Below are 57,671 nucleotides of genomic sequence, written 5' to 3'. Positions count from 1 at the left end.
AAGCTGATTTCCATGGTTCGGATGAGGATGTCGACAAAGAGAGCCTTTTGCTCATCAACCGCCTGGATGTTGCCTGCATCATTGCGTTGCAAATCCAGCGCTGTGAGCATGTAGAAATCAGTCCAGGCGCTGGAAGCACGCTTCATGGCATGCAGGTAGGTCGGATTTGCCCAATTCTCATGTTTTTCCACGAACCATGCCTTGGGATCACTCGGAATTTTCTTTTCCTTCTTGATCTTGCGAGCGGTCTTTTTGAACAGAGAAATAAAGCCGGGCACGTCCTGATTGAGGCGGCGTCCTACAGGACCGAAGGTGCGTTCCTTGGCAGAGGTGCGCAGCTCGGTGAAGAGAGCTGCGTAGAAGGCTTGCTCATCGAGGTTTTCAAGATTGTCAGATTGCTCCAAAATTGCCGCAGACTGAGGAAAAATCGTGACAAATTCGGGACTGTTGACGGAGCGTTCCAATAATGAGCCGATGGGGAAAAGGAAGAAAACCAGTACGAAGAGAAATAATGGAGCAACAAGGGTGAGGGCGCGTATGGTCTTGCGACGCTCTGCAACACGCAATTGTGCTTTCAGCTTCTTCGGATCAAACCCCAATTGGGGCTGTCTGTCATCGGTCAGTGGGGCTGTTTGCGAGCTTACGGCCATAGAGGCAATCCTGACTTGATAGAATTTATGTCCAGCACAGCTCTAGTCCAACCCGTATAGAGGGAGAAGAGGGGCGCTCAGGATTTAAAGCAGCGCTGTTGATAAGCTTGTGAGAGCCAGGGATCAGAAAAAGCCAAGGGCAGGTTGGCTTTTTCTGATCGCAGAATTTGCTGTGATGCAAAATCTGCTGGCTCTTTATCTGCCTGCCTGGACAGAAGGGTGACCGGGCTGGCAGATGGAGTTTCATTTTACCGAGATGCCCAGTTGTTGAAGCGCTGGTTTAGATCTTCAACATTCTCAACCCAGAAATCGGTGTTGGAAGCCAAAGCGCCTTCCAAGTAGGCCGGGTTGGATGGCAAGCGCTTTTGAGTTTTCTCGTCAGCTGCGGCTACTGCATCCTTATGGGTTGGGCCGTAAGGAATTTTGGCGGATAGCTGTGCCTGAGCTTTTGGCTGGGTAGCAGATTTGATGAAATCATAGGCTTTATCTGCATTTGGGGTGCCTTTGACGATTGCCCAGCCGTCCAGTGCGTAGATCTGTCCATTCCATGAGGTGTTGAACTTGCGGCCTTCGTCATTGGCCTTTGAGATGCGACCATTATAGGCGGTGGTCATGACAACATCACCGGATGCCAACCATTGTGGAGGCTGCGCGCCGGATTCCCACCACTGGATATGCTCTTTGATTTCATCCAGCTTTTTGAAAGCACGATCAATGCCTTCTTTGGTGGCGAGGGTCTCATAAACTTTGTCGGCTGGTACGCCGTCAGCCATCAGAGCGATTTCGAGGGTGAATTTGGCGGTTTTGCGCAGTGCACGCTTACCTGGCCATTTTTTGACATCCCACATATCAGCCCAGCTTTTTGGGCCGTCTTGCCCGAGTTTCTCGGAGTCATAAGCCAGAATAACGGACCACAGAATGGTGCCAACGCCGCATTCGCCGATAATGGCTGGTTCAATGACGGTGTCCTGACCGCCGAGCTTCTCCCAATTGACGACTTCCAGCAGGCCTTCATCACAGGAATTTTCCAGCTCTGGCGCTTCCATCTGAACAACGTCCCAAGTCACGTTGTTGGTTTCGACCATGGCTTTGATTTTGGCGGTCTCGCCGTTATAGGCCTCATCCAGTACCTTGTTGCCGGATGCTTTGGTATATGGGCCGAAATAAGCTTCACGCTGAGCGTCCTGATAAGCGCCACCCCAGCTTACGACGGTCAAGTCGCGTGCATGTGTCGCTACGCTCAGTGCGGAAAATGCCAGAAGTGCGGTGCCTGCGGCCAGGAAAGATTTACGCATGTGATCTGATCCCTCTTGATCATAGTGATGTGGCCAATTTGTCGTTGAAGGTGACGCGGCCAGTTCATTTGTTTTTTTGTTGGGTCCATCGCCTCTTTAAGATCGGCGATTGGGCCAGTTCAGCGACAATCTCGATCTGCGACATTGTGGAGCTGAATTTCGTGCATCCTGCCTGTAAATTTATTTTCTGTCGTTCATGAAAATATGGATTATAGTTCAATTAAAACTGAACTATAAAAACTGAACCAGCCTCTCTGAATGAGAGATGGTAGGGTGTGATTTTGCGTAATTTGACGAAAAGGCTTGTATTTTTCCTATACTAAAGGATAGGGAATGTCTTTTTATGTTTCCTGGATGATATCCAAAATGGCTTTAGTTCAAGAATTGTGGAGTGAGTATGCCAGCGTTGAAACTTTTTCGGGGCAATATTGCCGATGCAGATTTGCGGTTGCTGCGGGTGTTTGTGGCTATTGTAAAAGCTGGCGGTGTAACGCCTGCTCAGGTTGCATTGAACAAAAGTAAATCGGCGGTGAGTATGGATCTGTCTGCTTTGGAAGACCGGCTGGGAATGACTCTGTGTAAACGGGGGCGGTCTGGTTTCTCTCTTACGGCGCAAGGGGAGATGGTTTATCACGCGACCTTGCAGCTCTTTGGAGATTTGGAGCGCTATCGCAACCATATCAATCTGGCAATGGGTAATCTGACCGGTGATCTGGTCTTTTATGTCGATGACAATTTTGCCTTTGATTTACAGGATGAAATGAGCGAGGCCATTCGTCTCTTTACCGAGCAGCATCCAGATATCTTTTTGAAAATGACTTCCGCTTCACCTGATGTGATTGAGCAGGCAGTGCTGGATGGAACCGCGCATATGGGGATGACTGCGCTTTTTCGGCCTATGCCGACATTATCAATGGATCTGCTCTTCAAGGAAGTGATGCAGTTATATTGTGCCAGACACCATCCTCTTTTCGATGTGCCTGATGATGAACTGAGTGTCGATCTGCTCCGTGAACAACGTTTTGTGGATGTGAATGTGCGGCATGATCCGATTTTCTCTCGTTTTTTCGAGAAAATGGATATTCATGCTCAGGCTCCTACTATTTCATCTCGTCTCGCGTTGGTTCAATCTGGCGTTTATCTAGGTTTTCTGCCAGCACGCAGTGCTGCTCGTTGGGTGCGAAAAGGAGAGATGCGGGCCCTGAATGTCGAAAATGGCCGAACGGAGAATGCCGTCTATGCCATCCATCAGAAAGAGCAGGGTGTTGGCCTGATCGTGAACGCGTTTCATTCTGTTTTGAAAGATGTATTCGAACGAGCGTCAACGGCAGGAACACTGGTCGTTTTCTAAATAAGTCAATAGCTTGCATGATATTTGATCTGGTTTTGGGGGAAGTTTCTCACTCAATTGAATGAGCTCCGAGAAAAAAGCATTTGATTTTTGGATAAAATATTCAAATACTGCGAATGGCGAATTCAAACCAGAGGGCGTTCGAAAGATGGTTGAGCAGGCGAGTATGTGGTCCGTGGATCGACTGGAAGCTTTGCGCATGGAAATGGTAGTTCATGGTTTGGATGGATATATTGTCCCTCGCTTTGATGCCCATCAGGGTGAATATGTAGCCCCCCATGATGAACGCTTGGCCTGGTTGTCAGGTTTTCAGGGCTCAGCCGGTGTGGCTTTGATCACGAAAGATGACGCTGTTCTGTTTGTCGATGGACGTTATACTGTCCAGGTACGCAATCAGACCTCGCCAGATCATTTCTCCTATTCTCATTTGGTGGAAGCACCGCTAGAGCAATGGCTTGCTCGGAATGGTCAGTCTGGCTGGACAGTTGGCTTTGATGCGATGTTGCTGCCCACGAGCTGGGTGCAGCGGTTTGAGGCAGGATGCGATCAGGCGGGGGTGACATTGTCTGCCGTTGAGGGAAATCTGGTAGACCGGATCTGGGCTAGCCAACCGCCCAAGCCAATGGCAGATATCTATTCTTTTCCTGAGCAATTTGCTGGACGTGCTTCTTCCGACAAGAAAAATGAGATCGCAGCAAGCTTGAAAGACAAGGGCTGTAACTGGCTGGTGGAAACCCAGCCCGATGCAATTGCCTGGCTTTTGAATGTGCGAGGTGGCGATGTGGCTTATAGCCCGATGCCGCATTCCTTCTTCTTGCTCAACGAGAGCGGGGAAGGGCATTGGTTCGTGGATGGTCAGAAGCTTCCCGAAGATCTCTCTGAATTGAGATTGAATGGTGTGGTTCTCAAGGAGGCTGACCAGTTTCTTTCCTCTATTGAAGAGCTCGTTGGAAGTGATGAGCGGGTTCTTATCGATCCTGACTACGCACCATATGCGGCATTTGCAGCGGTTGAGCGCGCTGGTGGGCAAGTTACGCTGGAACGCGGGCCGGTTGCTTTTGCCAAGGCAATCAAGAACCCGACCGAGAGGGCTGGTATTGCGGAAGCGGCAAAGATTGATTCTGCTGCATGGATCCGTACGCTTCGCTGGCTGGATGAAGAAGCAGTTTCTCGCGCCAAGGCCGGCAATCCAATTTCCGAGATGGAAGTCTCCGAGCGCATTTTGGCGGAGCGTCAAGCAATTGAGGGCTTCATTGAGCCGAGCTTTACCACCATTGCCGCTGTCGATGCCAATGGTGCGATGTGCCATTATTCGGTGACGGAAGAGAGTAATGGCGAACTTTTGGAGACTTCCGTGTTCCTGCTCGATTCAGGCGGTCAATATTTCCTGGGTACGACCGACGCGACCCGCACGGTCTGTTTCTCTGATGTATCAGATGAAGTGAAGAAGGCTTATACGCTTGTTCTCAAAGGTCATATTCAGTTTGCCAAGTTGAAATTCCCAGTTGGGACCAAAGGTCATCATATTGATGCGATTGCCCGGCAGCCGCTTTGGCAATATGGCATGGATTATGATCATGGTACTGGCCATGGGGTAGGGCATTTCCTCTCCGTGCATGAAGGGCCGCAGAAGATCGAAAAGCCTTCGCGCCCTGTGGAGCTGGAAGCTGGTATGATCGTGACCAATGAACCTGGCTATTATCAAGCGGGTAAGTTTGGTATTCGAATTGAAAATCTGATCGAGATCGTCTCGGACGGAAATGATTTTCTTGGTTTCAAGGATCTGACGCTGGTTCCTATTCAGACGCGCATGATTGATCCATCCTTGCTTTCAAAAAATGAAATTGCCTGGCTTGATGATTATCATGAACAGGTTGCATGTGAGATGGAAAGTTGTTTGAATGAAGATGAAATTCTCTGGTTGCAAAAGCAGACGCGACCCTTGAAGGAACAAAATTCTAACTGCTGATTGGTCTTTGGGGGTTTTCTTTCCTCTCATGCGGCTATGGAAAAATTTTGTATACATATTTCCCTGAAAAGAGGTGCAAAATTCTGTTTTGACCATTGCTTTTCGAGGCATATTGTATTCGACTTTGGTGCAGAAGAATGTAGGCCGGGATGGAGATCCTGGCTCGATAAAAATAATGCTTGATAGACGTGCCTCATGGGAGGGGCGGGTTTTACAAGTTCGGGATTCAAAAATAAAATTGTGAGGGAAACATCATGAAGTTGCTTTCAAAAGTCTTGGCTGCATCCGCGCTTGCTGTTGTCATGACAGCTACTGCGCAAGCAAAGACCCTGGTCTATTGCTCAGAAGGTAGCCCGGAAGGTTTTACCCCTTCCCTTTACACGGCAGGTACCACCTTTGATGCTTCATCCAAGAACATTTATAACCGTTTGGCTGAGTTTAAAATCGGCACTACGGAAGTTGTTCCTGGATTGGCTGAAAGCTGGAGCGTTTCTGACGATGGTCTGGAATATACTTTCAATCTGCGTAAGGGCGTGAAATTCCACACCACCAAAGGCTTCACACCTAGTCGCGATTTCAATGCTGATGATGTGATCTTTTCTTTCATGCGCCAGAAAGACGAGAACCATCCATATAACAAAGTATCTGGTGGTACTTACGAATATTTCGGTGGCATGTCCATGGACAGCCTGATCAAGGAAATTGTCAAAGTTGACGATCACACGGTCAAATTCGTTCTGACCAAGCCGGAAGCACCATTCATCGCCAATATGGCCATGGATTTTGCATCTATTCATTCTGCTGAATATGCAGCAGCAATGGATAAGGCAGGCACCAAGGAGACTTTTGACCAGAACCCTGTCGGTACGGGTCCTTTCCAGGTTGTTGCCTATCAGAAAGATGCGGTCATCCGCTATAAAGCGCATCCAGACTATTGGGCGGGCAAGGCAAAAATCGACAATCTGATCTTTTCAATCACACCCGATGCTTCTGTTCGCTATCAGAAGATGAAGGCGGGTGAGTGTCATGTGATGCCTTATCCAAATCCTGCAGATATTGACGCGATGAAGAAAGATGACTCCATCAATCTGATGCAGCAGGAAGGTCTCAATGTTGGCTATCTGGCCTATAACAATGAGATGGACAAGTTCAAGGATGTTCGGGTTCGTAAAGCATTGAACATGGCGATCAACAAGCAGGCAATTCTGGATGCGGTTTTCCAGGGTGCTGGTAAAGCTGCCAAAAACCCGATCCCGCCAACCATGTGGTCTTACAACGACAAGGTTCAGGACGATCCATATGATCCTGAAGCTGCGAAGAAGCTACTGGCTGAGGCTGGTGTATCCGGCATGAAAACCAATATCTGGGCTATGCCTGTGCAACGTCCTTACAACCCGAATGCTCGCCGTATGGCCGAGCTTATTCAGGCTGACTGGAAAGCTGTTGGTGTCGACGCAGAGATCGTTACCTTTGAATGGGGTGAGTATCTGAAGCGTTCCAACAATGGCGAACATGAGACTGTTTTGCTGGGTTGGACCGGTGATAATGGTGACCCGGACAACTTCATGTATGTTCTGCTCGGCTGTGATGCTGCCAAGGCAGGTGGCAACCGTGCACGTTGGTGTAACAAAGAGTTTGATGATCTGCTGTTGAAAGCAAAGCAGACCTCAGATGCTGCGATGCGCACAAAACTGTATGAAGAAGCTCAGGTGGTCTTCAAGAAAGAAGCTCCTTGGGCAACTATTGCTCACTCTGTTGTTTACAAACCAGTGAGCAAGAAAGTGTCCAACTTCAAGATTGATCCGCTTGGGGGGCACATTTTCTACGGTGTTGACATCAAGTAATTTTGATCAAGGCAAAGGCGGGATTTCCCGCCTTTGTTCGTTTATACTGGATGATAGATTCCGGGTTCCAGAGGCATTGCTGCGCCAGTTTTTCTGATGAGAAAACCAGCCTGCTTATCCAAGAGCTGTTGAGACGGCCAATTTTGTCAGATCTTGCTGGATTGGTTTTGTGAATGAATTTTGCCAATTTGAAATGCAGGTAGAAGATTCTAGACAAAGGTCTTGTTCGCGGTTAGAAGAGCCCGAATTTTCAAGGTCAGCTGTGGGGTACGGCATGATGCTTGAAATGCGATAAATGATCGGGATTGATCAGCTAAATCCGCTGTCTCCCCAAAAAATGGACTGACAATAACCATGTTTGGTTTCCTATTGCGTCGGGTCGGGATGCTGCTTCCCACCTTTATCGGCGTGACACTGGTGGCATTTTTCTTTATTCGCTTGCTGCCAGGTGATCCTATCTTGCTGTTGGTGGGTGAGCGTGGAATTTCTCCAGAGCGCTATGCAGAATTGCAAAAATCGTTCGGCTTTGATCGCCCAATCTATGAGCAATATTTCGACTATCTCTTCGGCTTGTTTCAGGGAGATTTTGGAATCTCCACCGTGACCCGCAAACCAGTGTGGGATGAGTTCTTCGCTCTGTTCCCTGCAACCCTGGAATTGTCCCTGGTTGCGATTATCATTGCGGTCAGTATTGGTATACCTGCAGGTGTTATTGCGGCTGTGAAACGCGGATCCGTCTTTGACCATACCGTGATGACGTCAGCTCTGGTTGGGTATTCCATGCCGATTTTCTGGTGGGCCTTGCTTGCCATTATCGTCTTCTCGGGCTGGCTTGGTTGGACACCGGTTTCTGGCCGAATTTCCGTGATGTTCTATTTTGAGTCTGTGACGGGCTTTATGCTGATCGACTCTCTTTTGTCCGGAGAAGAAGGCGCATTTCAATCTGCGGTCTCACATTTGATCCTGCCATCCATTGTGTTGGCGACGATCCCACTTGCTGTGATTGCTCGTCAAACACGTTCGGCGATGCTGGAAGTGCTGGGTGAGGATTATGTCCGGACCGCACGAGCCAAGGGCTTGTCTCGTTTCCGCGTGATTGGCATGCATGCGCTACGCAATGCCTTGATCCCTGTGATCACGACCATCGGCTTGCAGGTTGGTGTGATGCTGGCGGGTGCGATCCTGACAGAGACCATTTTTTCCTGGCCGGGCATTGGCAAATGGATGGTCGATAGCATCTTCCGTCGTGACTACCAGGTGGTGCAGGGCGGTTTGTTGCTGATTGCTGTGGTGGTCATGGTAGTTAACCTCACGGTTGACCTGCTCTATGGCTTCATCAACCCACGCATTCGCCATCACTGATCGGGAATATAGATATGTCTGATACAATCAATGAAGTCTCCCGACAGTCGACCAAGGCTGTGCTGAAGGAGTTCTGGTACTATTTCAGTGAGAACCGCGGTGCCGTGATCGGCCTGTGTGTGTTCCTCACTCTTGTTGCAATTGCTTTGTTGGCACCATTGCTGGCACCGCATGAAGCCAATCATCAATATCGTGATGCGCTGTTGTTGCCTCCATTCTGGGAAGATGGTGGATCCACCACTTATATGCTCGGAACGGATGCCGTTGGTCGCGATATTCTGTCTCGCCTGATCATGGGCTCTCGTTTCTCGCTGTTCGTCGGTGTTGTGGTTGTGACCATCGCACTGACCGGTGGTATCGTTCTCGGTCTGATTGCCGGTTTTTATGGTGGTCGCACGGATACAATCATCATGCGCGTGATGGATGTGATCCTTGCTTTCCCAAGCTTGCTGTTGGCTTTGGTTCTGGTGGCTGTTCTTGGCCCTGGCCTTGTCAACGCTATGATCGCAATTGCCATCGTCTTGCAGCCCCATTTTGTGCGACTGACCCGCGCCGCGGTCATGGCAGAGCGGGAACGTGAATATGTGGTTGCTGCTCGTGTAGCCGGTGCAGGTTCCTTGCGGCTGATGTTCTTGACCATTCTGCCTAACTGTACTGCTCCGCTTATCGTGCAGGCGACATTGTCCTTCTCGAATGCGATTCTGGATGCAGCAGCCCTTGGTTTCCTTGGAATGGGCGCGCAGCCACCAACCCCGGAATGGGGCACCATGCTGGCTGAGGCGCGTGAGTTCATTCTGCGTGCCTGGTGGGTTGTGACCTTCCCGGGTATTTCCATCCTGGTCACAGTGCTAGCCATCAACCTGATCGGTGACGGTCTGCGCGATGCGCTTGACCCGAAACTGAAGCGTTCATAAGGGAGGGATGTGATATGTCATTATTGAAAATTCGCAACCTGACCGTTGAATTTGCCACTGCTACAGGTCAGTTTCGGGCTTTGAAAGGCGTCAATTACGATGTCAAAGCAGGTGAGGTTCTAGCCATTGTTGGTGAGTCCGGTTCCGGCAAATCCGTTGCCATGCTGGCGACCATGGGTTTGCTTCCTGATTCCGCGACGGTCAAAGCCGATATCATGGAGTTTGATGGTCGCGATCTGACCAAACTGACATCCAAAGAGCGGCGGCAGGTGATTGGTAAAGACATCTCCATGATTTTTCAGGAGCCAATTGCCAGTCTTAATCCCTGCTTTACCGTCGGTTTCCAGATTGGTGAAGTGCTGAGAACTCATTTGGACATGGATCGTAAGCAGGCTCGTCAGCGTGCTATTGAACTCTTCGAGGCGGTTGGTATCCCTGATCCAGAGAAGCGCCTCTCCAGCTTCCCACATCAAATGTCAGGTGGCCAATGTCAACGTGTGATGATTGCCATGGCGATTGCCTGTCAGCCCAAACTGCTGATTGCTGATGAACCAACCACTGCGTTGGATGTGACCATTCAGAAGCAGATTTTGGATTTGCTCATGGACATTCAGCAGAAGAGCGACATGGCTCTGATCATGATCACCCATGACATGGGTGTTGTGGCAGAGACTGCTGACCGTGTTGTCGTGCAATATAACGGTGAGCAGATGGAAGAGGCAGGTGTGTTGGAGCTGTTCGAAGCGCCAAGCCATCCTTATACAAAGGCCTTGCTATCTGCTTTGCCGGAACATGCGACCGGTGATCGTTTGCCAACTGTGAGCGATTTTGCGCAAGAGAATGGCAGTGGGTTTTCCAAATCAGATGAGGCCAATGCATCATGAATGAGACAAAAGATCCTGTCCTGAGTGTGCGTGGCATTACTCGTGACTATGTGTCCAAAGCTGGTTTGTTTGGTAAAACCGAAACCGTTCGGGCGCTTAAAGGCATTGATTTCGATCTGCATGCAGGTGAAACGCTGGCTTTGGTTGGGGAATCCGGCTGCGGTAAGTCGACCCTTGCACGCATTCTGACATTGATTGATGCCCAGACCTCTGGTCAGTTGACTATTGGTGGTCAAGATATTGATATCGCTCACCAGACTGTGACCGAAGAGATGCGCCGTACAGTGCAGATCGTGTTCCAGAACCCATATGGTTCTCTCAATCCTCGTCAGAAGGTTGGAGCGGTTCTGGAGGAGCCTCTGGTCATCAACCATAGTGAGATGTCTGCAGGTGAACGCCGTGATCGTGCGATGGAAATGCTGCTGAAGGTTGGTTTGCAGCCGGAGCATTTCGGTCGTTATCCGCATATGTTCTCAGGTGGTCAGCGTCAGCGTATCGCCATTGGCCGCGCCCTGATGCTGAACCCGAAGATCCTGGTGCTGGATGAACCGGTCTCTGCACTGGATTTGTCCATTCAGGCACAGATCCTCAATCTGCTGAAAGATCTACAGGACGAGTTCAACCTCTCCTACCTGTTCATCTCGCATGATCTGTCAGTTGTTCGCTATCTGGCGGATCGGGTGATGGTGATGTATTTCGGCGAAATTGTAGAGAATGGCAGCCGGGATAAGGTGTTTGATAATCCTCAGCATGATTATACCAAAACACTGCTGTCGGCGACGCCACATACTGGACTGGATTCCATCCGTGCGCGTATGGCTGCCCGTAAAAAAGCAAGCTAAGCCAGCGAATGGTTTTATGATGAAGTGTGAGACCCGCTATGGAATGATCCATAGCGGGTTTTTCTTTTTGGATTGGTACTCAGCGCCAAGTGCGATCATTTTGCGCAACTGGTGTTCCAAAGGGGATATGGTGATGTCCACCATGCGTGGCTATAGTCTTTACCACAATGTTTGGATCGGCTGGTAAGGCCGACGGGAAAGACAAGTCTGGGGGAATGGAATGGCTGATGATCGGCAAGAATTGGGAACATGGGATTATGTGATCGTTGGCGCCGGTTCCGCCGGCTGTGTGCTGGCCAATCGGTTGAGTGCAGATCCAAGGAATAAGGTTCTGCTGCTCGAGGCTGGTGGTTCTGATGCCTATCACTGGGTGCGTATTCCTGTTGGCTATCTCTATTGTATCAATAACCCTCGTACTGACTGGTGTTTCAAGACTGAGGCAGATGCAGGCTTGAATGGCCGTGAGCTGATCTATCCTCGTGGCAAGGTTCTGGGGGGCTGCTCCTCTATCAATGGCATGATCTATATGCGCGGCCAAAGCGCTGATTATGATGGTTGGCGTCAGATGGGCAATGATGGTTGGGGGTGGGATGACGTGCTTCCCTATTTCCTGAAATCCGAGAGCCATCAAACGCGAAAAGACGAGCTGCATAATCAGGATGGTGAATTGCGGGTCGAACATCAGCGCTTGAGTTGGGATATTCTGGATGCTGTGCGTGAGGCTGCTTCCGAGATGGGTATTCCCAAGGCGGAAGATCCCAATGATGGATTCAATGATGGTTCGGCCTATTTCGAGGTGAACCAGAAGGGTGGAGTACGCTGGTCATCAGCTGATGCCTTTTTGCATCCGGTCAAAGATCGTTCCAATCTGACGATTATGAAGCATGCCCATGCTGAGAAGTTGCTTCTGGAGGGCAACAAGGTGACCGGGTTGGAGCTGAGTGTGCAGGGACGGCCGTCTGTCCTTCATGCTGGTCGTGAAGTCCTGCTGGCAGCAGGTGCGATTGGATCGCCACAAATTATGCAGCTCTCTGGTATTGGACCTGTGGCTGAGTTGGCCAAGCATAACATCCAGATGACATACAATCTGGAAGGGGTTGGTGCCAATCTCATGGATCATTTGCAGCTGCGTACCATCTTCAAGATCCAAGGCGCGCTAACGCTGAATGAACGGCAGAAAAGCCTTTGGGGAAAGGCCATGATAGCGCTGGAATATGCCATGAAGCGCTCAGGTCCCATGGCCATGGCGCCGAGCCAGCTTGGCATTTTCACCAAATCCAATGATCAAGTGGCGACGCCGAATATTGAATATCACGTGCAACCATTGTCTCTGGACAAGTTTGGTGATCCCTTGCATGACTTCCCGGCGATCACGGTCTCTGTGTGTAATTTGCGCCCAGAAAGCAGAGGAACACTTAGCCTGCGTTCTAGCGATCCCTATGACGCTCCCATCATTGCGCCAAACTATTTAAGTGCAGAAATGGATAAGCAGGTTGCGATCGAGTCACTTCGTCATGCGCGCAAGCTCATGGCGACTTCGACCATGTCGCAATATGAGCCAGAGGAAATCAAACCCGGGCTTGTTTATCGGAGTGATGAGGATTTGCTCAAAGCCGCGGGTGATGTTGGAACGACCATTTTTCACCCTTGCGGGACGGCAAAAATGGGCGATGATCCTATGGCTGTAGTCGATAAGCGCCTCAAGGTTCATGGATTGGAGGGACTTCGGGTGGTGGATGCATCCATCATGCCGATGATTACCTCCGGCAACACTCATGCTCCTGTCGTAATGATTGCCGAAAAAGCATCAGACATGATCTTGGCCGATAATCAATAATCGAAATATCTGATCGAAAAAAACGGCTCGCTTATTACAGGGAGCCGCTTTTTTCGTTTTTATTTGATGTTAACGCCATGACAGGAAGAATTTCTCCGCTCTGCCGATGAGCCAGGCAAAACACAGGCCCATGATGGAGAGCATGGCGACACCTGCAATCAACTGGTCAGGTGCAAAGAGACTGCCTGCCAACAGGATATAGGCGCCGATGCCAAATTCTGCACCGATCATCTCGGCGGCGACCAACAAGATGATGGCGATGGATGCAGAGATCCGACAGCCGGACAGAATCGCGGGCAGGGCCCCCGGCAGGATGATTTTGCGGACAATGGATGATTTGGAGAGACCAAAGGATTGGCCCATGCGAATGAGATTGCGATCCACATTATCGACCCCGCCATAGGTGGCAATAACGGTCGGAAAGAAAGTGCCGAACAGGATAGTGGCGACTTTGGAGCCTTCGCCGATGCCAAACCAGATGATGAAAAGCGGTAGAAGAGCAATCTTCGGGATTGGGAAGATTGCAGAGACAAGAGGAGAGAGACCGGCACGTGCAACGGATGACAGGCCGATAAGCAGGCCGACAAAAATGCCGAGCATGCTCCCTAATGACCAGCCAATCAGCAGGCGCTGCAAGGAAGCTGAAAGATGTGTCCAGAGCATGCCAGAGCGAGCAAGCTGCATGAAGGCCTCAAATGCTTCTGAAGGGGCTGGTAGGACCAGATTGGAAATGAAGCCGGTTCTGGAGCCAACTTCCCATAAACTGATGAGTGTGATGAAAACAATTGGGCTGAGAAGGCCCAGAGATTTTGGCTGGAACCCACCACCACGAAAAGGAACTTTGGCTTTGATGGGGTCATTTTTTACAAGGGGGATTGGTTGAGGTGTGGTTGCCTTATCCTTGGCTTTTGCTTGGATCGTACTAATATTAGCCATGGACCAGTTCCTTATCCGCTGCGCGGGCTTCTTCTCGCATGATGGACCAGAGTTGTTTTTGCTTTTGATCCAGAAGTTCGGAATGATCTTTGCGTTGATTTAGGGGGAGGTCAATGTCGACGATTTCTCGAATTTTACCCGGTCGACGCGAAAGAACCACGATTTTGTGTCCCAGACGAACTGCTTCATTGAGGTTATGGGTGACGTAACAAGCGGTGAAACGATCTCGCTCCCACAAATCAATCAGATCATCCATCAGCAGTTCGCGGGTTTGACTATCCAGAGCGGAGAGTGGCTCGTCCATCAGCATGACAGCCGGACGGACTGCCAGAGCACGGGCAATGGCTACACGCTGTTTCATGCCGCCGGAAAGCTGTCGAGGATAGGCCTTGGCAAACTCGCTCAGGTTGGTTCGGGCCAAGACATCAGAGATAATGGGGTCGGCTTTTTTACCTTTTATCCCGTGATCCTCCAAAACGAGAGAGATATTGCCGCGAACGCTTCGCCAAGGCAGAAGTGCAAAATCCTGAAAGATGTAGGTCAGCGGATTGAGACTATCCACCGGGGGGTGACCCATTTGCAGAACCTGGCCTTTATCGGGTCGTTCCAGACCACCGATGAAGCGCAAAAGAGTGGATTTGCCGCAGCCAGATGGGCCAACGATGCAGACGATTTCGCCGTCATTGATCGTCAGGTTGATATCTTCCAGAACCTTGATATCGCCGTAAGTATGGGAAATACCTTCAAGGTGCAGATCCATATCCTGTACCTCCGGCCCTTGGGGCCTGTAAGCGGGGATTGAAAAGGGGGATCTGGATGTGCCAGATCCCCCAATTGCTGAATTTGCGTGGCTTAGTAGGTTTCTACAAAGCTGTCATCAATAAGCATATCGATGGTGATGTCTTTGGAAACCAGACCTTCTGACTGGAACCAGGACAGCTGATCTTTCACATTGGTCACATTTAGCTTGGCATCCTTGTTGATGCGCATCGCACCATTGCGGATGGATGGAGCTGCCTTCTCATATGGGCGAGAAGTGTAGACATATTTGTGGATCAGCTTGACCATGTCTTCTGCAGCTTGATCGCCAGCGGTTTTGTCTACCAGAGCAGCATTGAAGTCATCAGCGCCTTTTGAGAAAGCAGTGAGGAACTTCTTGACCAATTCTTTCTTCTCAGCTGCATTCTTGGCAGAGGTGAAGACAGTGGTGACCTGATAATCAGGGATATAGTCAGCGACTTTACCGATCAGCTCGACGGTTGGTGCTTTTGCAAGGCCTTTGGCGATATGCGGTACGATGGACCAGGCGTCGATCTGCTCGGATTTCAGAGCACCGATGATAGCACCGACTTTCTGCAGTGGCTTGACCTTGATCTCAGATCCGGCAAAGCCCTCTTTTTGTGCGATTTTGTGCGCCATGTAATGGAAGGAGGAGCCAGCCTGGGTGATGCCATAGCTGTGGCCTTTCAGATCTGCAGGTGTCTTCAGGCCTGCGTCAAAGGCTTTTTTGGAAGCCAGAATCATCTGACCATCAATGCCTTGCTCCTCGTGTAAAGCACCGCCGATTACCTTGATCGCGCCTTTTTCTGCCAGATTGATCAGGCCACCGGAAATAGCAGTAACACCAAAATCCACGTCGCCGGATGCAATGGCAACGGCCATAGGTTGAGCTGCCTGGAAGAACTTGAACTCGACATCCAGCCCCTGATCTTTGAAATAATCGCGCTCAAAGGCGACAAAGCTTGCGGAATGTGAGGTGAAGCGCAGGGCGCCGACGGTGATCTTGTCAGCTGCTTGAGCGAGAGATGCTGTTGCTGCGAAGCTGCTGGCTGCGATAGCGCCGCCAACCAGAAGGCTGGCAACTTTTCTGCGTGAGATAGTGAACATGGATATCCTCCCAAATTGGATTATCTTTGGTTCGTATTCAATCAATCAGTTTTGATGAGGCTGGCATAGGTGACTCTTGCCAGTTCTAGTGAATGATAAGCTTCTGAAGAATGTTGACGGCTTCAGTTTCCTGCTTCGTCAATATGGCGGCGACGAGCTCGTTGATGACGGTGAGTGTTGCTTCAAAATCGATCTGGCTTTCACGTAAGGCTGCCAAACGGAATCGGCGGCTTTGCTCGAACAGGCTGTTTTGAATTTCCATCAGACGTGGAGACCGGCTTGCTTCGATCAAAGTTGCATGGAAATGGCGGTTGGCTTCATCCCAATCCAGCGCAAAACCAGTCGGATCCTGTTGCAATTGTGTGGTGATGGCTTTCAAGGCATGCTGCGCGGCCATGATGCGGCCTTCCCACTGCAGATCGCCGTGTTCCATAGCCCAACGTAGACCGGTTGTTTCAATCTCTCGGCGCAAGCGCATGATATCTTGTTGGTCGTCCAGTGTGGCGGAACTGACCCGGAAGCCACGTTGTGCGGTTGCTTCAACCAAACCTTCATTGGAAAGAAGACGCAAGGCTTCGCGAAGGCTATGGGCCGAACCACCATAACGACCACGCAGCTCTTCGATCTTCAGTTTTGTATCTGGTGGTAGAACACCAAAGGAGATATCGCGCCTGACCTGATCGGCCAGGAGATTGACAACTGTTGCAGATTCTTCTTTTTGCCGTCCGAACAAGGCAATCTCCAAAATTGAAAAAAATCTCCAATATTTTTATCGACTTGATTGACAAGTGCAAGGGAATTATGTGCTTGGTTGCAACGAATGTGTCAATGCACTTTATGGTTTTGAGTCGTTCTTTGTGTGGACTTTATCGACATGTCAAATTACTAGCTATGTATATGAATATTTTTGGACTATGGGAGTAATGGATCATGTTTGTGGCGATGAATCGGTTCCGAGTGAAGGTGGGAGACGAGGCAGCCTTTGAAGAGATTTGGCGCAGCCGTGATAGCAAGTTGCTGGATTTTGACGGCTTTGTACATTTTGATCTTTTAAAGGGATCTGAAAGTGATGGCTATGTCCTCTATGCTTCCCATGCGATTTGGCGGAATGAAGAAAGCTTTGTAGCCTGGACCAAATCGCGGCAATTCAAGGAGTCCCATAGCCGGGCCAAGCCAACGGTAGGTTATGCGGGACCGCCGCAATTCGAGGGTTTCGACGCGGTTGAAGGGCTGTCCATCTCAGCCTGAAATATACAATGGGAAGAGAAATGTCCTATCGACTGTTATGTATCCTAATCGCAGCAATCTGCACCATATTGGCGCTGTGTCTTCTTGTGGTGCCAAGTCTTATCCACTGGCTGTTTGGTATCGAAGCTGTCCCAGAGTCCATATTGATGGCTCGCCGGGCAGGATTTTTGTTTATCGGCTTATCAGGGCTTTATTGGGCTGTTCGAGACTTATCAGCAAGCTCCATGCGCAATGGTGTTGCGAAAGGTAGCATTGTCATGCTGACGGGGCTTGCATTGCTCGGATTGTGGGAGTTGAGCTATGGAATTGCCGGGCTGGGTATCTTGCTGGCGATCAGCACAGAATTGGGTCTGGCAGCACTATTCGGTTTGACGCTCATGAGTGACCGAGGAACTGCCGCCGCTGATAGGTAGCAGTTTGGGACACGCTGATCGCTCAAAGCTTCTTGTAGAAATCTGGGTGGGGTTGGCGATTTTCCCAACCCCTTCGTTCCAGTTCAGGGCTGATGTTGGGATCAAGGGCAGGCCAACCCACACAGAGATAGGCGATAAGAGACCAATGGTCCGGAACATCGCAGGCTTCTCGGATTTCACTTGGTTCGAGAATTGACACCCAGCCTACTCCCAGACCATGAGCGCGAGCGGCAAGCCAGAAGCTGTATATGGCGGTGACGACTGAATAGTTTAGCATCTCCGGCATGGATTGTTTGCCGAGGCCATCGCCCTTGGATGTTCTTTCATCGCAAAAGACAGCGAATTGAACGGGAGCCTGACGGAGACCTTCCAGTTTCAGGCTGGTATAAAGATGCCGTTTTTCACCTTCATAGGCTTGAAGGGCGCTCGCATTGCATTTTTCGAAGGATCGTATGACTTTTGTTCGCCGTGCGGGATTTTCCAGCTCCACAAAACGCCAAGGTTGACTGAGGCCGACAGAAGGGGCGAGATTGGCCATGGTCAGGCAGGACTGGATCAATCTTGGGTCGACAGACGTTTGCTCAAAGTGACGAATATCTCTGCGCCAGCGTAACAAGTCTTCAAATTTTTCTCTGAAAGCCTGATCAAAATGCGGATATGTGACTAATTTTTGATCCATTGTTTGCCTGCCGCTACTAGGAGTGATCGCTTTCAGGCTCTGCTCGAGCCAGCCTTTGAGCATGTTTTTTGTCCATTTTGGCGAGCTCCTGTGCGATCTGCTCGTTCAGGCTATCGACAAGGAACATTGGGGCATGTCCTTGACCTTCTATTTCAATCAACTTGCAGTCCGGGTGCCGCTTTGTCATTGCTTTTGCGGTCTCTCTGGCCAGGATATCGGACTTTTCACCGCGCAGAACCAACACCGGCGCATGTGACATAGCGAGAAATTGGGGCCATGCATCTGGTAGTGGTTGGCTGAGATCCACTGCATCAATGGCTTTGGCTATGGCGATATCAAAGTCGCGGACGGGTTTACCATTCTCCTCCTTGAAGGTCATATGGGCGAAAGCTTGCCATTGCTCCTCCGATAATGCCGGGAACATGCCGAAATTGGCTTCTTTGATATAGGTGATTGCATCATCCCAACTGGTGACAGGCTTCGCCTTGCTAAGATAGGTTTTGATCCTTGCCAGACCCTGAGCGTTGATTACTGGCCCAATGTCGTTGAGAACCGCACCTGCTATCACACCGGGGCGTAAAGCTGCGATAGCCATGGTCAAAAGCCCCCCACGCGAGGTTCCAATGAAGATTGCTTCTTCCAGTCCTGCAGCAGCAAGAGCATGCAATGCATCATTGGCTTCGGTGAGGATATCATAATTGGCAGAATTGGAATCGTAGTCTGATGTGCCACGCCCACGGCTATTCAAAATCAGGACAAGACGCGGATTGTCGGGATCCCGGGCGAGTCGTTCTGCCAAAGGATGAAAATCCTTGGCATTTCGCGTAAGACCAGGGAGGCAAAAAACCGGAAGATTTTTACTGAGACGTTCACCAAATATTTCGCCTCGCAAATTGAGGCCGTCCGTGGCCGTGAATTCGAAGTGATGGACGTTGAGATCTGTCTCGACGGTCTCATTGAGGCTCATTGGGTCTTGTCCTTGTGACTTTGCCAGCAATAGCGAGATGCCAAATGATAGCAAATCGCAGACGGGAGGAGACTATCTGTATTTCTCAGCCCTGCCAAGCAGGGCTGAACTGGTTCTTTTGGCAAATGCAATGAGAAATGAAATCAGTCCGGTCGGCCACGTTTGAGGTCCTTGCTGATATCAAGTTTGCGACCATGAATGCGAGCTTCATAGATCTGTAAATTTTCGGTCAGCTTTTTAACATAATCCCGGGTTTCGGTGAATGGAATGCGTTCCACCCAATCGATGGCACTTGTGCGACGTGAGCGTGGATCTCCAAAGCGCTTGACCCATTGAGGGGGACGTCCGGCACCAGCATTGTAAGCTGCGAACGTCATGATATAAGAGCCGTTGAAGCGATCAAGCAGGCCTTTGAGGTGGTAGCTGCCCAGATTGATGATATATTTGGCATCCGTTGTCATTTTGGCTTTTGAAAAGCGGACACCCATTTTCTTGGCGGTGCGCTTGGCCGTTGCAGGCAGCATTTGCATGAAGCCACGGGCATTGGCGCTGGAAACTGCTGCAATATTGAAGACACTTTCCTGTTTTGCCAGTGCATAGATCATGGCGATGTCGACGCCGTTGGTTTTGGCGGAACGCGGGATGACATTCAGCGGGAATGCCAAGGTATCAGCCGGCATGCCACGGGAGAGTGCAATCTGACCAATCTGGACTGCATTCTGATGCAGACCATAGCTCTGTGCCAGTTGGTGGGTGAGGGCGATCTCGGAAATATTTGGTAGGCTGCGTGCCAGATGACGCAAGATAGGGCCAGCACGTTTGGCATGTCCGACCTGTTTCAAGCGCTTGACAGCTTGCACCAACTCGCGGCCATTGAAGGCGGTTTTTTGCTGTGCTGTTGCTTTTGGAGGGCTGGAGAGACGCAAGGTCTTCTGGCCTAATTCTTCGAGTGCCAGTTGTCCGTAATAAACGGTTGGATTTGCGGCTGCCTTGTAGAATTTTGTAGCGTTATTGCGATTGCCGACAGCTTCCCATGAACGTCCCTGCCAATAGAGACCACGTGATTTATCGCGCTTGCGCTTTGCTTGCTGCCAACTGCGCTCAAAATGGACAGCCGCTGTTTTGGGGTTGTTCATATAGCGAAGGGCAAAGAAACCGGCATGAAACTCGGCTTCCGAGATGTCTTTGTGACGCTGCGCAGTATGGCGTGCGGCGATGCTATAGGCGGTTTTGGCATTTCCTTTATTGAGCATGATGCGGGATAACAGTCGACGTTCGATCCACCATTCTCGATGATTGACCAGCTTGGAAACGTCGCGTGGCGCCTTGAGCATCAGATTGGCTGCAGCATTCTCTTGTCCGGTACGTCGTAGATACTGGATCTTGGAGAAGATATATCCTGGGTCTTTTCGCAAGGAAGAGGGAACCGCGTTCAGTTTTGATTTTGCGCTTTTATGGCGACGGATTACAGCGATACGTGCATCCACCAAAGCACCTTGACCCTTGGTCAGATAGCGCTTCATGCGTAGGGCACCGTTTGCACGTTCCCGGTAAAGCATATAGTCGGCACGGGCCTTGTGATCAGAACGAGAAAGAACTGAGCCTAGATTGGACAAGATCCGCTTTTCCAGCTTGCTTGATAGCTTATTGGAGCGCCAGATCGGGCGAATGATCTTGGCCGCTTGCTTCTTGTTGCCGCTTTTGACGTGGGAAATAGCGACCTCAATGCCAGCAGTCGTGGACTTGGGGATGCTGGATCCGAAAGCTCTTGCCGTTGCACGGCCTGACGGGGTTTGGCGCGTCACTGCTTCTTCAATGCGTTTTGCAACCAGAGAGCGACTTGGCCATTGGCGCTTGCGGTCATAAAAGGCCTTTATCTCGGATGCAGGGAGACCTCGATACCCGCCTATGGTCAGGATATAGGTCAGGATCACCCGGTCCAAGGAACGCTTCATGCCCTTATGAATGGCCAGTGCGGTTTTCGATTTCTTGCGTGACAGGGCATCCAGAGCTTGCTTCAAGCTGCCTCTCTGGGCGGCAATGCCATTGTTGGTTGTTGTTACTTTTGGAAGTATTGCAGTCTGTGCGGCGGGTGTTGCAACCTGTGTCACTGCTGCGACGGCTGGAGCAGTAGATTGCTGCAATGGGGCCAGACCAGGCTTTGTTTTGGGCAAAATTCTCAAGTTTTGCGGAAAAGATGCAACGCTATTTTGGGTGCCATCAATCACAGCCCCTATTGACGAATTGCTCGTCGTGGGTGCAGGTGTATAGCTGATGGAAGGACCTGGGCGTGGTTTGGGCAATGGTATGGCCTGTGCCAGGGCCAGACCGGGCACCAACATAGAAAACACAGATGCATAGGCAAGGGTGTTAAGAGACTTTTTCATATCAGCTAATATTGTTGATTGTGGATGCTTCACCGAATTAAGCCACGAATCTTGCATAATTATGGTGAACATAGCCTTAGCATTGTGTTCCTTGTCTGCTTTCTTGCATCTGATTGAGAAACATGGTGTTATGTCGCCAAGTGTTCGTCATTTTGCCGGAAATTAGTGGTAATTTGGCATATTGTTATAAATTTTCGGCAAATTGCCGGATTTTCGGATTGCTTCAATAGGAAATGCAATCCAATTGCAAAGGAAAACGGGGATGTTCAAAGGGTCCTGTACTGCTCTTGTTACGCCATTTCGCGATGGGGCTGTGGATTATTCAGCCTTTGAGTCGTTTGTTGATTGGCAGATCAATGAGGGCACAAATGTGCTGGTACCAGTCGGTACCACGGGTGAATCGCCAACTTTGAGTCATGATGAACATAAAAAGGTTGTGGAAGCCTGCCTGAAGGTTGCCGACAAACGTGTGCCTGTACTGGCCGGTGCTGGTTCGAATAACACCCTGGAAGCGATTGATCTGGCCCAGCATGCTGAGAAAGCTGGTGCTGATGGCGTTCTGGTTGTGACCCCATATTATAACAAGCCAAGCCAAGAAGGCCTGTATCAGCATTTCAAGGCCATTGCTGAATCGGTTTCTGTTCCGATCATCATCTATAATATTCCTCCGCGCTCCATCATTGATATGAGTGTCGAGACCATGACGCGTCTCTATGAGGATTTTAGCAATATCGTTGGTGTGAAGGATGCAACGGCAGATCTGGCTCGCGTAACACAGCAGCGTTTGTCCATGGGGACTGAGTTCATTCAGCTTTCTGGTGAAGATGGCACCGCCCTTGGCTACAATGCTCAAGGTGGTCATGGCTGCATCTCGGTGACAGCCAATGTGGCACCTGCGCTCTGTTCGCGCTTCCAGGCAGCCTGTAGTCAGGGTAACTGGGATCAGGCTTTGGAATTGCATGATATTCTGTCTCCATTGCACAAAGCCATGTTCATGGAGCCATCTCCGGCAGGAGCCAAATATGGCCTATCCTTGCTTGGCAAAGTAGCAAATGAGATCCGTTTGCCGATGATGACAGCAACAGATCCGGTGAAAGCTGAGATCGAATCTGCAATGAAGCTTGCAGGTCTGATGTAATCGGCCTATTTGTGGCCTATGGCTAAGAAAAAGAAACAAGATCCGAATAACCGTGTCGTCGCGGAAAATCGGAAGGCAAGACATAATTACGAGATTGGTGAAGTGGTCGAGGCCGGTTTGCAACTAACCGGCACCGAGGTCAAAAGCCTGCGTACAGGCAAAGCCAATATCGCCGAGTCTTATGCCTCTGAGGAAAATGGCGAGATTGTCCTGATCAATTCCCATATTGAGGAATATGTACAGGGCAATCGCTTTAATCATAATCCGCGGCGTCCACGTAAACTGCTTTTGCACAAGCGCGAGATCCACAAGATGGTCAATGCTGTTCAACGGGATGGCATGACCATTGTTCCGCTCAAGATGTATTTTAATGATAAAGGCATTGCCAAGCTTGCTGTCGCTGTCTGCCGCGGTAAAAAAGCTTATGACAAGCGTCAGGATGCCAAGAAACGCGACTGGCAGCGTGACAAGGCTCGCCTAATGCGCGAACGCGGTTAATTCCATCAAAATGTGATATGATCAAGAGAAGAGGCGAATATCTGCCGTCTCCTGTTCAAAGGCAGTTCATTCAATTTACTGCAAAAAATCCTTCTTTTGAAAAAGAGGGGACAAAGGTGATTTTCATCTGGCATTTCAAAAAAATGCTTCTATAAAGATGACACTTCAATGACGCGGGGTGGAGCAGCCCGGTAGCTCGTCAGGCTCATAACCTGAAGGTCGCAGGTTCGAATCCTGCCCCCGCAACCAAATTCAAGATAGCTGTCTTGACGCGCTTCTGTTAGGGAGCATATTGGTTCCATTGAATGTTTGGCGCGATACGCGCATGGTGACGCGGGGTGGAGCAGCCCGGTAGCTCGTCAGGCTCATAACCTGAAGGTCGCAGGTTCGAATCCTGCCCCCGCAACCAATCTTTTCCCTATACATGATATAAAGATAGCCAACACACTTTGTTGTTTGTTGGAACTGTAGCGAGATTTTTGATCTATTGAGGATGATGTCTGTTGATGCGTGCAATATTAGCGTTTTCCTGATCGTTTCGCTTGAACCAACAGAATAAAGTCCGAGCGTAGGAAAAAAGGCCAGGATAATTTGATATCCTGGCTTTGACTTTTAAAGGATCTTGCCGCGTAGCTTTGAGGAGACAAATTCCCCAAAGATGACCAATGCCAAAATGGTGAGCAGAACCATGGAGGTTTCGGGCCAATTAAAGGTATCAATTGATCCCTGCAGGATCACGCCGATCCCACCTGCGCCAACCAATCCCAAAACGGTCGATTCACGCAGATTGATGTCCCATCGCAAGATCGCAACAGCGAAGAAGGCGGGGGCGACTTGCGGGACAATACCATAGAGTATCACCTTCAGTCTTGAGGCGCCGCAGGCGGTGAGGGCTTCAATCGGTTTTGGATCGATCTCCTCGATCGCTTCCCCCAATAGTTTGCCCAAGAATCCGATTGAGCGGAACATGATGGCGACGATACCTGCAATGATCCCGGGTCCGAAGATTGCAACAAAGAGTAGTGCCCAGATCAGTGTATTGACCGAGCGGGATGAAACCAGAATGAAACGCCCCAGCCAGAGTGTTGCCCTATTTGGTGTCGTGTTCTGAGCTGCAATCAGCGCCACAGGAAGCGAAATGATGATCGCGAAGGCTGTCGCAATTGTCGCGATATTGATGGTTTGCCAGATCGCTTCAAGAATGGAGGGCAGGTTGGTCGGATCTGGTGGAATCATGCGGTCTAGCAGATCCCAAACCTGTTCGGGAGCATCCCAAACCCAGGCCCAGACGATATCCAGACTTGAAAGCGCCCATGAAACGATCAGGGCGGTTGCCGCATAGGCTGCGAAGCGTTGAAAGCGTTGTACAGGTGTGTAACGTGCCCAGCTATCCTGAAGTATGTGCTCGCTCATGATATCCGCTTTCTGATTACGCCACTGAAGGCTTCGGAGATCAGGATCACGCCGACAATGACCATGGTGATTGCCAGAGCAAAGTCATAGTCGTAGCGACCAAAGGCATTTGCAAGGGTTGCGCCGATACCACCCGCGCCGACAATTCCGACAACGGCAGATGCGCGTAAGTTGCTATCCAGCTGATAGATGCCAAGTCCAACCAGACGGGGCATGATCTGGGGCAGGATTGCGTAGGCAACCGTTGCAATGAATGACGCGCCAGCTGATTTGAGCGCCTCTACCTGACCAAAGTCGATTTCCTCGATGCGTTCGGCCAAAAGCTTGGCAACGAATCCGATTGAATAGACGACGAGCGTGAGAACGCCAGCCAGAGGGCCGAAACCAACTGCTTTTACAAAAAGAATGGCAACGATGACCGGATGGAAGCTGCGGGCTACGATGATGATGCCACGCCCCAACAGATAAATGCTTTTGGGGGCAATGTTTTTTGCGGCCATGAAGGCAAGGGGGACGGAAAGTAAGACACCGCCTACACTTGCCAAAATCGCAATCTTGAAGCTTTCCAGAAATCCTTTGATCAGCAGGCCTGAACGCTCGAAACTTGGTGGGAATGCCCCTCCGAAAATTCTAGAGGCTCGCTCAAGGCCTTCTGCTGCTCTTTGCCAATCAATTGGCAGAGTGAGCAAAGTGATGGAAAGATAGGCAAAGACAGCCAGCATCACTCCATATCGAATGATCGGGTTCTCAATGAAGGGAGGCTTTTTCCAGTGATCTGTTACGACCGGAGTGCTGTCCCCTGACTTGGACATTGCACTCATGCTGCTGCTCCCATCGTCTGACGATCTTCTGCTGGAGTTCCGGAATAGATTTCGTCCATCTGTTCCTTGTCGAGGGCATCGGGTAAATCGTCAAAGATAATCTTGCCGTAACGCATGCCTACTATGCGATCGCTGTATTCCTTGGCTTCGGTCACGTTGTGAATATTGATGATGACGGGAAGATCCAATTCTTCAGCAAGGCTTCGCAGCAGTGCCATGATCTGTTCGGAGGTTTTAGGATCGAGGGATGCTGTCGGCTCATCGGCAAGCAAAATTTCCGGGCGTTGCATCAGAGCACGGACGACACCGACACGTTGACGTTCACCTCCAGATAATTCGTCCGCACGCTTGTTTGCATAGTGAGCGATGCCCACTCGTTCCATCAATTGATAAGCCTTACGAATATCTTCCTTGGGATATCTGCGTGTAAGTGCGGCCCAGGTGGAAATATATCCCAATCGGCCGGACTGGATATTTTCCATCACTGTCAGGCGGTCGACCAGATTGAAGCTTTGAAAGATCATGCCGATCCGGCGGCGTTCCACTCTGAGTTCCTTCTTGGTCAGGGTGGTGAAGTCGGTCCCATTCAGGGTGATGGTGCCTGATGTCGGTTCAACGAGCCGATTGATGCAGCGAAGAAGTGTGCTTTTACCTGCGCCAGAAGATCCGATAACAGAAAGGACCTGTTCTCCCCTGACAGTCAGGTTCAGATCTTTGAGGACAGGCGCACCTTTCCCGTAGCTTTTTTGTAAGTTTTTGATTTCCAGCATTTTTTCGCCATCAATTAAAAGCCGCCTCGTGGGGAAACGGGGCGGCGAGGGAGATTGAAGTGTTACTTTCCTGCGAGGCCTTTAGGCGTGTATTTCACACCGTTGGACGCTTGGATCTGGCGAATAACTGCCCACTGGTCCTTGTAGGTGATCGGGATGAACTTGCTTACCCCATCGAACTCCTTGCCAAGGCTGGTGCCTTTGAAGTCATAAGAGAAGAAGGCTTCCTTGATCTTGTCTGCAAGCTTTGGATCAAGGTCATGGGCAAGGGTGTAGGATGTGGTCGGAAATGGATCGCTCTCCCATACGAGGCGAACATCTTTTGGATCATACAGACCACGAGCTGCCATGCGCTCTACTACCTCGGATGCCACGGGTGCTGCATCATAATCACCAGCTACAACGCCCAGCAGTGATTGATCATGAGAGCCTGAATAGACCACCTCATAGTCTTTTTCCGGGGTTACGCCTTGTGCCGGGAACAATGCACGAGGGGCCTGGTTGCCTGAGTTTGAGGTCGGGGAGGTATGAGCGATGCGCTTTCCAGCCATGTCAGCGACTTTTTTGATATCGCTGTTGGCTTGGGTGTAAACCTGAAGTTTATAGCCAAATTGTCCGTCATCAGCACCCATGATGGCGAATGGGACAGCGCCTGCCAGATTAACAGCGAATGGAGTTGGTCCGGTTGAGAAACCTGCAATATGCAGGCGACCGGAACGCATGGCTTCCACTTCAGCGGAGTTGGACTGCACAGCAAAGAACTGAACATTCTTGCCGGTTACCTTTTCCAGATGCTGGATGAATGGATCCCAGATGTCTTCGTAAACGGCAGGATCTTCTACCGGAGTGTAGGCAAAGACCAGGGTGTCAGGATCATTCAGTTTGGATGGATCGGTCGGGGTGTCCGCAACCATATCACCGTTCATATCGCAATAGAGCGTGTCCAGAGCACCCTGATTGGTGCATTTGTCAGCAGCATTTGCTCCGGTGACGGTCATTGTCAGAGCAACAGCAGCGGCCCATGGCAGTAAAGAATGCATATTTTCCTCCCAATGCATTGTAATGACACCAAAACCCAAATACTCGGGTCGGGTGCCGTCAGTTCTTGCCTTTGAGCGTATTGCCTTGTTTGCCATCAGGGACAGCGATGCGTCGTTAACAGGATTAACCGATCTGGCTGTTTATGTTAACAATATTACAGTTGAGCCGGGGCTGGGAAATATTTGCAATCAAGCAATGGTTTGGCATTCTGTAGTATGTGCTACCCTGAAAAGAAAAAAAGCCATTGGGAGTGAGTATGAGCAGTATGCAGGACGTGCCAGTGATCGCTATCGTGGATGATGACCACGAAATGAGTGAGACGCTGTCTGTATTGCTTGGAGAAGCTGGTTATTCCACTGTTGTCTGTGCAGGCAGTGCAGATTTTGTGGCTCTTGGTGATCCACCTCCAATCAATCTTGCTCTTATTGATCTGCGCTTGAAAGGTGAATCGGGTCTGGATCTGGCGATCCATATTCGTGAACGATCGCAGCTGCCAATTGTCATGCTGACCGGGGTGGGGGATGAAATTGACAAAATCATTGGCCTGGAAACCGGTGCTGATGATTATGTGACCAAGCCCTTCAATCCTCGTGAACTTATTGCGCGCATTCGTGCTGTCTTGCGACGCTTTGGCAATGGGCAAACACGTTTGGTTTCTTCTGGTTTGTCCATCAACTTTGGTGACAAGTGCCTTGATTTGAAACAGCGTCAGTTGCTCGATAATCAGGGAGATGAAATCCCTCTTACCAATGGCGAATATCGCCTTCTGGAATATTTTGCCCGCAATCCGGAACGCATCATCACACGCCCGGAATTATTGGAAGAACTAGGCACCAATATGGAGCGCTATGTCGATCGAACGATTGATGTGCTGATTTTGCGTTTGCGTCGCAAGATTGAGGAAGTCCCGTCAAAGCCGATTCACCTGTTGACCAGACGATCTCAGGGATATGTTTTTCAATTGTGAATGAGTTGGCGCGTTGATGTCTAAAATTCCTAGTCCTGCAAAATCCTCGATAGACCCCACTCATAGTGTCCGCTTTCGGCTCTCCAGCGCTCTTGCAGTTCTTTTCGCGGTGGTTCTATTGGTCTCAGGCATTGGGCTTGGAATGCTGCGCAATGCCGAAGGTTGGCTTGAAACCGTCCATCGCGAAACACTGACGGAAGTCTCAAACGCGCTTGGTCTTTCCAGAGATGTTGCGGACCTGGCGACATCTGCGCCCTTTCTGATTACCGTTCAGATACCAGCTTTGTTGGCGGCAGATGTTCAGTCCACGCTAAAGACGATTGCTCGAATTGAAAAGACAGCCGGTGCGGAATCGGAGCTATCCTTACCACTGGCAAGAATGCGATCGGCAATTCTGGATATTGAGCGAGCATCTGTGCCCAAAAGTGCGCTCGAAGCCGAGTTGAAGCGAATGGATCGTGATTTGATACGGCTGCAGAACCGTTTCAATCGTCGTGCCGATATCATTACCGCCAGTTTGAATGAACGCCTCTATTGGGCAAGACTTCAGCAGTTAACAGCTGAGGCATTAGGTGCTGCTCGTGCGCAAGAACTTATTGCAGTCGGTGAGTTCAATCGCCGTTATCTCTCTTTTCTCAAACGCTTGCCTGAACCAGAGACGATTTCCAATGAAAAGAGTTTGAATGAGCTTGTCTCAGTGATCGGTGGTAAGCGGATCAATCTGTTTGAGCTGAGGCATCAAATTCTGACGGCGCAATTGGATTCGGAAAATGCGCTTTTCCGTATTCGCCGAGCTTCAGACCAGCTGGCTACTCATGCAGCAACAATGATTTCCGATGCCGAGCAACGACTGACCCTGGCGCGGGCAGAGACTTCCAGAAACCTGACAATCGCTCAGCGCTCGGTTTTTGCTCTTGCCCTGATCAGTCTGGTCATTGCAATTGGATCGGGGATGTATGTGTGGCGATATGTTGCTGCAAATCTGCGTCACGTTGCTGATGCCATGCGTCGACTTGCTGCTGGGGATTTGCGCACGGACTTGCCATATAAACTTGGTCACAAGGATGAAATCGGGCAGCTGTTTGATGCTTTTAGCGTTTTTCGTGCCAACGCCAGAAAGCTTGAGCGCCATGCCAATTTGATCAATAAGCAGAATGCGCTGTTTGCTCGGGTCTTCCAGAACATCAATGATGGTGTCGCCATCATCTCCGCAGATGGGCAGATAGAGGCGGAAAATGCTCAGGTTCGAGAATTGCTCAGGCTTCCAAAAACCACGGATCTGAAAAAAGAGACGCCGCATGCATTGATCGAACGATCAGCATTTTCTCATAAAGCATCTGAAGTCAGCCTTGCCGGCGTTGAGGAATATGCCGACCAATCGGGGCATGTTTTGGAGATACGCCAGTCTCAGCTGCCCGATGGTGGTTCGGTTTGGCTGTTCTCTGAGACGACCGAGCGAAGACGCATCGATGAAAGATTGGAGGAGATTCGTCGGGTTGAATCCCTGGGCAAGTTGACGGGTGAGGTCGCGCATGATTTTGGCAATATTCTTTCGACGGTTTCTGGCAATCTTCATCTGATTGAGACAACTGACAAGAAGAGAATTCCTGAACATCTTTCCCGTATCACAGCAGCGGTTGATTTGGGTGTTACACTGACTGAACGCCTTCTGGCCTTTGCGCGAAAGCAGCAATTGGAACCGGAGGTAACAGATATTGGAGAATTACTGGAAGGGATGCAGGATTTGCTGTCCATTGCTCTGCCTTCAGATGTGGTCATCAACATGTCCTGCGATGAGGAAGGACTTTGTGCTCTGATTGATCCCGGTCAGATGGAAAGCACCATCTTGAATTTGTGCATCAATGCCGGGCAAGCGATTAATGGGGAAGGGACTGTGAGCGTCACCGTAGGGCGTGAGGACACTCACACGATCTGTCTCTCCATAAGTGATGATGGCTGTGGCATGTCACCGGAAATCTTGCGTCGTGCGTCTGAGCCGTTTTTTACCAATCGTAGCGACGGCACTGGCACAGGGCTCGGTCTGTCGATGGTTCATGGTTTCATCCATCAATCGGGTGGTTCCATGCAGATCGAAAGCGAGCCTGACATGGGCACGAAGGTTGTTTTGACACTCCCAGCTTACAGCGGTGAAGATGACAAGACGAGAATAGACAGGATGTCTGGATCTGTCCTTGTTGTTGACGACAATGAAGTTGCCGCGCACTATGTGGCCAAGATTTTGCGAGCTGTTGGTATGGAACCACAGGTCGCAACCAATATGGCGGATGGTCAGACCATCCTTGCAGAAGAACCGGAAATCGATCTGCTGATCACAGATCTTTATCTCGATCAGGATAATTTAGGTTGGGATCTGATCCGATCATACTTGGAAGAAAAATCTGACAGACATGCCATTTTGATGTCCTCTCAATTGCCGGATCATAAAGATCTGAATGTGGACATGTCAGCGCGTTGTGAGATGATCTCAAAACCGATGAAGGAATATGATCTTCTTGCGATCATAAAACGCCAGACATAAGCTCCAATATCCAACACCACTCGTATCTTATTTATGTGTATTCGTGCGCAGCATTGATTTCCTTGCGAAAGGCACTGGGAGCAATTTGCTCGGCTTGTTTGAAAATGCGAGCGAAATGCGAGGCATCGCAGAAACCGGTCATGGTTGCAATCTTGGCCAGGGAGTTCGATTTTTCTTTCATCAGATATTTGGCATAATCCAGACGGATGCGAACATTTGTCTGGCTTGGTGACATCGCCAATGCTTTTTGAAAATGTTGCTCCAGATTCCGGCGACTGACTTTCAGGCGCTTGGCAATTGAGGCCACAGACAATGGTGTTTCCATATTTTCCTGCATGATCAGGAGGGCATGTTTGACCAGTTCGTCGTTGGTTTTCAGGTTGGTCGGGATGCCTGGTTGCGCTTTGCTGCTATGCTGGAACTCGTCAATGATCATGATGTTCAAGCTCTTTTGAGCCTGACTGGCACCGACATGTTTGCTGACCAGGTGAGCCGCCAAATGAGCAGAACTCACTCCACCAGAGCAAGTCAATCTGTCTCCATCAATGACAAAGATCTGATTGGAAACCGGGTTCAAGTCGTTGAACTGCTCAAGGAAATCCTCCCTATGAAACCAGCTGACACAGCATTCTCGACCTTCCATGAGGCCCAGACGGTGCAAACTGAAGGCCCCGGTGCAAAGACCAATGAGCGGAATCTTGCTATTCGCCGCGCGGATCAGAAAAGCATCCACCTCAGGTGGGAGTGTTTCCACCTCATTCATCAGCCCGCCGACTACTGCGATATAGTCAAATCGATTTGGATCGCCCAAGCGTTCGGTCGGTTGAACCTGAATGCCGCAACTGGATGTGACCGGATGCATGTTGGGGGAAAGGACGGTCCAGTCACACAGGATCTTGCGGCTGCTATCTCCTTCGTCAGCCGATAGACGCAGAACGTCGATGAAGCTTGCAAACGCGCTAAGAGTGAAATGCCGAGCCAAGATGAAGGCAACTGATAGGCGTGGTTTTGCTGTCACAGCCTTGCGAGGAGCTTGCATGTTCCGAAATCCAAATATAGCGCAAATAAACCATTTGTTTTGCGCATATATACCATACAGAACTGGTATTTCATAGAAGAGTGACCCTCTGATTTGAAGAGGAACCTGCTGTGACCCATTTTTCCGCCTTTTCCTTGCTTCGCAATTCTCTGAGTGGCCATAAAAAATGGCCGAAGCAATGGCCAGATGCTGCCCCTAAGTCTGAATATGATGTCATTATTGTCGGTGCCGGTGGCCATGGGCTCGGTGCAGCCTATTATCTGGCCAAGGAGCACGGCATTACCAATGTTGCCGTGATCGAAAAAGGTTGGTTGGGCGGTGGCAACACCGGACGCAACACCACCATCATTCGGTCCAATTATCTCTATGATGAAAGTGCGGGTCTGTATGATCATGCCGTGGATCTATGGGATGGGCTGAGCCAGGAGCTGAACTACAACGTCATGTTTTCTCAACGCGGCGTCATGATGCTGGCTCATAACGTTCATGATGTTCAGAGCTTCAAGCGTCATATCCATGCGAACCGTCTCAACGGCGTTGACAACAAATGGATCAGCCCGGAAGAAGCCAAGGCCATCTGCCCTCCGCTGGATATCTCACCAACAGCTCGTTATCCCGTGATGGGAGCTGCGTTTCAGCAGCGTGCGGGGACAGCCCGCCATGATGCTGTAGCTTGGGGATATGCCCGTGCAGCGGCAGCACGCGGTGTCGATATCATTCAGAATTGCCCTGTTCTTTCGATTAGACGAGGAGCTGACGGAGCTGTTGAAGGTGTCGAGACGGGCAAGGGCTTTATCAAGGCCAAAAAAGTTGCTGTTTCTGCTGCGGGTAACACTTCCGTTGTCATGCAGACCGCAGATGTTCAGCTGCCTTTGGAAAGTTTCCCACTGCAAGCTCTGGTCTCCGAGCCGGTCAAACCGATCATGCCGTGCGTTGTGATGTCGAACAGCGTGCATGCCTATATCAGCCAGTCGGACAAAGGAGAGCTGGTGATTGGCTCGGGTACTGATCAATATATCTCCTACTCGCAACGCGGTGGATTGCCTCTGATTGAGCATACGGTTGCTGCCATCTGTGAGATTTTCCCGATTTTCCGTCGCATGCGGATGCTTCGCAAATGGGGCGGGATCGTGGACGTAACCCCGGACCGCTCGGCCATTTTGGGCAAGACACCGGTAAAGGGTCTTTATGTCAATTGTGGTTGGGGGACTGGCGGCTTCAAGGCAACGCCCGGTGCAGCCCATGTCCTGGCCCACACAGTTGCCAAGGACGAACCGCACCCCATCAATGCCCCATTCACTCTTGAGCGCTTCCAGACCGGCCGGCTGATTGATGAAGCTGCCGCCGCCGCTGTTGCCCATTGATCTGGCGATAAGGAGATCCCGACATGTTGATGATCCGTTGCCCTCATTGTGAGGAAACCCTGCCGGAGCTGGAATTTGCCTATGCAGGAGAAGCCCATATTGATCGACCGGTAAGGCCGGAAGAGTTGAGTGACGAGGAATGGCGCAATTTTCTGTTCATTCGCACCAATGAGCGAGGCCTGCATTTCGAACGTTGGCGCCATATCCATGGCTGTGCCCGTTTCTTCAATGCCGTTCGCGACACGGTCAGCGATCAGTTCCTGACCACCTACAAAAGCGGCACGCCTCGCCCGACGGAAGATGAGTTGAAAGAGTTGGCAAAATGAGCAGCTATCGTATTTCCGGCAAAGGCCGTGTGAATCAATCCAAACCGGTGACTTTCACCTTTGATGGCAAATCCTATCGAGGATTTGAAGGTGACACCGTTGCGTCTGCTTTGCTTGCCAATGGTGTCCACCTGATGGGGCGGTCCTTCAAATATCACCGACCTCGTGGAGTGCTGACCGCTGGCTCTGAAGAACCCAATGCGCTGATAGGTACACAGCGCCCAGGGGCAGATAACAGCCGTTTCGAACCCAACACTCGCGCCACTACGCAAGAAATTTATGACGGACTGATCACAACCAGTCAGAACAAGTGGCCATCGCTCAGCTTTGATATGGGAGCGATCAATGATCGTCTCTATATGCTCTTCTCGGCTGGCTTTTACTACAAAACTTTCATGTGGCCGAAGAGCTTCTGGGACAAACTCTATGAGCCTGTCATTCGGGCCTCTGCTGGACTTGGCGTCTCTCCCACGAAGGTCGATCCGGATATCTATGCATCTCGTTATTTGCATTGTGACGTATTGATCGTTGGAGCGGGTGCAGCTGGTATCGCTGCTGCGCTGCAGGTTGCCAAATCTGGGGCGGAAGTTGTTCTGGTCGATGAACAAGCCGAACTCGGTGGCTCACTTCTAAGCGAAGAGAGCATTGAGATTGATGGTGTCAGCTCATCAGCGTGGCTCAAAACCAGCCTCGATCAACTTCGCGCCATGGACAATGTTCGCCTGATGAGCCGAACCACAGCCATTGGCTATTATCATCAGAATATGGTCGCTCTCGCACAAAAGCTTACAGATCATCTGGCGGACGTTCCTGAAAATAGTCCGCGTGAGAGAATGTGGCGCGTTCGCGCAAAGCAGGTCATTCTGGCACAAGGTGCAATCGAGCGGCCATTGGTCTTTGATGGGAATGATCGCCCCGGTGTCATGCTGGCCGGTGCAGGACAGAACTATCTGAACCGTTTTGGGGTAATGGTTGGCAAGACACCGGTCTTTTTAACGTCGCATGACAGTGCCTGGTATGCTGCATTTGATTACCAAGATGCTGGTGCCAATGTGGTTGCCATTGTTGATACTCGGGTGGATATGGATGATGCGCTGCTGGATCAGGCGCGACAACGCGGCATTGAAGTGTTTCTTGGCCATACGGCGACCACTACATCAGGGCGTCTTCGGATCAAGTCTGTCTCTGTCAATCCGGTCGCCCACGGAGTTGTGGGAGCTGCTCTTGAACTTTCCTGCGATGTGCTTTTGATGTGTGGTGGTTGGACACCATCCCTGCATTTGTTCTCGCACACGAAGGGCAGCCTGAAGTGGGATGAAGAGGCGCGTGTCTTTCTTCCGGACCAAAGCAACGAAGAATGCCAGATTGCTGGTGCCTGCCGTGGGCTATGGGGTATTTCTTCCGCTCTGGAAGATGGTGCCAAAGCAGGACTGGAAGCAATCACGGCTTTGGACTTGTCCGGCGAGGACGTTACTTATTCTGTTGGCAATGATCGCGCTGGAACTGGTGAGACACATCGGGAATTGCCTACAAACGGCAATCCTGGCAAAGCCAAGGCTTTCATCGATTTCCAGAATGATGTGACGGCCAAGGACATTCGTCTGGCTGTACGTGAAGGCATGCATTCGATTGAACATGTCAAACGGTACACCACAAACGGCATGGCGACCGATCAGGGCAAAATGTCCAATATGAATGGATTGGAAATTGCGGCCGACGCTGTGGGCAAGGAAGTGCCGAAAGTGGGACTGACCACATTCCGGCCTCCCTATACCCCAACGACATTTGGTGTATTTGCCGGTTATCACAAAGATGGTCAATTCGAGCTGACACGTAAAACACCAATCGATAGTTGGGCCGAGAAAAACGGCGCGGCTTTCGAGCCTGTCTCGCAATGGCGCAGGGCTTGGTATTTCCCAAAATCTGGTGAAGACATGCGCAAGGCTGTGGCGCGTGAGTGTGCTGCAACACGCAAGTCAGTTGGCATGTTTGATGCGTCTACCCTTGGCAAAATTGAAGTGGTTGGGCCTGATGCGGTTGAGTTCATGAACCGCATGTATACCAACCCATGGACCAAACTTGCTCCTGGGCGTTGCCGTTATGGTGTTCTGTTAGGGGAAGATGGGTTCATTCTGGATGATGGTGTCATTGGCCGCCTGAGCGAGGACAAGTTCCATATCACCACGACAACGGGCGGTGCTGCCCGTGTCCTGAATATGATGGAAGACTATCTGCAAACCGAGTGGCCAGACTTGCAGGTTTGGTTGACCTCTACCACGGAACAATGGGCAACCATCGCCTTGAATGGTCCAAATGCTCGCAAGCTATTGGAACCGTTTGTGGAGGGGCAGGATATGAGCGATGAAGCTTTGCCTCATATGTCGGTGGCTGAATGCAAAGTTGCTGGCTTTCCTGCGCGCTTGTTCCGTCTGTCCTTTACCGGTGAGCTTGGTTTTGAAATCAATGTACCGGCTCGTCATGGATTGGAGCTTTGGTCTAAACTCTATGAAGCCGGAAAGGCCTACGATATCTGTCCTTATGGTACCGAGACCATGCATGTGTTGCGAGCCGAGAAGGGCTATATCATTGTTGGTCAGGATACGGACGGTACAGTTACGCCTTATGATGCAGGGCTTGGATGGGCAGTTGCCAAGAAGAAACCGGATTTCGTGGGCATGCGCTCTCTGAAACGCCCTGATCTCGTTGCCGAAGGGCGAAAGCAATTGGTTGGCCTGAAAACCAAAGATCCCAAGATTGTGCTCGAAGAGGGTGCGCAAATTGTCAATGATCCGCACCAGTCATTGCCGATGAAAATGGTGGGGCATGTGACGTCTTCCTATTGGAGTGAAGTGCTTGGGCAATCTATTGCCATGGCCCTCATTGAGGGGGGGCAATCTAGAATGGGTGAGACAATCTATATCCCGATGGCTGAGTGTGTATTGGAAGCAGAGATTTGCTCCAGTGTATTTTATGATCCAGCAGGCGACCGGTTGAAGGTTTGAAGGTGAAGTGATGACTAGTTCAATGGAAATGACGCTGAATTTGCCCCAAGCGATTGGCTCTCAAGTAATTAGTGATATGAGTGGTCCGGTTTCCATCAAATTGCAGGAACCGAAGGCGCGTTTAAATCTGCGTATTGCTCAACAAAAACTGTCTGAAGCCTCCAAAGCGTTCGGGTTGGAAATTCCTTCCAAAATCCATGGATATGCTGAAGAGGGAAATCGCTCCGCCTTATGTCTTGGACCAGACGAGTGGATTTTATCCGCCTCAGAGGATGCCAAGGATGACATTGTTGCGGCATTTGCAGATCTATATTCAAGCTGCCCACACAGTTTGACCGATATATCAGATCGTCAGATGAGTATTTCGCTGAGTGGAGAGCAGGCGGCTGAATTGCTGAGCGTTGGATGTCCTCGTGATCTGGGTTTGCTCGCAGTTGGGTCTGGTACCCGTACGATCTTTGACGGTGTTGAGATTACTTTGCTGCGTCTTGAGCAAGATCGATTTGAAATGGAGGTCTGGCGTTCGTTTCTTCCTCACATGTGGGCGTTGCTGCATATCGGCAATCAAGAGCTTGCCAGCGATCAAAAACGTGCCTTGCTTGAAAAACAACAATAACCAGCTTGCTTCGTATGAGAGAAATGATGACGCATATCCTGAGAATGAAATGTGAGGACCAGGCCGGGATTGTTTCCGGTCTTGGACAGGTTCTGGATCGATTTGGATGTAATATTGGCCAGAGTTTTCAGTTTTTGCAGCCCGCTTCCATCAGGGAAGATGATGTGGCTGAAATCTTTTTCCTGCGTCTTGAATTTACCTGCACTGAGCAGACCGATTGGTCCGAACTCGAACAAGAGCTTGAAGCTCTTCGATCTTGCTTTGATGCAGACTTATCAGTTCGCGAAAGTGGCAGGGCGGTGCCCACCATCTTGATGGTTTCGAAGTTCGACCACTGTCTGATTGATATTCTATATCGTGTTCAAACCGGTAAACTGCCGCTTGATATTGTTGCCGTTGTCTCAAACCATGCTCATAGCCGGGCGGATGTAGAACGTCTTGGTATTCCCTATTATCTGTGGCCTGTAACCAAAGAGAACAAACAGGAGCAGGAGCAAAAGCTTGAGGAATTGATCGAGCGTTCAGGTGCGGAACTGGTTGTCTTGGCTCGCTACATGCAAATCTTGTCTGACGAATTCAGTTCACGTCATTTTGGTAAGATCATCAATATTCATCATTCTTTCCTGCCAGCTTTCAAAGGCGCCATGCCTTATAAGCGCGCGTGGGAGAGGGGGGTGAAACATATTGGAGCGACAGCCCATTATGTGACCCCAAATCTTGATGAAGGCCCCATCATTGAACAGGACACTGAGCGTGTGAGCCATTCAGATAGTGCTTCTGATCTGGTTCGTCTGGGTGGTGATGTGGAAGCCCGTGTGCTTTCAAAAGCATTGCGTCTTCATATTGAAGGACGTGTCTTTATCAATGGAAATAGAACCATTGTATTCAAGGGCTAGCGGATTTGCATAGGGGTGATCAGAGACAATAGCTGTCTTGCTTCATAGTGAGGATTCGGGTGTCGGTAACGATATGTGATTGCTAGCGGCGTTTTTTGATGTGAACTGATGTCTCAATATTAGTCGATGTTTGAATTTATTCTCTACAAGATACCGCAGGTATGTTTCTGACGATGATTCAGGTAAGCTTTGAAATAATGAGAAAATCACGGCCTGATCATGGACCGGTTTCTGCCATTCTTGAGACCCAAGTCTCATATGAGACGTGAGACACCTTTATTTGGTGTCTTACAATGTCTCATGAAAAGCCTAGGGAATTTCTGGCAATTCACACGTTATTTGGAAAACCCCTGATATCGCCTTGACATAGCGGCCCTACGAAATTATCAACTCACCTCAACGCCGGTATAGCTCAGTTGGTAGAGCACCTGATTTGTAATCAGGGGGTCGGGAGTTCAAGTCTCTCTGCCGGCACCACTTTTCTTTGCGCTTTGCCGCCCACCAACCCAAAGCGCTGGGTTTGGTTCGAGATTCCTTCTCTTACCTGTACCACTTGTTTTTCCTTAAAATCGGATTTGTTGAGTTTTTGTCAGGCTTTTCTATCGGGCTTATTGTGTGAGCTACGGCTGGCTTTTTTCAATATGTAATTTCTCAAGTTGCATATCTATGCCTTGAGTGATAATTCTTCAGATCGAAAAAAGGCCCTCCCAGGGGCCTTTCTTGCTTGGAATGTTTTATCTTTGTCTGCATCAGGAAATGATGCTTTGTCGTCTTAGATGGCACCCATAAAGTGTCATGGCAACGGCATTGGAGACATTGAGGCTCTTGATCGGGCCTGGCATATCCAGCCGTGCCAGCTCAGCGCATTTCTCACGGGTCAGGCGGCGCAATCCCTTGCCTTCAGAGCCGAATATCAATGCCAGTTTCTGATCTGGTACTGTTTTCTGCATGATTTCTTCAAATGGTGCACTTTCCTCAGAATCAAATCCAATGGTGTGGAAGCCGATATCTGCAATTTCGTCCAAAGCACGGGCTAGATTTGGAACTGTCACCATAGTGATCATGTCCAGGCCACCGGAAGCGGTTTTTGCCATGATCCCGGATTCTTCCGGGCTGTGGCGACCGGTCATGATGAGTGCATCTGCACCCAGTGCCACACTGGAGCGAATGATGGCGCCCACATTGTGGGGGTCGGTGATCTGGTCGAGGATAACAACCAACTTGGCATCTTCCAGATCGGAGATGGCAGCTGATTCCAGCTGACCTGCAGTCAGATAAAGTCCCTGATGAACCGCGCCCTTGGCATGTTGATCGATATCTTTGGGATTCGCTGTTTCAATAATTCCATCAAGACGTGCGGGATTGCCGCCTAGAGATTGGATTTCCTGTCGCAGTTTGGCTTCCGCGTTTGTGGTTGCCAGAAGTTTGTGCAATGGGCGCTGGGGGTTGGAAGCTGCGGCAGCGACGGCGTGAATGCCGAATAGATGCACAAAGTCATCATTGGCTCGCCGGGAGTTACGGCGCTTGTTGGCAGAGTTGGCCTCCATCTGACGGTTGCGTTTGGCTTTTTGTGAGCGGTTCTTTGTCATTGTGGAGCCTTCTATATGCGTGGCCTGATTTGGCGTGCTCGCGTGTTTCGATGAGTTTGCGCCGGGTTATATCCGATTGCAAGCACATGGCAAGCTATTGCTGACCGGTATCAATCTGATGGGATGTTTTTCGAAGCCGGTGAGGTGAGATAATGACTTTTTTGCTCCCTGATCCTGGGTCGGTTTATGGTGTGATATGATGCATTTATGTGAGGTGTGAATTTTTCCCCATTTTTTGCGAAGCCCCTGAAAGCGGCGGAAATTTGCGCCTTTGAAGTCTGTGGGAGAGGGGTGTTGGAGGCTCCGGGCTGTTGATATTGAAGATTACGCACAGAAACTGAGATTGGGTAGTTGACTTCGTGGGCCGGGTTTTGCATAAACCGCCTCACGAACTGACCGCGACTTGGCGGGCTTTTCGAGACCAACCTGTTCGCAGGGACAGGATGGCGAAGAATTTGGAGGAGTGTCCGAGTGGTTAAAGGAGACGGACTGTAAATCCGTTCGCTTAGCGTACGCTGGTTCGAATCCAGCCTCCTCCACCATTTCTTCGCTGTACGTCTCGCGCGGGTGTAGCTCAATGGTAGAGCAACAGCCTTCCAAGCTGATGACGAGGGTTCGATTCCCTTCACCCGCTCCACCTCTTAAGTTTACACTCTCCCTTACAGTTTGGTCCCGAGCCTCCAGCTCAGGTCTTTTTGTGTTAACCGGGTTTGTATCTCGTTTTGAGTAGCAGACCTTTTGGCGCCTAAAGCGAGCTGAGACCTTGTAGATATCAAAGTGTTTTCAGCCCCTGATGATGAGAGCTATTTCCTATGGCTAAGGAAAAGTTTGAACGTAATAAGCCGCATGTAAACATCGGCACGATTGGTCACGTTGACCATGGTAAAACCACCCTGACCGCAGCTATCACCATGACCCTTGCTGAAAAGGGCGGTGCTGAGGCTAAGGCTTATGATGAGATTGACGGTGCGCCAGAAGAGAAAGCTCGCGGCATCACGATCTCTACTGCTCACGTTGAGTATGAGACAGAGAACCGTCACTATGCTCACGTTGACTGCCCAGGTCACGCTGACTATGTGAAGAACATGATCACCGGTGCTGCTCAGATGGACGGTGCTATCCTGGTTTGTTCTGCAGCTGACGGCCCAATGCCACAGACGCGTGAGCACATCCTGCTTGCCCGTCAGGTTGGTGTTCCTGCTCTGGTAGTGTTCCTGAACAAAGTTGATCAGGTTGATGACGAAGAGCTGCTTGAGCTTGTTGAAATGGAAGTTCGCGAACTGCTGGATTCTTACGAGTTCCCAGGCGACGATATTCCTATCGTAAAAGGTTCTGCTCTTGCTGCTGTTGAGAACCGTGACGCTGCAATCGGCCGTGAAGCAATCATGGAACTGATGGCTGCTGTTGACGATTATATCCCAACTCCAGAGCGTCCAAAGGATCTGCCATTCCTGCTGCCTATCGAAGATGTATTCTCCATCTCTGGTCGTGGTACTGTGGTAACCGGTCGTGTTGAGCGTGGCGTGATCAATGTTGGTGACGAGATTGAGATCGTCGGTATCAAAGACACCCAGAAAACCACCTGTACCGGTGTTGAAATGTTCCGCAAGCTGCTTGATAGCGGTGAAGCTGGTGACAATGTTGGTGTTCTCCTGCGTGGTACCAAGCGTGAAGATGTCGAGCGTGGCCAGGTTCTGTGTGCACCAGCTTCCGTTACTCCACACACCAAGTTCAAAGCAGAAGCTTACATCCTGACGAAAGAAGAAGGCGGTCGTCATACTCCGTTCTTCACCAACTATCGTCCACAATTCTATTTCCGTACCACTGACGTGACGGGTGTTGTTACCCTGAACGAAGGTACCGAGATGGTTATGCCTGGCGATAACGTCGAGATGAATGTTGAGCTGATCGTGCCAATCGCTATGGAAGAAAAGCTGCGCTTCGCTATCCGCGAAGGTGGCCGTACCGTAGGTGCCGGCATCGTCGGTTCTATCGTCGAGTAAGAGATTTCATCTTTACTTGAGATATGTCTTTAAGAAGCCCCTGCAAGCTATTGCTTTCAGGGGTTTTTTGATTCTCATAATTTTGATGAAATAAGGTGATACGGATGGATATCGAAGGTTGGTTTTGTGGATGGAGTCACAATTCATGAAGTTTTGATGATCCCTTGTTGATTTTTTTGTATTTCGTCATCTTTTCGCTTGCAGTTGTCTGTGAACTCCAATAGTTAGTCTCCAACTTGGTTTTCACTAAGTTTTGCGAAGTAGGGGTGTAGCTCAGCTGGTAGAGCATCGGTCTCCAAAACCGAGGGTCGGGGGTTCGAGTCCCTCCGCCCCTGCCATTTCGCACTTGATCTTGCATGGCAAGATATTATATGTAGTGAGAATCTTATGAACGCGCGAAATTCTGTTTCGCGCGTTATTATATGTGAGCGGTTCCATGGCAAAGACCAACCCATTTGATTTTCTGCAGCAGGTTAAATCTGAAGCATCGAAGGTAACCTGGCCTTCCCAGAAGGAGACTGGCATTACTACTGTGATGGTTTTTGTCATGGTTTTCCTGGCTTCAATCTTTTTCTTGCTGGCTGACCAGATCATGTCATTTGGCGTCAGCTTCGTGCTTGGCCTGGGAGGTTAATAGACATGGCGATTGCAAAGCGGTGGTATATCGTTCATGCCTACTCGAACTTCGAGAAGAAAGTAGCGGAGGCTATTCGTGAAAAGGCTGATCAGACCGGTCTTGGTGATCTGTTTGATGAAGTTCTTGTTCCGACCGAGAAGTTTGTAGAAGTGCGTCGTGGACGCAAGGTCGAATCTGAGCGCAAGTTTTTCCCCGGTTATGTGCTGGTGAAGATGGCAATGACAGATGACGCCTATCATTTGATCAAGAATACCCCGAAAGTCACTGGCTTTCTGGGGAATGACAACAAGCCGATGCCAATTTCCAATGCGGAAGCGGATCGCTTGTTGAATCAGGTTCAGGAAGGTGTCGAGAAACCGATGCCGACCGTCAGTTTCGAAGTTGGCGAGCAGGTTCGGGTTTCCGATGGGCCGTTTGCTTCGTTCAATGGGCTTGTCGAGGAAGTGGACGAAGAGCGTGCGCGCCTCAAGGTTACCGTATCGATCTTTGGTCGTGCGACACCAGTCGAGCTTGAATATAATCAGGTTGAAAAACTCTGATCATAACAGGTGCGGGAGATTTGGTTCGTTTGCCGAACGAGCCGTCCGACCGCGCCCTTTCTCATGTCTATCTGAAGGTGCTTTGCGCCGAGGGAAAGAAAAATGGCAAAAAAGATTCAAGGTTACCTGAAACTTCAGGTTCCTGCAGGGGCTGCTAATCCATCCCCTCCAATTGGTCCTGCTCTTGGTCAGCGCGGCCTGAATATCATGGAATTCTGTAAGGCGTTTAACGCCAAGACGCAGGAAATGGAAAAAAATGCGCCGGTTCCGGTGATTATTACCATTTACCAGGACAAGTCTTTCACTTTTGAAATGAAGACACCTCCGGCGTCTTTCTTTCTGAAAAAAGCTGCCAAGCTGCCTAAGGGCTCTGGTGCGCCTGGTCGTGATGTGGCGGGTTCCGTGACCAAGGATCAGGTTCGTGAAATTGCTGAGCAGAAGATGAAAGATCTCAATGCCAACGACATCGAAGCCGCGATGTTGATGATTGAGGGTTCTGCCCGTTCCATGGGCCTCGAGGTGGTAGGATAATCCAATGGCTAATGTAGGAAAACGTATCCGCGCTGCTCGTGAAAAAGTTGATGCAAACAAGGTTTATTCCGTTGAAGAAGCTGTGAAGCTGGTCAAGGGTGCTGCATCTGCCAAATTCGATGAGACCGTAGAAATCTCCCTGAACCTCGGTGTTGACCCGCGTCATGCGGACCAGATGGTTCGTGGTGTATGTCAGCTGCCTGCGGGCTCTGGTAAAAATGTTCGTGTTGCTGTTTTTGCACGTGGCGATAAGGCTGAAGAAGCTAAAGCTGCAGGTGCAGAGATTGTTGGTGCAGAAGATCTGTTGGCAGTTGTTCAGGGCGGTACCATCGATTTTGATCGTTGTATTGCATCTCCTGACATGATGCCTCTGGTTGGTCGTCTGGGTAAAGTTCTTGGCCCACGTGGCATGATGCCAAATCCAAAGGTTGGTACCGTTACTCCTGATGTTGCTGGTGCTGTCAAGGCGGCTAAAGGTGGCTCCGTTGAGTTTCGTGTCGAGAAGGCCGGTATCATCCATGGTGGCGTTGGTAAAGTGAGCTTTGAAGAAGCTGCGTTGGTTGACAACGTCAAGGCATTTATTGCTGCTGTTACCAAGGCCAAGCCATCAGGTGCCAAAGGCACTTACATGGAGCGTATGAGCCTGTCCTCCACAATGGGGCCAGGTGTGCGCGTAGATCTTGCTTCTATCGACTAAGTCGATTAGAAGTCTAACGTGATTCCTCCCGATTCTTGTCGGGAGGATTTCTGGCGTTTGCCAGAAACCTGTCCAAGACTGCGGGAGTCGCAAGACTTAATCGCCCGCACAGATGGGGGTGAATCAGATGAACAAGGTTACTTGTTGTTTGGTTCGAGCCTACAGCTTGCTTGCCCTTGAGGCGGCAAGGAGGACAGGTCCCTTCGTGCCAGATCTTCTTGCTGTTTCAGTGTGAAGGGCTGGTAAGTGTAACTCTATCCCGCGAGGTTCGCCTCAAAGGGTAGTAACTGGAGAGAAGGCATGGATAGAGCGGAAAAGCAAGCGCTTGTCGCTACCCTTCATGAGGAGCTGAAAGGCTCTGAGGTTGTGGTTGTTGCTCATTATGCTGGCCTCACTGTTGCTGATATGACAGCATTTCGCGGTTCTGCCCGCGAAGCTGGCGTAAACGTACAGGTTGCCAAGAACCGTCTTGTCAAGCTCGCTCTTCAAGGCACGGATGCTGAACCAATTGCTGATCTGTTTAAAGGTCAGACTGTTATCGTCACTTCTGACGATCCGGTTTCAGCCCCGAAGGTGGCCTCTGAGTTCGCAAAGAAAAACGAAAAACTCGTTATTCTGGGCGGTGCAATGGGTTCCACCGTACTCGATACAAATGGCGTGAAAGCACTTGCTACCATGCCATCGCTTGACGAACTGCGCGGCAAAATCATTGGTGTTCTTCAGGCACCAGCGACCAAGGTTGCTCAGGTACTTCAAGCACCAGGCGGTCAGCTTGCGCGTGTATTCGGTGCATATGCCAAGAAGGACGAAGCGGCATAAGGCCGTTCTCAAACATTTACAGAATTTAGGTTCGAACTAACAGGAATTATTACGATGGCTGATCTTGAAAAGCTCGTAGAAGAACTCTCTGCACTGACCGTTATGGAAGCTGCTGAACTGTCCACCATGCTTGAAGACAAGTGGGGCGTTTCCGCTGCTGCTCCTGTAGCTGTTGCTGCTGTTGCCGGTGGCGCTGCTGAAGCTGCTGAAGAGAAAACTGAATTTGACGTTGTTCTGGCTTCTGCTGGTGACAAGAAAATCAACGTCATTAAAGAAGTTCGCGGCATTACCGGTCTTGGCCTGAAAGAAGCTAAAGAGCTCGTAGAAGGTGCTCCTAAAGCTGTTAAAGAAGGCGTAGACAAAGCTGAAGCAGAAGAACTGAAAGCCAAGCTGGAAGCAGCTGGTGCTTCTGTTGAACTGAAATAAGGTTTAGGCCTTAATATGGACTCCGGGGAGTGATTCTCCGGAGTCTGTTTAATTTGTTGGTAGTCCGTAACTTAACGGGCGTTTATCTCAAGAGCCTGCACAATCCTGTCGCGGGCTTTTTGGCCAACCGCCCACTGAGCGAGACGAGGAGCGACGATGGCGCAGACGTTTTCCGGTCGCAAAAAACTCCGTAAATATTTTGGTCACATTCAGGAAGTGGCAGAAATGCCAAACCTCATTGAGGTTCAAAAAGCTTCTTATGACCAGTTTCTTCAAGTATATGAACCTGCCGGTGGTCGTCCTGATGACGGTCTGCAGGCGGTTTTTTCTTCTGTGTTTCCGATCACGGACTTTTCCAATACAGCACAGTTGGAGTTTGTTCGCTATGAGTTCGAAGCACCGAAATATGACACCGAGGAGTGCCGTCTCCGCGGAATGACATATTCGGCTCCGCTCAAGCTGACGCTTCGACTGATTGTGTTTGAAGTTGATGAAGACACAGGTGCCAAGTCTGTCAAGGACATCAAAGAGCAAGACGTCTATATGGGCGACATGCCGCTGATGACAGACAAGGGCACTTTCATTGTGAATGGTACCGAGCGCGTCATCGTGTCTCAGATGCATCGTTCACCAGGTGTGTTCTTCGATCATGACAAAGGCAAAAGCCATTCTTCCGGCAAATTGCTGTTTGCGGCACGTATCATTCCTTATCGCGGCTCCTGGCTGGATATTGAATTTGATGCCAAAGACATTGTTTATGCTCGTATTGATCGTCGTCGTAAGATCCCGGTATCCAGCTTGCTTTATGCACTTGGTCTGGATTCAGAAGAAATTCTCGATACTTACTATGATGCTGTCAAATTCGAGCGTACTGATGATAGTTGGCGCGTTCCGTTCGATGGCAATACGCTGAAAGGTACCAAGCCTGAGCAGGATCTGGTCGATGCCGATACCGGTGAAGTTGTCTTTGAAGCTGGTAAGAAGCTGACTGTTCGTCAGATCAAGAAGCTGGTTGAGGCCGGGCTTAAATATCTGAAGGTGGAAGACGCTGATATCTATGGCAGATATTTGTCTGAGGATGCCGTCAGCTTGGTCACGGGTGAGATTTTTGCCGAAGCCGGTGATGAGATTGACGAGAAAATTCTCGAAAATCTCAAATCCGAAGGCTTCGAGGATGTCTCTGTTCTGAATATCGACCATGTGTCTGTTGGTGCTTACATCCGCAATACGTTGTCAATTGACAAGAATTCCAGCCGTGAGACTGCATTGTTCGATATTTATCGTGTGATGCGTCCAGGTGAACCGCCTACCATCGAGACTGCAGAGGCAATGTTCCAGTCTCTGTTCTTTGATTCCGAGCGTTATGATCTGTCTGCTGTTGGTCGCGTGAAGATGAACATGCGTATGGATCTGGAATGTGAAGACACTGTTCGGGTTCTGCGTAAGGAAGATATCGTTGAAGTGATCCGTACCTTGCTTGATCTGCGCGATGGCAAAGGCGAGATTGACGATATCGATAACCTTGGTAACCGACGTGTTCGTTCCGTTGGCGAATTGATGGAGAACCAGTACCGCATTGGTCTGCTGCGCATGGAGCGTGCGATCAAGGAGCGTATGTCTTCCATTGAGATCGATACTGTGATGCCGCAGGATCTGATCAATGCCAAGCCAGCGGCAGCTGCCGTACGTGAATTCTTCGGTTCTTCCCAGCTGTCTCAGTTCATGGACCAAACCAACCCGCTGTCCGAGATCACGCATAAGCGTCGTCTGTCTGCATTGGGCCCAGGTGGTTTGACCCGTGAGCGTGCTGGCTTTGAAGTGCGCGACGTTCATCCAACTCACTATGGTCGTATCTGTCCGATTGAGACGCCTGAAGGTCCAAACATTGGTCTGATCAACTCTCTGGCGACCTTTGCTCGCGTCAACAAATATGGCTTCATCGAGTCACCTTATCGCAAGGTGAAAGATGGTCGTGTGACTGGTGATGTGGTTTATCTGTCCGCTATGGAAGAAGCCAAGCACTATGTTGCACAGGCAAACATCGAGCTGACCCCTCAGGGTGGTTTCGTTGATGAGCTGATCATTTGTCGTCACGCTGGCGATGTCATGATGGTTCCAGCCGAGCGTGTGGACTTCATGGACGTGTCTCCAAAGCAGTTGGTGTCCGTTGCTGCAGCTCTTATTCCATTCTTGGAAAACGATGACGCCAACCGCGCATTGATGGGATCGAACATGCAGCGTCAGGCCGTGCCTCTGGTGCGGGCGGAAGCTCCGTTCGTTGGTACTGGTATGGAGCCTGTCGTGGCTCGCGATTCCGGTGCGGCGATTGGTGCGATCCGTGGTGGTGTTGTTGATCAGGTTGACGCGACCCGTATCGTTGTTCGTGCGACCGAAGATCTGGATCCATCCAAGTCCGGTGTTGATATCTATCGTCTGGCGAAGTTCCAGCGCTCCAACCAGTCCACCTGCATCAACCAGCGTCCGCTGGTCTCTGTTGGTGACCGGGTGAAGAAGGGCGAGATCCTTGCTGATGGTCCATCTACCGATCTCGGTGACTTGGCGCTTGGTCGTAACGTTCTCGTGGCTTTCATGCCATGGAACGGTTACAACTTCGAGGATTCCATCCTTCTGTCCGAGCGTATCGTGAAAGAAGACGTCTTCACTTCGATCCATATCGAAGAGTTCGAGGTCATGGCGCGCGATACCAAGTTGGGCCCTGAAGAGATCACTCGCGATATTCCAAACGTATCCGAAGAATCTCTGAAGAATCTCGACGAGGCAGGCATCACCTATATTGGTGCTGAAGTTAAGCCCGGTGATATTCTGGTTGGTAAAATCACGCCAAAGGGTGAAAGCCCAATGACACCGGAAGAAAAACTTCTGCGTGCCATTTTTGGCGAGAAAGCATCCGATGTTCGTGATACATCCTTGCGTATGCCTCCTGGAACCTTTGGTACTGTCGTTGAGGTTCGTGTCTTTAACCGTCATGGTATCGATAAAGACGAGCGCGCGATGTCCATCGAGCGTGAAGAGATCGAGCGTCTTGCAAAAGATCGTGATGACGAGCAGGCCATTCTGGACCGCAACGTCTATGGTCGTCTTGCTGACATGCTGGAGGGCAAAGTTGGTACTGCTGGTCCTAAAGGGTTCCGCAAGGGCTCTGAGATCACACGTGCCGAGTTGTCCGAGTTCCCACGATCTCAGTGGTGGTTGCTGGCTGTTGACGATGAAAAACTGATGGGTGAGGTGGAAGCCCTGCGCAATCAGTATGACGATAGCCGCAAGCGTCTTGAGCAGCGTTTCATCGACAAGGTCGAGAAACTGCAGCGTGGTGACGAATTGCCACCAGGGGTCATGAAAATGGCCAAGGTCTTCATCGCTATCAAGCGTAAGATCCAGCCTGGCGACAAGATGGCTGGCCGTCATGGTAACAAAGGCGTGGTCTCTCGTATTGTTCCGATCGAAGATATGCCATATCTTGAAGACGGTACCCATGTGGATATCGTACTGAACCCATTGGGCGTGCCATCACGCATGAATGTGGGGCAGATTTTGGAAACCCATCTGGGTTGGGCCTGTGCTGGCATGGGTCGCAAGATCGGCAAGATGTATGATGACTACAGAAAGTCCGGCAATCTCGAACCTCTGCGTGTTGAACTGAATGAGATCTACCATGACAATGGCAAGAATCTGGAAGTTCTGGAGCATGATGACGATTCCGTTATCAATATGGCTGAGCAGCTGAAAAAGGGCGTGTCCATCGCGACACCAGTCTTTGATGGTGCACATGAGCCAGATGTCGTCGAAATGCTGGAACGTGCCGGCCTTGATGGTTCCGGTCAGTCAACTCTGTTTGATGGACGGACCGGTGATCAGTTCGACCGTCCGGTGACAGTGGGCTATATTTACATGCTCAAGCTGCACCACTTGGTTGATGACAAGATCCACGGTCGTTCCATTGGCCCATACAGCCTGGTTACTCAGCAGCCGCTGGGTGGTAAAGCCCAGTTTGGTGGTCAGCGCTTCGGTGAGATGGAAGTTTGGGCACTGGAGGCGTATGGCGCAGCCTACACCTTGCAGGAAATGCTCACCGTCAAGTCGGATGACGTTGCTGGTCGTACCAAAGTGTATGAAGCCATTGTTCGGGGTGATGACACCTTTGAAGCTGGTATCCCGGAAAGCTTCAACGTGCTTGTCAAAGAAATCCGGTCACTGGGTTTGAACATGGAGCTGGAAGATAGTCAGCGCGTGATCGATCTGGACGATAGTGATGAGAAGCCTGCGGACGCTGCTGAATAGCAGCGTCGGCGGTTGCGTGAACCCGAGATTATATTCGGAACGGACCGAGGGGGAGGGAACCCCGCGGTCCGTCAACCCGTAGGAGAGAAGCCATGAACCAAGAGGTCATGAATCTTTTCAGCCCGCAGGCTCAGGCCCAAACCTTTGATCAGATCCGTGTCTCCATCGCGAGTCCGGAAAAGATCCTGTCCTGGTCATTTGGTGAAATCAAGAAGCCTGAAACCATCAATTATCGTACGTTCAAGCCTGAGCGTGATGGTTTGTTCTGTGCGCGTATTTTTGGCCCGATCAAGGACTATGAGTGCTTGTGCGGCAAATATAAGCGCATGAAATATAAAGGCATCATTTGTGAAAAATGTGGTGTTGAAGTCACTCTGTCCCGTGTTCGCCGTGAACGCATGGGGCATATCGAGCTGGCTGCTCCTGTTGCTCACATCTGGTTCCTGAAGTCTTTGCCAAGCCGTATCGGTCAGCTGCTGGACATGACGCTCAAGGATCTTGAGCGCGTTCTCTATTTTGAGAATTATATCGTGGTCGAGCCTGGCCTGACGCCTCTGAAAGAGTATCAGCTTCTTACTGAAGAAGAATATGTGATTGCTCAGGATGAGTATGGTGAAGACAGCTTCACAGCCATGATTGGCGCCGAAGCTATTCGTGAAATTCTGGCATCGTTGGATCTGGAACAGATCTCCGAGAAACTTCGTCAGGAAATCGCCGAAAGCACCTCGACCCTGAAGCCAATCAAGCTGGCCAAGCGTCTGAAGATCGTTGAAGCATTCATCGAATCTGGCAACCGCCCAGAATGGATGATCATGACCGTTGTGCCTGTGATACCACCCGATCTGCGCCCATTGGTGCCACTGGATGGTGGTCGTTTCGCCACATCTGATCTGAACGATCTGTATCGCCGTGTAATCAACCGTAACAACCGTCTGAAGCGTCTGATGGAACTGCGTGCCCCGGATATCATCATCCGGAACGAAAAGCGCATGTTGCAGGAATCTGTAGACGCTCTGTTTGATAACGGTCGTCGTGGTCGTGTGATCACGGGTGCCAACAAACGTCCGTTGAAGTCTCTGTCCGACATGCTCAAAGGTAAGCATGGTCGTTTCCGTCAGAACCTTCTTGGTAAGCGTGTTGACTATTCCGGTCGTTCTGTGATCGTGGTGGGTCCAGAGCTGAAACTGCATCAGTGTGGTCTTCCTAAGAAGATGGCTCTGGAACTGTTCAAGCCGTTCATTTATTCACGTCTGGATGCCAAAGGCTATTCCACGACCGTGAAACAGGCCAAGAAACTGGTTGAAAAGGGCAAACCGGAAGTCTGGGATATCCTCGATGAGGTTATTCGCGAGCATCCGGTCATGTTGAACCGCGCGCCGACCCTTCACCGTCTGGGCATTCAGGCTTTTGAACCCACCCTGATTGAAGGCAAGGCAATCCAGTTGCACCCGCTCGTCTGTTCTGCGTTTAACGCTGACTTTGATGGTGACCAGATGGCTGTTCACGTGCCTCTGTCTTTGGAAGCACAGCTTGAAGCGCGCGTTCTGATGATGTCCACCAACAATATTCTGCATCCGGCAAACGGTGAGCCAATCATCGTACCGTCTCAGGATATTGTTCTGGGTCTGTATTATCTGTCGATTATGAATGACAATGAGCCAGGTGAGGGAATGCTGTTCTCTGACTTTGGTGAGTTGCATCATGCGCTGGAAACCAAGGCAGTTACTCTGCATGCCAAAGTCAAAGGTCGCTTCAAGACCGTTGATGAAAATGGCAATCCGGTTTCAAAGATTTACGAGACCACTCCTGGTCGCATGTTGATTGGTGAGTTGCTGCCGCGTAATGTCGAAGTGCCTTACGACGTCTGCAACAAGTTGATGACCAAGAAAGAAATCTCCAAGATGATCTATACAGTGTATCGTCACTGTGGTCAGAAGGAGACGGTTATCTTCTGTGACCAGATCATGGGTCTTGGCTTCAACCGCGCGTTCCGTGCTGGTATTTCCTTTGGTAAGGATGACATGGTTATTCCGGATACCAAGCATGGTCTGGTGTCTGAAACCAACTCTCTGGCCAAGGAATTCGAACAGCAATATAACGATGGTCTGATTACGCAAGGCGAGAAATACAACAAGGTTGTTGACGCGTGGGCGAAATGTACCGATCGCGTTGCTGACGAGATGATGAAGCGCATTCAGGCTGTTGAGTTTGATGAAGAGACCAAGCGTCAGAAACAGATGAATTCTGTTTACATGATGGCTCACTCCGGTGCTCGTGGTTCACCTGCTCAGATGAAACAGCTTGCAGGTATGCGTGGCCTGATGGCCAAGCCTTCTGGCGAGATTATTGAAACACCAATTATCTCGAACTTTAAAGAAGGATTGTCAGTTCTCGAGTACTTCAACTCCACTCACGGTGCTCGTAAAGGTCTGGCGGATACGGCTTTGAAGACCGCTAACTCCGGTTATCTGACCCGTCGTCTGGTGGATGTTGCTCAGGACAGCATCATCACCGAGGTTGATTGTGGTTCAGAGGACGGTCTTGACGTTCAAGCGATCGTTGACGCCGGTCAGGTGGTTGCATCTCTGAGCCTGCGTGTGCGTGGTCGTACAGCTGCGGCGGATGTTGTCAATCCGAAGACATCCAATGTGATTGTGCCAGCTGGTGAAATCATTTCCGAAGAGCATTTGGAAGAGATCGAAGAGTGTGGTCTACAGTCCATCAAGGTTCGCTCTGTACTGACCTGTAACACTCGTCATGGTGTTTGTGCCGCTTGTTATGGTCGCGACCTTGCACGTGGTACTGAGGTGAATATTGGTGAGGCTGTTGGTGTTATTGCGGCTCAGTCCATTGGTGAGCCTGGTACTCAGCTGACCATGCGTACCTTCCATATCGGTGGTACTGCGCAGGTTGTTGACTCCTCCTTCATCGAATCCAATTTCGAAGGCACCATTCGCATCCGCAATCGCAATATTGCACGCGACTCCGAGGGCAAGCTTGTTGCTCTGGGACGCAACGTGACCATCGTGATTGAAGACAGCGAAGGTAATGAGCGCTCTGTCAACAAACTGACATATGGTTCTCATCTGCATGTCGACGAAGGCGACAAGGTGGAACCAGGCCAGCGACTGGCAGAATGGGATCCATATACCCGCCCGGTTCTGTCCGAAGCCAGTGGTGTGGTTGACTTTGAAGATGTTGCTGAAGGCCTGTCCGTCAGTGAGACAACTGATGAATCAACCGGTATCACCAAGCGTGTCGTTATCGACTGGCGTTCAAATCCAAGATCTGCGGATCTGAAGCCCGCCATCACCATTAAGGATGATAGTGGTGCGATCAAGCCTCTGGATCGTGGTGGCGATGCTCGCTATCTTCTTTCTGTCGATGCTATTCTGTCTGTACAGCCAGGAACCAAGGTCGGAGCAGGTGACGTTTTGGCTCGTGTTCCTATGGAAAGTGCGAAAACCAAGGATATTACCGGTGGTCTGCCACGGGTTGCTGAATTGTTCGAAGCACGTCGTCCGAAGGATCATGCAGTTATTGCCGATATGGACGGCATCATCAAGTTTGGTCGTGACTACAAGAACAAGCGTCGCATCGTTCTGGAATCTCAGGAAGATGGTGTGGAGCCAATCGAATATCTGATCCCGAAAGGTCGTCCTTTCCACTTGCAGGAAGGTGATGCGATCGAGAAGGGCGATTATATTCTCGACGGTAATCCGGCACCGCATGATATTCTGGCTGTTAAGGGCGTTGCTGCTCTGGCTGAATATCTGGTCAATGAGATCCAGGACGTTTATCGTCTGCAGGGTGTGGGTATCAACGATAAGCATATCGAAGTTATCGTTCGCCAGATGCTGCAGAAGGTAGAGATCGAAGAGCGTGGTGATAGTGATTTCCTTGCTAGCGAGCAAATTGATCGCCTTGAGTTTGATGAAGAAAATGAGCGTTTGATAGCTGAAGGCAAACATCCGGCCAAAGGCAAGCCGGTTCTGCTTGGTATCACCAAGGCAAGCTTGCAGACACGCTCCTTTATTTCTGCTGCATCCTTCCAAGAAACCACTCGCGTTCTTACCGAAGCTTCGGTTCAGGGCAAGATCGATACTTTGGAAGGTCTGAAGGAAAACGTGATTGTGGGTCGCTTGATCCCAGCAGGTACGGGTCGTGTGATGTCCGGTCTGCGCCGCGTTGCTTCACATCGCGATGATCTGATTTTGGAAGAGAAGCAGAAAGCACAGTCTCTGTCCACGACTCCTCAGATCACCGATTTGTCTGGTACCCCGGGCGAGTGATCGGATTGCATAAATTTATGAAAAAGGCCGCTCATTTGGGCGGCCTTTTTTGTTGTTTGAATTCTGGACGATGATCTGCCTTCCGGGTGAGAATCGAGTTGGATTCCAATGATCAGCAGGAGAGGGATTCGCATCTTCGAATCTGTGGTCATATTTCTGTTAAGCCCTCTTTGATCTTGTATTTTTGTTAGGGATTTAGCCGATTCTAACCGTTGGAAATTTTCCAATTCATTTATTGTTTAATCGTGCTTTTTTTTGAAATAATATTACCCTCTCGCATAGCAAGCTCGTAGCTCCCCTGAATCTTTGCATAGGGGGTTGACGAGGCGAGTTCTTCGGCATATGTTCGCGCCACTTCTCGGACAGGCGGTAAACCGATCCAATCAGAGACGACACGTCTTTGAACCAAATCGATTTAAACGCTGTCCATTAAAATGAAGCTGAGATTGACTGGCTCATGATCGCGGGTTTCCGTGATCCTCTGGTTTTCACAGTGCTGTTCGCGGCAGAAGTCGTGCGATGGTGCGCTTTTGTGCGTGCGGACGGTGCATTTTTGGTAATTCGTTCAGAGAGATCTGAAAGGCACGCTATATGCCAACCATTAACCAGCTTATTCGCAAGCCGCGCAAGGCGCCGGTAAAGCGAAATAAAGTACCGGCCATGGAGGCCTGCCCACAGAAGCGGGGCGTTTGTACGCGCGTTTATACCACTACGCCTAAAAAGCCTAACTCGGCTTTGCGTAAGGTTGCCAAGGTTCGCTTGACCAACGGTTTTGAAGTTATCGGCTATATCCCTGGTGAGGGCCATAACCTTCAAGAACACTCCGTTGTGATGATCCGCGGCGGACGTGTAAAAGATTTGCCTGGTGTTCGTTACCACATTCTGCGTGGTGTTCTCGATACCCAGGGTGTTAAAGACCGTAAGCAGCGTCGTTCCAAATATGGCGCGAAGCGGCCTAAATAAGCCGTTCTTTGGAGTACAGGTCACATGTCACGTCGCCATAGTGCAGAAAAACGTACTATCAACCCGGACCCGAAGTTCGGTGATATCGTTATTTCCAAATTCATGAACAGCATCATGCTGGATGGTAAAAAGTCCGTTTCTGAACGGATTGTTTACGGTGCTCTTGATTCTGTCGAAGGTAAACTCAAGCAGGATCCAGTAGAGGTGTTTCACACTGCTCTGGAAAATGTAATGCCTTCTGTTGAGGTTCGTTCCCGCCGTGTTGGTGGTGCAACCTATCAGGTTCCTGTTGATGTTCGTACTGAACGCAAGCAGGCCCTGGCTATCCGCTGGATCATTTCCGCCGCTCGCGGCCGGAATGAGCGCACCATGATTGATCGTCTTTCTGGCGAGCTTCTTGATGCGTTTAACAATCGCGGTTCCGCAGTTAAAAAACGCGAAGATACGCACCGTATGGCCGAAGCCAACCGTGCCTTCTCGCATTATCGCTGGTAAACCTTTAGGGGCGAAGTCATGGCACGCAGCCACAAGATTGAGGACTATCGTAACTTCGGCATCATGGCTCACATCGATGCTGGTAAGACGACCACTACGGAACGTATCCTCTACTATACCGGTAAAAGCCACAAAATTGGCGAAGTTCATGATGGCGCAGCTACCATGGACTGGATGGAGCAGGAGCAAGAGCGTGGTATTACCATTACCTCTGCTGCTACCACCTGTTTCTGGCGCGAAAAGCGTCTGAACATCATCGATACTCCAGGTCACGTTGATTTCACTATTGAAGTTGAGCGTTCCTTGCGTGTTCTCGATGGTGCGGTTTGTGCACTTGACGCCAATGCTGGTGTTGAGCCGCAGACCGAGACCGTTTGGCGTCAGGCTGATAAGTACAACGTTCCTCGGATGATCTTTGTCAACAAGATGGACAAGCTTGGTGCTGATTTCTTCCGCTGCGTTGACATGGTCAAGGAGCGCCTCGGTGCGACTGCTCTTTGCCTTCAGTTGCCGATTGGCGCTGAGAGCGAATTCTCAGGTGTTATCGATCTGGTTCAGATGAAGTCAATCATCTGGCTGGAAGAGTCTCTGGGCGCTAAATTCGAGATTGGCGATATTCCTGCCGAGCTCGTAGATCAGGCTGCTGAATATCGCGAAACTCTTATTGAGAGTGTTGTTGAATGCGACGAAGAAGCGATGGAAGCCTATTTGGAGGGTGATGAGCCATCCAATGAAAAGATCATGGAACTGATCCGCAAGGGCACCATTGCCAACGAGTTTGTTCCTATCCTCTGTGGTACCGCGTTCAAGAACAAAGGTGTTCAGCCTTTGCTTGACGCAGTGGTAGACTATCTGCCTAGCCCGGTCGAAATTGAAGCCATCAAGGGCGTTGATGTTAAGACCGAAGAGGAAACCACTCGCGAAGCGTCTGACGAAGAGCCGTTCTCCATGCTGGCGTTCAAGATCATGAACGACCCGTTTGTAGGTTCCTTGACTTTCTGCCGCATCTATTCCGGTACTCTTGAGACTGGTACGTCCGTTCTCAATACCGTGAAGGAAAAGCGCGAGCGCGTTGGTCGTATGCTTCAGATGCACTCCAACTCTCGTGAGGACATCAAGCAGGCACATGCTGGTGACATCGTTGCGATCGCTGGTTTGAAAGACACTACAACTGGTGATACTCTGTGTGATCCACTGCGCCCGGTTATTCTGGAACGTATGGAATTCCCGGATCCAGTTATCGAAATTGCTGTTGAGCCTAAAACCAAGGCCGACCAGGAGAAGATGGGTCTTGCCCTGAATCGTCTGGCTGCCGAGGATCCATCCTTCCGCGTGAAGACTGACGAAGAATCCGGTCAGACCATTATCGCTGGTATGGGTGAGCTGCATCTTGATATTCTTGTTGATCGTATGAAACGTGAATTCAAGGTGGAAGCGCAAATTGGTGCTCCGCAGGTTGCTTACCGCGAAACCATTTCTCGCTCTGAGAACATTGACTACACCCACAAGAAACAATCTGGTGGTTCTGGTCAGTTCGCTCGCGTGAAATTGACAATTGAGCCAAACGAGCCAGGCGCTGGTTTCGAATTCAAGAGCTCTATTGTCGGTGGTAACGTTCCAAAAGAATACATCCCTGGTGTTGAGAAGGGCGTCCAGTCCGTTATGACCTCTGGTCCTATCGCTGGCTTCCCAATGGTAGACGTGAAAGTTGAGCTGACTGATGGTGCATACCATGACGTTGACTCCAGCGTTCTTGCCTTTGAGATCGCTTCTCGCGCGGGCTTCCGCGAAGGTTGTCGTGCCGCTGGTCCAAAGCTGCTTGAGCCAATGATGAAAGTCGAAGTTGTTACCCCTGAAGAATATATGGGTGACATCATCGGTGACATCAACTCTCGCCGCGGTCAGATTTCCGGCACTGAAGCTCGTGGTGTTGTAACCGTCATCACTGCCATGGTTCCACTGGCGAACATGTTTGGGTATGTGAACAATCTTCGTTCCATGTCCCAGGGTCGTGCTCAGTATTCCATGGTGTTTGATCACTATTCACAAGTGCCGCAGGCCGTTGCAGACGAGGTTCAGGCAAAATATGCCTAAACCTCACGCTTCACGCACTTAATGAAATTCTAAACTGGAGCTATTTCCTATGGCTAAGGAAAAGTTTGAACGTAATAAGCCGCATGTAAACATCGGCACGATTGGTCACGTTGACCATGGTAAAACCACCCTGACCGCAGCTATCACCATGACCCTTGCTGAAAAGGGCGGTGCTGAGGCTAAGGCTTATGATGAGATTGACGGTGCGCCAGAAGAGAAAGCTCGCGGCATCACGATCTCTACTGCTCACGTTGAGTATGAGACAGAGAACCGTCACTATGCTCACGTTGACTGTCCAGGTCACGCTGACTATGTGAAGAACATGATCACCGGTGCTGCTCAGATGGACGGTGCTATCCTGGTTTGTTCTGCAGCTGACGGCCCAATGCCAC

At 50.3% G+C, this 57,671-nt stretch carries 48 protein-coding genes and 6 tRNA genes (2 of these 54 cut by a window edge); 39 read left to right on the top strand and 15 right to left on the bottom strand.

The window, feature by feature from the left end; genetic code table 11:
- Together CRO57_RS08280 and CRO57_RS08275 are read right to left on the bottom strand one after the other, a co-directional pair.
- A protein-coding gene (locus tag CRO57_RS08280) for an ABC transporter permease (RefSeq protein WP_097152794.1) crosses the window boundary here: on the bottom strand, positions 1–650 show its 5' portion. 634 nt of this gene lie to the left of the window's left edge; 650 of the gene's 1,284 nt are visible here — the first part of the coding sequence; the start codon lies at positions 648–650; its stop codon lies off the left edge, out of view.
- Positions 651–898: 248 nt separating this feature from the next.
- Entirely contained in the window at positions 899–1,945 is a 1,047-nt protein-coding gene (locus CRO57_RS08275) for an ABC transporter substrate-binding protein (protein ID WP_097152793.1), read from the bottom strand.
- A gap of 397 nt (positions 1,946–2,342) precedes the next feature.
- Here CRO57_RS08275 and CRO57_RS08270 point away from each other — a divergent pair, with 397 nt between their 5' ends.
- The 8 genes from CRO57_RS08270 (at position 2,343) to CRO57_RS08230 (ending at position 12,948) form a co-directional block, all read left to right on the top strand.
- A complete protein-coding gene (locus tag CRO57_RS08270; RefSeq protein ID WP_097152792.1) occupies positions 2,343–3,296 on the top strand; it encodes a LysR family transcriptional regulator in 954 nt (317 codons plus the stop codon).
- A 148-nt stretch (positions 3,297–3,444) separates the two neighbouring features.
- A complete protein-coding gene (locus CRO57_RS08265; RefSeq protein ID WP_170955995.1) occupies positions 3,445–5,265 on the top strand; it encodes an aminopeptidase P family protein in 1,821 nt (606 codons plus the stop codon).
- A gap of 254 nt (positions 5,266–5,519) precedes the next feature.
- Positions 5,520–7,109, top strand: a complete 1,590-nt coding sequence (locus CRO57_RS08260) for an ABC transporter substrate-binding protein (RefSeq protein ID WP_097152790.1) — start codon at positions 5,520–5,522, stop codon at positions 7,107–7,109.
- Positions 7,110–7,463: 354 nt separating this feature from the next.
- The gene (locus tag CRO57_RS08250; protein WP_097152788.1) at positions 7,464–8,471 is read left to right on the top strand and encodes an ABC transporter permease subunit; all 1,008 of its coding nucleotides are present in this window, start codon (positions 7,464–7,466) and stop codon (positions 8,469–8,471) included.
- A gap of 14 nt (positions 8,472–8,485) precedes the next feature.
- Positions 8,486–9,385 carry an ABC transporter permease subunit gene (locus CRO57_RS08245; protein ID WP_097152787.1) on the top strand — a complete coding sequence of 300 codons (900 nt, stop codon included), beginning with the start codon at positions 8,486–8,488 and terminating at the stop codon, positions 9,383–9,385.
- A gap of 14 nt (positions 9,386–9,399) precedes the next feature.
- Positions 9,400–10,269: an ABC transporter ATP-binding protein gene (locus CRO57_RS08240; protein WP_097152786.1), complete on the top strand. Its 870-nt coding sequence runs from the start codon at positions 9,400–9,402 to the stop codon at positions 10,267–10,269.
- A complete protein-coding gene (locus CRO57_RS08235; RefSeq protein ID WP_097152785.1) occupies positions 10,266–11,111 on the top strand; it encodes an ABC transporter ATP-binding protein in 846 nt (281 codons plus the stop codon). Before CRO57_RS08240 ends, CRO57_RS08235 begins: the two co-directional genes overlap by 4 nt.
- Before the next feature lie 220 nt (positions 11,112–11,331).
- Positions 11,332–12,948: a GMC family oxidoreductase gene (locus CRO57_RS08230; RefSeq protein ID WP_097152784.1), complete on the top strand. Its 1,617-nt coding sequence runs from the start codon at positions 11,332–11,334 to the stop codon at positions 12,946–12,948.
- A 69-nt stretch (positions 12,949–13,017) separates the two neighbouring features.
- On the opposite strand, the gene CRO57_RS08225 is transcribed toward CRO57_RS08230, so the two are convergent.
- The 4 genes from CRO57_RS08225 to CRO57_RS08210 all read right to left on the bottom strand — a co-directional run bounded on the left by CRO57_RS08225 (position 13,018) and on the right by CRO57_RS08210 (position 16,504).
- Entirely contained in the window at positions 13,018–13,884 is an 867-nt protein-coding gene (locus CRO57_RS08225; protein ID WP_097152783.1) for an ABC transporter permease, read from the bottom strand.
- On the bottom strand, positions 13,877–14,644 hold the full coding sequence (locus tag CRO57_RS08220; protein ID WP_097152782.1) for an ABC transporter ATP-binding protein: 768 nt from the start codon (positions 14,642–14,644) through the stop codon (positions 13,877–13,879). The genes CRO57_RS08225 and CRO57_RS08220 overlap by 8 nt, the downstream gene beginning before the upstream one ends.
- Before the next feature lie 92 nt (positions 14,645–14,736).
- Entirely contained in the window at positions 14,737–15,771 is a 1,035-nt protein-coding gene (locus CRO57_RS08215) for an ABC transporter substrate-binding protein (protein WP_097152781.1), read from the bottom strand.
- 85 nt (positions 15,772–15,856) lie between these two features.
- Positions 15,857–16,504, bottom strand: a complete 648-nt coding sequence (locus tag CRO57_RS08210; RefSeq protein ID WP_210200786.1) for a GntR family transcriptional regulator — start codon at positions 16,502–16,504, stop codon at positions 15,857–15,859.
- Positions 16,505–16,701: 197 nt separating this feature from the next.
- On the opposite strand from CRO57_RS08210, the gene hmuQ reads away from it, so the two are divergent.
- Complete coding sequence (gene hmuQ / locus CRO57_RS08205) at positions 16,702–17,019, top strand: heme-degrading protein HmuQ (RefSeq protein ID WP_097152780.1); 318 nt, start codon at positions 16,702–16,704, stop codon at positions 17,017–17,019.
- Positions 17,020–17,039: 20 nt separating this feature from the next.
- Entirely contained in the window at positions 17,040–17,432 is a 393-nt protein-coding gene (locus tag CRO57_RS08200) for a hypothetical protein (protein WP_097152779.1), read from the top strand.
- A gap of 22 nt (positions 17,433–17,454) precedes the next feature.
- On the opposite strand, the gene bluB is transcribed toward CRO57_RS08200, so the two are convergent.
- The 3 genes from bluB to CRO57_RS08185 all read right to left on the bottom strand — a co-directional run bounded on the left by bluB (position 17,455) and on the right by CRO57_RS08185 (position 21,465).
- A complete protein-coding gene (gene bluB, locus CRO57_RS08195; protein WP_097152778.1) occupies positions 17,455–18,111 on the bottom strand; it encodes a 5,6-dimethylbenzimidazole synthase in 657 nt (218 codons plus the stop codon).
- A 16-nt stretch (positions 18,112–18,127) separates the two neighbouring features.
- The gene (locus CRO57_RS08190) at positions 18,128–19,078 is read right to left on the bottom strand and encodes an alpha/beta fold hydrolase (protein WP_097152777.1); all 951 of its coding nucleotides are present in this window, start codon (positions 19,076–19,078) and stop codon (positions 18,128–18,130) included.
- Positions 19,079–19,221: 143 nt separating this feature from the next.
- The gene (locus CRO57_RS08185) at positions 19,222–21,465 is read right to left on the bottom strand and encodes a lytic transglycosylase domain-containing protein (RefSeq protein WP_170955994.1); all 2,244 of its coding nucleotides are present in this window, start codon (positions 21,463–21,465) and stop codon (positions 19,222–19,224) included.
- 262 nt (positions 21,466–21,727) lie between these two features.
- On the opposite strand from CRO57_RS08185, the gene dapA reads away from it, so the two are divergent.
- The 4 genes from dapA to CRO57_RS08165 all read left to right on the top strand — a co-directional run bounded on the left by dapA (position 21,728) and on the right by CRO57_RS08165 (position 23,510).
- Positions 21,728–22,603 (top strand): 4-hydroxy-tetrahydrodipicolinate synthase, encoded by an 876-nt coding sequence (gene dapA, locus CRO57_RS08180; RefSeq protein ID WP_097152775.1) that lies wholly within the window; start codon positions 21,728–21,730, stop codon positions 22,601–22,603.
- 18 nt (positions 22,604–22,621) lie between these two features.
- Positions 22,622–23,101: an SsrA-binding protein SmpB gene (smpB, locus tag CRO57_RS08175; protein ID WP_097152774.1), complete on the top strand. Its 480-nt coding sequence runs from the start codon at positions 22,622–22,624 to the stop codon at positions 23,099–23,101.
- A 172-nt stretch (positions 23,102–23,273) separates the two neighbouring features.
- A tRNA-Met gene (locus CRO57_RS08170) sits at positions 23,274–23,350 on the top strand.
- Positions 23,351–23,433: 83 nt separating this feature from the next.
- Positions 23,434–23,510, top strand: a tRNA-Met gene (locus CRO57_RS08165).
- Between the two features lie 203 nt (positions 23,511–23,713).
- Here the strand turns inward: CRO57_RS08165 and phnE (CRO57_RS08160) are convergent.
- The 4 genes from phnE (CRO57_RS08160) to phnD form a co-directional block, all read right to left on the bottom strand.
- Positions 23,714–24,514, bottom strand: a complete 801-nt coding sequence (gene phnE, locus CRO57_RS08160) for a phosphonate ABC transporter, permease protein PhnE (RefSeq protein WP_170955993.1) — start codon at positions 24,512–24,514, stop codon at positions 23,714–23,716.
- Complete coding sequence (gene phnE, locus CRO57_RS08155; RefSeq protein WP_244580032.1) at positions 24,511–25,335, bottom strand: phosphonate ABC transporter, permease protein PhnE; 825 nt, start codon at positions 25,333–25,335, stop codon at positions 24,511–24,513. The genes phnE (CRO57_RS08160) and phnE (CRO57_RS08155) overlap by 4 nt, the downstream gene beginning before the upstream one ends.
- The gene (phnC, locus tag CRO57_RS08150) at positions 25,332–26,105 is read right to left on the bottom strand and encodes a phosphonate ABC transporter ATP-binding protein (RefSeq protein ID WP_097152772.1); all 774 of its coding nucleotides are present in this window, start codon (positions 26,103–26,105) and stop codon (positions 25,332–25,334) included. Before phnC ends, phnE (CRO57_RS08155) begins: the two co-directional genes overlap by 4 nt.
- A gap of 62 nt (positions 26,106–26,167) precedes the next feature.
- On the bottom strand, positions 26,168–27,145 hold the full coding sequence (gene phnD / locus CRO57_RS08145; RefSeq protein ID WP_097152771.1) for a phosphate/phosphite/phosphonate ABC transporter substrate-binding protein: 978 nt from the start codon (positions 27,143–27,145) through the stop codon (positions 26,168–26,170).
- Between the two features lie 22 nt (positions 27,146–27,167).
- On the opposite strand from phnD, the gene CRO57_RS24730 reads away from it, so the two are divergent.
- The 3 genes from CRO57_RS24730 to CRO57_RS08135 are packed head-to-tail and all read left to right on the top strand — an operon-like array spanning position 27,168 to position 30,652.
- On the top strand, positions 27,168–27,446 hold the full coding sequence (locus CRO57_RS24730; protein ID WP_170955992.1) for a hypothetical protein: 279 nt from the start codon (positions 27,168–27,170) through the stop codon (positions 27,444–27,446).
- The gene (locus CRO57_RS08140) at positions 27,403–28,113 is read left to right on the top strand and encodes a response regulator transcription factor (RefSeq protein ID WP_097152770.1); all 711 of its coding nucleotides are present in this window, start codon (positions 27,403–27,405) and stop codon (positions 28,111–28,113) included. Before CRO57_RS24730 ends, CRO57_RS08140 begins: the two co-directional genes overlap by 44 nt.
- 16 nt (positions 28,114–28,129) lie before the next feature.
- Positions 28,130–30,652 carry an ATP-binding protein gene (locus CRO57_RS08135; protein ID WP_097152769.1) on the top strand — a complete coding sequence of 841 codons (2,523 nt, stop codon included), beginning with the start codon at positions 28,130–28,132 and terminating at the stop codon, positions 30,650–30,652.
- A gap of 31 nt (positions 30,653–30,683) precedes the next feature.
- On the opposite strand, the gene CRO57_RS08130 is transcribed toward CRO57_RS08135, so the two are convergent.
- Positions 30,684–31,691, bottom strand: coding sequence for a GlxA family transcriptional regulator (locus CRO57_RS08130; protein ID WP_097152768.1), 1,008 nt, complete (start codon positions 31,689–31,691; stop codon positions 30,684–30,686).
- 110 nt (positions 31,692–31,801) lie between these two features.
- On the opposite strand from CRO57_RS08130, the gene CRO57_RS08125 reads away from it, so the two are divergent.
- The 6 genes from CRO57_RS08125 to CRO57_RS08100 all read left to right on the top strand — a co-directional run bounded on the left by CRO57_RS08125 (position 31,802) and on the right by CRO57_RS08100 (position 38,372).
- Complete coding sequence (locus CRO57_RS08125; protein WP_097152767.1) at positions 31,802–33,055, top strand: sarcosine oxidase subunit beta family protein; 1,254 nt, start codon at positions 31,802–31,804, stop codon at positions 33,053–33,055.
- Positions 33,056–33,078: 23 nt separating this feature from the next.
- A complete protein-coding gene (locus CRO57_RS08120; RefSeq protein WP_097152766.1) occupies positions 33,079–33,381 on the top strand; it encodes a sarcosine oxidase subunit delta in 303 nt (100 codons plus the stop codon).
- Entirely contained in the window at positions 33,378–36,383 is a 3,006-nt protein-coding gene (locus CRO57_RS08115; protein WP_097152765.1) for a sarcosine oxidase subunit alpha, read from the top strand. Before CRO57_RS08120 ends, CRO57_RS08115 begins: the two co-directional genes overlap by 4 nt.
- 10 nt (positions 36,384–36,393) lie before the next feature.
- On the top strand, positions 36,394–36,999 hold the full coding sequence (locus CRO57_RS08110) for a sarcosine oxidase subunit gamma (protein ID WP_210200784.1): 606 nt from the start codon (positions 36,394–36,396) through the stop codon (positions 36,997–36,999).
- A gap of 23 nt (positions 37,000–37,022) precedes the next feature.
- Positions 37,023–37,895, top strand: a complete 873-nt coding sequence (gene purU, locus CRO57_RS08105; RefSeq protein ID WP_342068273.1) for a formyltetrahydrofolate deformylase — start codon at positions 37,023–37,025, stop codon at positions 37,893–37,895.
- Between the two features lie 401 nt (positions 37,896–38,296).
- A tRNA-Thr gene (locus CRO57_RS08100) sits at positions 38,297–38,372 on the top strand.
- Positions 38,373–38,644: 272 nt separating this feature from the next.
- Here the strand turns inward: CRO57_RS08100 and CRO57_RS08095 are convergent.
- The gene (locus CRO57_RS08095; RefSeq protein WP_097152763.1) at positions 38,645–39,484 is read right to left on the bottom strand and encodes a TrmH family RNA methyltransferase; all 840 of its coding nucleotides are present in this window, start codon (positions 39,482–39,484) and stop codon (positions 38,645–38,647) included.
- Positions 39,485–39,941: 457 nt separating this feature from the next.
- Here CRO57_RS08095 and CRO57_RS08090 point away from each other — a divergent pair.
- The 16 genes from CRO57_RS08090 to tuf (CRO57_RS08015) form a co-directional block, all read left to right on the top strand.
- Positions 39,942–40,026, top strand: a tRNA-Tyr gene (locus tag CRO57_RS08090).
- 21 nt (positions 40,027–40,047) lie between these two features.
- A tRNA-Gly gene (locus CRO57_RS08085) sits at positions 40,048–40,121 on the top strand.
- Positions 40,122–40,296: 175 nt separating this feature from the next.
- Positions 40,297–41,487 carry an elongation factor Tu gene (gene tuf, locus CRO57_RS08080; protein ID WP_097152753.1) on the top strand — a complete coding sequence of 397 codons (1,191 nt, stop codon included), beginning with the start codon at positions 40,297–40,299 and terminating at the stop codon, positions 41,485–41,487.
- A 262-nt stretch (positions 41,488–41,749) separates the two neighbouring features.
- Positions 41,750–41,825 (top strand) — tRNA-Trp (locus CRO57_RS08075).
- Positions 41,826–41,923: 98 nt separating this feature from the next.
- Positions 41,924–42,121: a preprotein translocase subunit SecE gene (gene secE, locus CRO57_RS08070; protein ID WP_097152762.1), complete on the top strand. Its 198-nt coding sequence runs from the start codon at positions 41,924–41,926 to the stop codon at positions 42,119–42,121.
- 11 nt (positions 42,122–42,132) lie between these two features.
- On the top strand, positions 42,133–42,663 hold the full coding sequence (nusG, locus tag CRO57_RS08065) for a transcription termination/antitermination protein NusG (RefSeq protein ID WP_097153289.1): 531 nt from the start codon (positions 42,133–42,135) through the stop codon (positions 42,661–42,663).
- A 102-nt stretch (positions 42,664–42,765) separates the two neighbouring features.
- Complete coding sequence (rplK, locus tag CRO57_RS08060; RefSeq protein ID WP_097152761.1) at positions 42,766–43,194, top strand: 50S ribosomal protein L11; 429 nt, start codon at positions 42,766–42,768, stop codon at positions 43,192–43,194.
- 4 nt (positions 43,195–43,198) lie between these two features.
- Positions 43,199–43,891 carry a 50S ribosomal protein L1 gene (gene rplA, locus CRO57_RS08055; RefSeq protein WP_097152760.1) on the top strand — a complete coding sequence of 231 codons (693 nt, stop codon included), beginning with the start codon at positions 43,199–43,201 and terminating at the stop codon, positions 43,889–43,891.
- A 300-nt stretch (positions 43,892–44,191) separates the two neighbouring features.
- Positions 44,192–44,710 carry a 50S ribosomal protein L10 gene (gene rplJ / locus CRO57_RS08050; RefSeq protein ID WP_097152759.1) on the top strand — a complete coding sequence of 173 codons (519 nt, stop codon included), beginning with the start codon at positions 44,192–44,194 and terminating at the stop codon, positions 44,708–44,710.
- 54 nt (positions 44,711–44,764) lie between these two features.
- Complete coding sequence (rplL, locus tag CRO57_RS08045; protein WP_097152758.1) at positions 44,765–45,136, top strand: 50S ribosomal protein L7/L12; 372 nt, start codon at positions 44,765–44,767, stop codon at positions 45,134–45,136.
- Between the two features lie 156 nt (positions 45,137–45,292).
- Positions 45,293–49,435: a DNA-directed RNA polymerase subunit beta gene (gene rpoB / locus CRO57_RS08040; protein WP_097152757.1), complete on the top strand. Its 4,143-nt coding sequence runs from the start codon at positions 45,293–45,295 to the stop codon at positions 49,433–49,435.
- Between the two features lie 107 nt (positions 49,436–49,542).
- Positions 49,543–53,727, top strand: coding sequence for a DNA-directed RNA polymerase subunit beta' (rpoC, locus tag CRO57_RS08035; protein WP_425291275.1), 4,185 nt, complete (start codon positions 49,543–49,545; stop codon positions 53,725–53,727).
- Between the two features lie 591 nt (positions 53,728–54,318).
- The gene (rpsL, locus tag CRO57_RS08030) at positions 54,319–54,690 is read left to right on the top strand and encodes a 30S ribosomal protein S12 (protein WP_090075714.1); all 372 of its coding nucleotides are present in this window, start codon (positions 54,319–54,321) and stop codon (positions 54,688–54,690) included.
- A 24-nt stretch (positions 54,691–54,714) separates the two neighbouring features.
- Positions 54,715–55,185: a 30S ribosomal protein S7 gene (gene rpsG, locus CRO57_RS08025; RefSeq protein WP_097152755.1), complete on the top strand. Its 471-nt coding sequence runs from the start codon at positions 54,715–54,717 to the stop codon at positions 55,183–55,185.
- An 18-nt stretch (positions 55,186–55,203) separates the two neighbouring features.
- Positions 55,204–57,279, top strand: a complete 2,076-nt coding sequence (gene fusA, locus CRO57_RS08020) for an elongation factor G (protein WP_097152754.1) — start codon at positions 55,204–55,206, stop codon at positions 57,277–57,279.
- A gap of 49 nt (positions 57,280–57,328) precedes the next feature.
- A protein-coding gene (gene tuf / locus CRO57_RS08015) for an elongation factor Tu (RefSeq protein ID WP_097152753.1) crosses the window boundary here: on the top strand, positions 57,329–57,671 show its 5' portion. It continues 848 nt past the right edge of the window; 343 of the gene's 1,191 nt are visible here — the first part of the coding sequence; it begins with the start codon at positions 57,329–57,331; its stop codon lies off the right edge, out of view.

It is taken from the genome of Cohaesibacter gelatinilyticus, assembly GCF_900215605.1.
In the GTDB taxonomy this organism is placed as follows: Bacteria; Pseudomonadota; Alphaproteobacteria; order Rhizobiales; family Cohaesibacteraceae; genus Cohaesibacter; species Cohaesibacter gelatinilyticus.
Note: the sequence above shows the minus strand (reverse complement) of the source record. Positions and strands in the feature narration are given on the sequence as shown.

Coding starts and splice junctions, on each gene's coding strand:
- CRO57_RS08275 (WP_097152793.1), bottom strand. CDS start 1,945: ATGCGTAAATCTTTCCTGGCCGCAGGCACCGCACTTCTGGCATTTTCC.
- CRO57_RS08270 (WP_097152792.1), top strand. CDS start 2,343: ATGCCAGCGTTGAAACTTTTTCGGGGCAATATTGCCGATGCAGATTTG.
- CRO57_RS08265 (WP_170955995.1), top strand. CDS start 3,445: ATGGTTGAGCAGGCGAGTATGTGGTCCGTGGATCGACTGGAAGCTTTG.
- CRO57_RS08260 (WP_097152790.1), top strand. CDS start 5,520: ATGAAGTTGCTTTCAAAAGTCTTGGCTGCATCCGCGCTTGCTGTTGTC.
- CRO57_RS08250 (WP_097152788.1), top strand. CDS start 7,464: ATGTTTGGTTTCCTATTGCGTCGGGTCGGGATGCTGCTTCCCACCTTT.
- CRO57_RS08245 (WP_097152787.1), top strand. CDS start 8,486: ATGTCTGATACAATCAATGAAGTCTCCCGACAGTCGACCAAGGCTGTG.
- CRO57_RS08240 (WP_097152786.1), top strand. CDS start 9,400: ATGTCATTATTGAAAATTCGCAACCTGACCGTTGAATTTGCCACTGCT.
- CRO57_RS08235 (WP_097152785.1), top strand. CDS start 10,266: ATGAATGAGACAAAAGATCCTGTCCTGAGTGTGCGTGGCATTACTCGT.
- CRO57_RS08230 (WP_097152784.1), top strand. CDS start 11,332: ATGGCTGATGATCGGCAAGAATTGGGAACATGGGATTATGTGATCGTT.
- CRO57_RS08225 (WP_097152783.1), bottom strand. CDS start 13,884: ATGGCTAATATTAGTACGATCCAAGCAAAAGCCAAGGATAAGGCAACC.
- CRO57_RS08220 (WP_097152782.1), bottom strand. CDS start 14,644: ATGGATCTGCACCTTGAAGGTATTTCCCATACTTACGGCGATATCAAG.
- CRO57_RS08215 (WP_097152781.1), bottom strand. CDS start 15,771: ATGTTCACTATCTCACGCAGAAAAGTTGCCAGCCTTCTGGTTGGCGGC.
- hmuQ (WP_097152780.1), top strand. CDS start 16,702: ATGTTTGTGGCGATGAATCGGTTCCGAGTGAAGGTGGGAGACGAGGCA.
- CRO57_RS08200 (WP_097152779.1), top strand. CDS start 17,040: ATGTCCTATCGACTGTTATGTATCCTAATCGCAGCAATCTGCACCATA.
- bluB (WP_097152778.1), bottom strand. CDS start 18,111: ATGGATCAAAAATTAGTCACATATCCGCATTTTGATCAGGCTTTCAGA.
- CRO57_RS08190 (WP_097152777.1), bottom strand. CDS start 19,078: ATGAGCCTCAATGAGACCGTCGAGACAGATCTCAACGTCCATCACTTC.
- CRO57_RS08185 (WP_170955994.1), bottom strand. CDS start 21,465: ATGAAAAAGTCTCTTAACACCCTTGCCTATGCATCTGTGTTTTCTATG.
- dapA (WP_097152775.1), top strand. CDS start 21,728: ATGTTCAAAGGGTCCTGTACTGCTCTTGTTACGCCATTTCGCGATGGG.
- smpB (WP_097152774.1), top strand. CDS start 22,622: ATGGCTAAGAAAAAGAAACAAGATCCGAATAACCGTGTCGTCGCGGAA.
- phnE (WP_170955993.1), bottom strand. CDS start 24,514: ATGAGCGAGCACATACTTCAGGATAGCTGGGCACGTTACACACCTGTA.
- phnE (WP_244580032.1), bottom strand. CDS start 25,335: ATGAGTGCAATGTCCAAGTCAGGGGACAGCACTCCGGTCGTAACAGAT.
- phnC (WP_097152772.1), bottom strand. CDS start 26,105: ATGCTGGAAATCAAAAACTTACAAAAAAGCTACGGGAAAGGTGCGCCT.
- phnD (WP_097152771.1), bottom strand. CDS start 27,145: ATGCATTCTTTACTGCCATGGGCCGCTGCTGTTGCTCTGACAATGACC.
- CRO57_RS24730 (WP_170955992.1), top strand. CDS start 27,168: ATGACACCAAAACCCAAATACTCGGGTCGGGTGCCGTCAGTTCTTGCC.
- CRO57_RS08140 (WP_097152770.1), top strand. CDS start 27,403: ATGAGCAGTATGCAGGACGTGCCAGTGATCGCTATCGTGGATGATGAC.
- CRO57_RS08135 (WP_097152769.1), top strand. CDS start 28,130: ATGTCTAAAATTCCTAGTCCTGCAAAATCCTCGATAGACCCCACTCAT.
- CRO57_RS08130 (WP_097152768.1), bottom strand. CDS start 31,691: ATGCAAGCTCCTCGCAAGGCTGTGACAGCAAAACCACGCCTATCAGTT.
- CRO57_RS08120 (WP_097152766.1), top strand. CDS start 33,079: ATGTTGATGATCCGTTGCCCTCATTGTGAGGAAACCCTGCCGGAGCTG.
- CRO57_RS08115 (WP_097152765.1), top strand. CDS start 33,378: ATGAGCAGCTATCGTATTTCCGGCAAAGGCCGTGTGAATCAATCCAAA.
- CRO57_RS08110 (WP_210200784.1), top strand. CDS start 36,394: ATGACTAGTTCAATGGAAATGACGCTGAATTTGCCCCAAGCGATTGGC.
- purU (WP_342068273.1), top strand. CDS start 37,023: ATGATGACGCATATCCTGAGAATGAAATGTGAGGACCAGGCCGGGATT.
- CRO57_RS08095 (WP_097152763.1), bottom strand. CDS start 39,484: ATGACAAAGAACCGCTCACAAAAAGCCAAACGCAACCGTCAGATGGAG.
- tuf (WP_097152753.1), top strand. CDS start 40,297: ATGGCTAAGGAAAAGTTTGAACGTAATAAGCCGCATGTAAACATCGGC.
- secE (WP_097152762.1), top strand. CDS start 41,924: ATGGCAAAGACCAACCCATTTGATTTTCTGCAGCAGGTTAAATCTGAA.
- rplK (WP_097152761.1), top strand. CDS start 42,766: ATGGCAAAAAAGATTCAAGGTTACCTGAAACTTCAGGTTCCTGCAGGG.
- rplA (WP_097152760.1), top strand. CDS start 43,199: ATGGCTAATGTAGGAAAACGTATCCGCGCTGCTCGTGAAAAAGTTGAT.
- rplJ (WP_097152759.1), top strand. CDS start 44,192: ATGGATAGAGCGGAAAAGCAAGCGCTTGTCGCTACCCTTCATGAGGAG.
- rplL (WP_097152758.1), top strand. CDS start 44,765: ATGGCTGATCTTGAAAAGCTCGTAGAAGAACTCTCTGCACTGACCGTT.
- rpoB (WP_097152757.1), top strand. CDS start 45,293: ATGGCGCAGACGTTTTCCGGTCGCAAAAAACTCCGTAAATATTTTGGT.
- rpoC (WP_425291275.1), top strand. CDS start 49,543: ATGAATCTTTTCAGCCCGCAGGCTCAGGCCCAAACCTTTGATCAGATC.
- rpsL (WP_090075714.1), top strand. CDS start 54,319: ATGCCAACCATTAACCAGCTTATTCGCAAGCCGCGCAAGGCGCCGGTA.
- rpsG (WP_097152755.1), top strand. CDS start 54,715: ATGTCACGTCGCCATAGTGCAGAAAAACGTACTATCAACCCGGACCCG.
- fusA (WP_097152754.1), top strand. CDS start 55,204: ATGGCACGCAGCCACAAGATTGAGGACTATCGTAACTTCGGCATCATG.